This is a genomic window from Novosphingobium sp. JCM 18896 (assembly GCF_025938095.1).
In the GTDB taxonomy this organism is placed as follows: Bacteria; Pseudomonadota; Alphaproteobacteria; order Sphingomonadales; family Sphingomonadaceae; genus Novosphingobium.
This window is the reverse complement of the sequence record NZ_JAPCZF010000009.1, coordinates 1-56,991: the sequence shown is the minus strand read 5'-3', so window position 1 is coordinate 56,991 and position 56,991 is coordinate 1. Positions and strand designations below refer to the sequence as shown.

56 protein-coding genes and 1 pseudogene (1 of these 57 only partly in view) are annotated in these 56,991 nt (G+C 63.9%); 22 read left to right on the top strand and 35 right to left on the bottom strand.

Annotated elements, in window-relative coordinates:
• From OLX23_RS22730 to OLX23_RS22720, 3 genes are all read left to right on the top strand, one after another.
• A protein-coding gene (locus OLX23_RS22730; protein WP_264447539.1) for a thymidine phosphorylase family protein crosses the window boundary here: on the top strand, positions 1-618 show its end. Its footprint begins 921 nt before the window's first position; only the last 618 of its 1,539 coding nucleotides appear in the window; its start codon lies beyond the left edge, outside the window; its stop codon occupies positions 616-618.
• Positions 615-1,499 (top strand): ribose-phosphate pyrophosphokinase, encoded by an 885-nt coding sequence (locus OLX23_RS22725; RefSeq protein WP_264447538.1) that lies wholly within the window; start codon positions 615-617, stop codon positions 1,497-1,499. Before OLX23_RS22730 ends, OLX23_RS22725 begins: the two co-directional genes overlap by 4 nt.
• A gap of 176 nt (positions 1,500-1,675) precedes the next feature.
• Entirely contained in the window at positions 1,676-2,302 is a 627-nt protein-coding gene (locus tag OLX23_RS22720; RefSeq protein ID WP_264447537.1) for a response regulator transcription factor, read from the top strand.
• Between the two features lie 185 nt (positions 2,303-2,487).
• Here OLX23_RS22720 and cueR read toward each other — a convergent pair whose 3' ends face one another.
• The 5 genes and pseudogenes from cueR to copC form a co-directional block, all read right to left on the bottom strand.
• Positions 2,488-2,883, bottom strand: a complete 396-nt coding sequence (gene cueR, locus OLX23_RS22715; protein WP_264447536.1) for a Cu(I)-responsive transcriptional regulator — start codon at positions 2,881-2,883, stop codon at positions 2,488-2,490.
• Positions 2,880-5,235: pseudogene (locus OLX23_RS22710) on the bottom strand (heavy metal translocating P-type ATPase). The gene cueR and the pseudogene OLX23_RS22710 overlap by 4 nt, the downstream one beginning before the upstream one ends.
• Before the next feature lie 109 nt (positions 5,236-5,344).
• Complete coding sequence (locus OLX23_RS22705) at positions 5,345-6,028, bottom strand: class I SAM-dependent methyltransferase (RefSeq protein WP_264447535.1); 684 nt, start codon at positions 6,026-6,028, stop codon at positions 5,345-5,347.
• A 5-nt stretch (positions 6,029-6,033) separates the two neighbouring features.
• Positions 6,034-6,963: a copper homeostasis membrane protein CopD gene (gene copD / locus OLX23_RS22700; protein ID WP_264447534.1), complete on the bottom strand. Its 930-nt coding sequence runs from the start codon at positions 6,961-6,963 to the stop codon at positions 6,034-6,036.
• Between the two features lie 4 nt (positions 6,964-6,967).
• Entirely contained in the window at positions 6,968-7,351 is a 384-nt protein-coding gene (copC, locus tag OLX23_RS22695) for a copper homeostasis periplasmic binding protein CopC (protein ID WP_264447533.1), read from the bottom strand.
• Between the two features lie 130 nt (positions 7,352-7,481).
• On the opposite strand from copC, the gene OLX23_RS22690 reads away from it, so the two are divergent.
• The 9 genes from OLX23_RS22690 to OLX23_RS22650 all read left to right on the top strand — a co-directional run bounded on the left by OLX23_RS22690 (position 7,482) and on the right by OLX23_RS22650 (position 15,176).
• Positions 7,482-7,754, top strand: coding sequence for a hypothetical protein (locus tag OLX23_RS22690; RefSeq protein ID WP_264447532.1), 273 nt, complete (start codon positions 7,482-7,484; stop codon positions 7,752-7,754).
• Positions 7,754-8,194 (top strand): periplasmic heavy metal sensor, encoded by a 441-nt coding sequence (locus tag OLX23_RS22685; protein WP_264447531.1) that lies wholly within the window; start codon positions 7,754-7,756, stop codon positions 8,192-8,194. The genes OLX23_RS22690 and OLX23_RS22685 overlap by 1 nt, the downstream gene beginning before the upstream one ends.
• Positions 8,191-8,757, top strand: a complete 567-nt coding sequence (locus tag OLX23_RS22680; RefSeq protein WP_264447530.1) for an RNA polymerase sigma factor — start codon at positions 8,191-8,193, stop codon at positions 8,755-8,757. The genes OLX23_RS22685 and OLX23_RS22680 overlap by 4 nt, the downstream gene beginning before the upstream one ends.
• A 65-nt stretch (positions 8,758-8,822) precedes the next feature.
• A complete protein-coding gene (locus OLX23_RS22675) occupies positions 8,823-10,772 on the top strand; it encodes a copper resistance system multicopper oxidase (protein WP_264447529.1) in 1,950 nt (649 codons plus the stop codon).
• Entirely contained in the window at positions 10,772-11,974 is a 1,203-nt protein-coding gene (locus OLX23_RS22670) for a copper resistance protein B (protein WP_264447528.1), read from the top strand. Before OLX23_RS22675 ends, OLX23_RS22670 begins: the two co-directional genes overlap by 1 nt.
• A gap of 88 nt (positions 11,975-12,062) precedes the next feature.
• Complete coding sequence (locus OLX23_RS22665) at positions 12,063-12,536, top strand: DUF305 domain-containing protein (protein ID WP_264447526.1); 474 nt, start codon at positions 12,063-12,065, stop codon at positions 12,534-12,536.
• A 7-nt stretch (positions 12,537-12,543) separates the two neighbouring features.
• Positions 12,544-14,079: a PAS domain S-box protein gene (locus OLX23_RS22660; RefSeq protein WP_264447525.1), complete on the top strand. Its 1,536-nt coding sequence runs from the start codon at positions 12,544-12,546 to the stop codon at positions 14,077-14,079.
• Positions 14,069-14,692: a response regulator transcription factor gene (locus OLX23_RS22655; RefSeq protein ID WP_264447524.1), complete on the top strand. Its 624-nt coding sequence runs from the start codon at positions 14,069-14,071 to the stop codon at positions 14,690-14,692. Before OLX23_RS22660 ends, OLX23_RS22655 begins: the two co-directional genes overlap by 11 nt.
• Positions 14,693-14,777: 85 nt before the next feature.
• A complete protein-coding gene (locus OLX23_RS22650) occupies positions 14,778-15,176 on the top strand; it encodes a response regulator (RefSeq protein WP_264447522.1) in 399 nt (132 codons plus the stop codon).
• A 40-nt stretch (positions 15,177-15,216) separates the two neighbouring features.
• Here OLX23_RS22650 and OLX23_RS22645 read toward each other — a convergent pair whose 3' ends face one another.
• The 18 genes from OLX23_RS22645 to OLX23_RS22560 form a co-directional block, all read right to left on the bottom strand.
• Positions 15,217-15,654, bottom strand: coding sequence for a DUF411 domain-containing protein (locus OLX23_RS22645; RefSeq protein ID WP_264447520.1), 438 nt, complete (start codon positions 15,652-15,654; stop codon positions 15,217-15,219).
• Positions 15,655-15,782: 128 nt separating this feature from the next.
• Positions 15,783-16,769 (bottom strand): phosphogluconate dehydrogenase (NAD(+)-dependent, decarboxylating), encoded by a 987-nt coding sequence (gene gnd / locus OLX23_RS22640; RefSeq protein ID WP_264447519.1) that lies wholly within the window; start codon positions 16,767-16,769, stop codon positions 15,783-15,785.
• Positions 16,770-16,854: 85 nt separating this feature from the next.
• The gene (gene adhP / locus OLX23_RS22635; RefSeq protein ID WP_264447518.1) at positions 16,855-17,880 is read right to left on the bottom strand and encodes an alcohol dehydrogenase AdhP; all 1,026 of its coding nucleotides are present in this window, start codon (positions 17,878-17,880) and stop codon (positions 16,855-16,857) included.
• A gap of 27 nt (positions 17,881-17,907) precedes the next feature.
• Positions 17,908-19,428 (bottom strand): aldehyde dehydrogenase family protein, encoded by a 1,521-nt coding sequence (locus tag OLX23_RS22630; RefSeq protein ID WP_264447517.1) that lies wholly within the window; start codon positions 19,426-19,428, stop codon positions 17,908-17,910.
• A 162-nt stretch (positions 19,429-19,590) separates the two neighbouring features.
• Positions 19,591-19,959 (bottom strand): hypothetical protein, encoded by a 369-nt coding sequence (locus OLX23_RS22625; protein WP_264447516.1) that lies wholly within the window; start codon positions 19,957-19,959, stop codon positions 19,591-19,593.
• Positions 19,960-20,291: 332 nt separating this feature from the next.
• Positions 20,292-20,582, bottom strand: coding sequence for a hypothetical protein (locus tag OLX23_RS22620; RefSeq protein ID WP_264447514.1), 291 nt, complete (start codon positions 20,580-20,582; stop codon positions 20,292-20,294).
• 135 nt (positions 20,583-20,717) lie between these two features.
• A complete protein-coding gene (locus OLX23_RS22615; RefSeq protein WP_264447513.1) occupies positions 20,718-21,158 on the bottom strand; it encodes a four-helix bundle copper-binding protein in 441 nt (146 codons plus the stop codon).
• Positions 21,155-21,595, bottom strand: a complete 441-nt coding sequence (locus tag OLX23_RS22610; RefSeq protein WP_264447512.1) for a DUF1622 domain-containing protein — start codon at positions 21,593-21,595, stop codon at positions 21,155-21,157. Before OLX23_RS22610 ends, OLX23_RS22615 begins: the two co-directional genes overlap by 4 nt.
• The gene (locus OLX23_RS22605) at positions 21,582-22,301 is read right to left on the bottom strand and encodes a cytochrome c3 family protein (protein WP_264447510.1); all 720 of its coding nucleotides are present in this window, start codon (positions 22,299-22,301) and stop codon (positions 21,582-21,584) included. Before OLX23_RS22605 ends, OLX23_RS22610 begins: the two co-directional genes overlap by 14 nt.
• The gene (locus tag OLX23_RS22600; RefSeq protein ID WP_264447509.1) at positions 22,298-23,026 is read right to left on the bottom strand and encodes a hypothetical protein; all 729 of its coding nucleotides are present in this window, start codon (positions 23,024-23,026) and stop codon (positions 22,298-22,300) included. The genes OLX23_RS22605 and OLX23_RS22600 overlap by 4 nt, the downstream gene beginning before the upstream one ends.
• Positions 23,026-24,909: a 2Fe-2S iron-sulfur cluster-binding protein gene (locus OLX23_RS22595; protein ID WP_264447508.1), complete on the bottom strand. Its 1,884-nt coding sequence runs from the start codon at positions 24,907-24,909 to the stop codon at positions 23,026-23,028. Before OLX23_RS22595 ends, OLX23_RS22600 begins: the two co-directional genes overlap by 1 nt.
• A gap of 20 nt (positions 24,910-24,929) precedes the next feature.
• Entirely contained in the window at positions 24,930-25,262 is a 333-nt protein-coding gene (locus OLX23_RS22590; RefSeq protein WP_264447507.1) for a hypothetical protein, read from the bottom strand.
• Positions 25,263-25,319: 57 nt separating this feature from the next.
• Positions 25,320-25,538 carry a hypothetical protein gene (locus OLX23_RS22585; protein WP_264447506.1) on the bottom strand — a complete coding sequence of 73 codons (219 nt, stop codon included), beginning with the start codon at positions 25,536-25,538 and terminating at the stop codon, positions 25,320-25,322.
• A gap of 44 nt (positions 25,539-25,582) precedes the next feature.
• Complete coding sequence (locus tag OLX23_RS22580; RefSeq protein WP_264447505.1) at positions 25,583-26,014, bottom strand: heavy metal-responsive transcriptional regulator; 432 nt, start codon at positions 26,012-26,014, stop codon at positions 25,583-25,585.
• Between the two features lie 172 nt (positions 26,015-26,186).
• Entirely contained in the window at positions 26,187-26,543 is a 357-nt protein-coding gene (locus tag OLX23_RS22575; protein ID WP_264447504.1) for a hypothetical protein, read from the bottom strand.
• Positions 26,544-26,581: 38 nt separating this feature from the next.
• Positions 26,582-26,947, bottom strand: a complete 366-nt coding sequence (locus OLX23_RS22570; RefSeq protein ID WP_264447503.1) for a hypothetical protein — start codon at positions 26,945-26,947, stop codon at positions 26,582-26,584.
• Between the two features lie 453 nt (positions 26,948-27,400).
• Positions 27,401-27,541: a hypothetical protein gene (locus tag OLX23_RS22565; protein WP_264447502.1), complete on the bottom strand. Its 141-nt coding sequence runs from the start codon at positions 27,539-27,541 to the stop codon at positions 27,401-27,403.
• A gap of 63 nt (positions 27,542-27,604) precedes the next feature.
• A complete protein-coding gene (locus tag OLX23_RS22560) occupies positions 27,605-30,574 on the bottom strand; it encodes a Tn3 family transposase (RefSeq protein ID WP_008603805.1) in 2,970 nt (989 codons plus the stop codon).
• Positions 30,575-30,747: 173 nt separating this feature from the next.
• Here OLX23_RS22560 and OLX23_RS22555 point away from each other — a divergent pair, with 173 nt between their 5' ends.
• On the top strand, positions 30,748-31,308 hold the full coding sequence (locus OLX23_RS22555; protein ID WP_017184234.1) for a recombinase family protein: 561 nt from the start codon (positions 30,748-30,750) through the stop codon (positions 31,306-31,308).
• An 84-nt stretch (positions 31,309-31,392) separates the two neighbouring features.
• On the opposite strand, the gene OLX23_RS22550 is transcribed toward OLX23_RS22555, so the two are convergent.
• The 4 genes from OLX23_RS22550 to OLX23_RS22535 form a co-directional block, all read right to left on the bottom strand.
• Positions 31,393-32,472 (bottom strand): Cj0069 family protein, encoded by a 1,080-nt coding sequence (locus OLX23_RS22550; RefSeq protein WP_264447501.1) that lies wholly within the window; start codon positions 32,470-32,472, stop codon positions 31,393-31,395.
• An 88-nt stretch (positions 32,473-32,560) separates the two neighbouring features.
• On the bottom strand, positions 32,561-33,229 hold the full coding sequence (locus OLX23_RS22545; protein ID WP_017184236.1) for a superoxide dismutase: 669 nt from the start codon (positions 33,227-33,229) through the stop codon (positions 32,561-32,563).
• 74 nt (positions 33,230-33,303) lie between these two features.
• Positions 33,304-34,701, bottom strand: a complete 1,398-nt coding sequence (gene chrA, locus OLX23_RS22540; protein ID WP_008603799.1) for a chromate efflux transporter — start codon at positions 34,699-34,701, stop codon at positions 33,304-33,306.
• A gap of 2 nt (positions 34,702-34,703) precedes the next feature.
• Positions 34,704-35,627: a chromate resistance protein ChrB domain-containing protein gene (locus OLX23_RS22535; protein WP_008603798.1), complete on the bottom strand. Its 924-nt coding sequence runs from the start codon at positions 35,625-35,627 to the stop codon at positions 34,704-34,706.
• 195 nt (positions 35,628-35,822) lie between these two features.
• Between OLX23_RS22535 and OLX23_RS22530 the strand changes: the two genes are divergently transcribed.
• The 3 genes from OLX23_RS22530 (at position 35,823) to OLX23_RS25865 (ending at position 37,516) form a co-directional block, all read left to right on the top strand.
• Entirely contained in the window at positions 35,823-36,713 is an 891-nt protein-coding gene (locus OLX23_RS22530; RefSeq protein ID WP_008603797.1) for a DUF1259 domain-containing protein, read from the top strand.
• Between the two features lie 77 nt (positions 36,714-36,790).
• Entirely contained in the window at positions 36,791-37,114 is a 324-nt protein-coding gene (locus tag OLX23_RS22525) for a PepSY domain-containing protein (RefSeq protein WP_202408384.1), read from the top strand.
• A gap of 75 nt (positions 37,115-37,189) precedes the next feature.
• Complete coding sequence (locus OLX23_RS25865; protein WP_223178489.1) at positions 37,190-37,516, top strand: Rap1a/Tai family immunity protein; 327 nt, start codon at positions 37,190-37,192, stop codon at positions 37,514-37,516.
• A gap of 702 nt (positions 37,517-38,218) precedes the next feature.
• On the opposite strand, the gene prpB is transcribed toward OLX23_RS25865, so the two are convergent.
• The 7 genes from prpB to OLX23_RS22490 form a co-directional block, all read right to left on the bottom strand.
• A complete protein-coding gene (prpB, locus tag OLX23_RS22520) occupies positions 38,219-39,133 on the bottom strand; it encodes a methylisocitrate lyase (RefSeq protein WP_264447498.1) in 915 nt (304 codons plus the stop codon).
• A 24-nt stretch (positions 39,134-39,157) separates the two neighbouring features.
• Positions 39,158-40,291 carry a 2-methylcitrate synthase gene (prpC, locus tag OLX23_RS22515; RefSeq protein WP_264447497.1) on the bottom strand — a complete coding sequence of 378 codons (1,134 nt, stop codon included), beginning with the start codon at positions 40,289-40,291 and terminating at the stop codon, positions 39,158-39,160.
• A complete protein-coding gene (gene prpF / locus OLX23_RS22510) occupies positions 40,288-41,532 on the bottom strand; it encodes a 2-methylaconitate cis-trans isomerase PrpF (protein ID WP_264447495.1) in 1,245 nt (414 codons plus the stop codon). The genes prpC and prpF overlap by 4 nt, the downstream gene beginning before the upstream one ends.
• Positions 41,532-44,150, bottom strand: a complete 2,619-nt coding sequence (gene acnD / locus OLX23_RS22505; RefSeq protein WP_264447494.1) for a Fe/S-dependent 2-methylisocitrate dehydratase AcnD — start codon at positions 44,148-44,150, stop codon at positions 41,532-41,534. The genes prpF and acnD overlap by 1 nt, the downstream gene beginning before the upstream one ends.
• Before the next feature lie 276 nt (positions 44,151-44,426).
• Positions 44,427-45,779 carry a TolC family protein gene (locus OLX23_RS22500; RefSeq protein WP_264447493.1) on the bottom strand — a complete coding sequence of 451 codons (1,353 nt, stop codon included), beginning with the start codon at positions 45,777-45,779 and terminating at the stop codon, positions 44,427-44,429.
• Positions 45,780-45,817: 38 nt separating this feature from the next.
• On the bottom strand, positions 45,818-46,894 hold the full coding sequence (locus tag OLX23_RS22495) for an HlyD family secretion protein (RefSeq protein ID WP_264447491.1): 1,077 nt from the start codon (positions 46,892-46,894) through the stop codon (positions 45,818-45,820).
• Positions 46,878-48,575 (bottom strand): ABC transporter ATP-binding protein, encoded by a 1,698-nt coding sequence (locus tag OLX23_RS22490; RefSeq protein WP_264447490.1) that lies wholly within the window; start codon positions 48,573-48,575, stop codon positions 46,878-46,880. The genes OLX23_RS22495 and OLX23_RS22490 overlap by 17 nt, the downstream gene beginning before the upstream one ends.
• Positions 48,576-48,691: 116 nt before the next feature.
• On the opposite strand from OLX23_RS22490, the gene OLX23_RS22485 reads away from it, so the two are divergent.
• The 6 genes from OLX23_RS22485 to OLX23_RS22460 all read left to right on the top strand — a co-directional run bounded on the left by OLX23_RS22485 (position 48,692) and on the right by OLX23_RS22460 (position 55,036).
• Positions 48,692-49,609, top strand: coding sequence for a LysR family transcriptional regulator (locus OLX23_RS22485; RefSeq protein WP_264447488.1), 918 nt, complete (start codon positions 48,692-48,694; stop codon positions 49,607-49,609).
• Positions 49,610-49,752: 143 nt separating this feature from the next.
• Complete coding sequence (locus OLX23_RS22480) at positions 49,753-50,298, top strand: DUF1269 domain-containing protein (RefSeq protein WP_264447487.1); 546 nt, start codon at positions 49,753-49,755, stop codon at positions 50,296-50,298.
• 68 nt (positions 50,299-50,366) lie between these two features.
• Complete coding sequence (locus OLX23_RS22475; protein WP_264447486.1) at positions 50,367-51,209, top strand: universal stress protein; 843 nt, start codon at positions 50,367-50,369, stop codon at positions 51,207-51,209.
• A 26-nt stretch (positions 51,210-51,235) separates the two neighbouring features.
• Positions 51,236-53,734, top strand: a complete 2,499-nt coding sequence (locus OLX23_RS22470; protein ID WP_264447485.1) for an NAD-dependent epimerase/dehydratase family protein — start codon at positions 51,236-51,238, stop codon at positions 53,732-53,734.
• A 55-nt stretch (positions 53,735-53,789) separates the two neighbouring features.
• A complete protein-coding gene (locus OLX23_RS22465; protein WP_264447484.1) occupies positions 53,790-54,065 on the top strand; it encodes a hypothetical protein in 276 nt (91 codons plus the stop codon).
• A complete protein-coding gene (locus OLX23_RS22460; RefSeq protein WP_264447483.1) occupies positions 54,059-55,036 on the top strand; it encodes a calcium/sodium antiporter in 978 nt (325 codons plus the stop codon). Before OLX23_RS22465 ends, OLX23_RS22460 begins: the two co-directional genes overlap by 7 nt.
• Before the next feature lie 136 nt (positions 55,037-55,172).
• Here the strand turns inward: OLX23_RS22460 and tnpC are convergent, their stop codons facing one another.
• Positions 55,173-56,822 carry an IS66 family transposase gene (gene tnpC / locus OLX23_RS22455; protein ID WP_264447634.1) on the bottom strand — a complete coding sequence of 550 codons (1,650 nt, stop codon included), beginning with the start codon at positions 56,820-56,822 and terminating at the stop codon, positions 55,173-55,175.
• Positions 56,823-56,991 lie beyond the last annotated feature (169 nt).

Below are 56,991 nucleotides of genomic sequence, written 5' to 3'. Positions count from 1 at the left end.
GCCAAAGTGCGAACCGACGAGGCGGCGGCCACGCTCGGCGCGGCGCTCGAATCCGTTGCACAGGATTTCGGTCTAAGGACAAAGATCATGACCGGACCCGGCACCCAACCGATCGGACGGGGCATCGGGCCGGCGCTTGAGGCACGGGATGTCCTCTCTGCGCTGCAAGGCCTGTCTGGCGTTGAGGATCTGGTTCACCGTGCCTGCGAACTCGCTGGCGCTCTGCTCGAGCTTGCCGGAGGATCAGCGCCGGGCGCGGGTTATGCCCGCGCCTATGGGGTGATCGAGAGCGGGCGCGCCTGGACGAAATTCCAGCGGATTTGCGAGGCCCAAGGTGGGATGCGCACGCCTCCCATCGCGCGCTTCCAACATGATCTTGTGGCGCCGCATACTGGCAGACTTGGAAATATCGACAATCGCAAGATCGCGACGGTCGCCAAGCTAGCCGGAGCGCCGGCGGCCAAGGCGGCGGGCGTTGCGATGCATGCGCGGCTCGGAGAGCGCGTCGAAACCGGCGCAATGCTTTGCACCATCCACGCGGAGAGCCGAGGCGAGCTGGACTATGCGCTTGCGTTCGCCGAGAGCGACGGTGCGATCTTCGGGATCGTCGAGCAGTGACCGGCCCCGTCATCCTTGCCTTGCCGGGCAGCGAGGCGTTCGGCGAAGCGTTGCGCGCGCATGTCTTCGGCGAGCCAGGTGGGCTTGATCACCGGCAGTTTCCCGACGGAGAAACCTATTTGCGGATCATGAGCGAGGTCGCGGATCGGGACGTCGTGCTTGTTTCCAGCTTGGATCGCCCCGATCCCAAGCTGCTGCCGCTCCTCTTTGCCGCAGACACGCTGCGCGAGATGGGCGCCCGCAAGATCGGCCTTGTTGCACCCTATCTGGCCTATATGCGCCAGGATATTCGCTTCCATCCGGGCGAAGCGGTCACGTCGCGTAGCTTTGCCACGGTCCTCTCGCATCATCTCGACTGGCTGGTGACGGTCGATCCGCATCTCCATCGCTATCATGCGCTGGGCGACGTCTATCGGATCCCGAGCCGCGTCGTTCATGCCGCGCCGCTGATGGCGGACTGGATACGGGAGAACGTCTCGCGGCCGGTCATCATCGGACCCGACAAGGAAAGCGAGCAATGGGTCGCGCAGGTCGCGGCGGGTGCGGATGCCCCCTTCCTCGTTTGCGAGAAAGAACGGTCGGGGGACCGCGAAGTGCGAATCTCGATACCGCGCGCGGAGAACCTAGCCGATCGCCAGCCGGTGCTCGTGGACGATATTGCCTCGTCGGGCCGGACCCTAGCGGTCGCGGCGAAGCAACTTGTCGACATGGGCTTCGCACCGCCCGACTGTGTGGTGGTCCACCCGCTGTTCGCGGGCGACGCCGCGCAGGCGCTGAGCGGGCTTGCGCGCCGCATCGTCAGCACCAACACAATCGTCCATGCGACCAATGGTATCGACGTGGTTGGGCCCGTTGCTGAGGCAGTCCAGGCGCTCCTGTAAAGAAACTGGTCGAAAGCCTCGGCGATTGGCTTCCCGCGACCAAAGACAGAAAGTCCTCCGGCGACAATTCCCCTCTTGACCTTGGACTATGGTCCAAGCCGCAAAAGCGGTGAGCACGAAGCGGTGGCGCGTCCATCGCCGAAGCATGTTGCTCATTTTACGGTCTCAGGAGGATCATGGGGGATAGACGCGTCGTTCATCTCGTCGACGATGATGAAGCCATACGCAAATCGGTCGGGTTCACGCTGCACACATCGGGCTTTGTCGTCCAAATCTATTCATCGGGGACCGAATTTCTGAGAAGCGCGCACGAGGCCGAGCTCGGCTGCGTGCTGCTCGACGTGCATATGCCCGTTATGGATGGCCTGCAGGTCCAGGCGACGATGGCGCAAACCGGAATCGACATGCCGGTGGTGGTTCTCACTGCCAATGGCGACGTCGCGCTGGCTGTCCAGGCGATGAAAGGCGGCGCTGTCGACTTCCTCGCCAAGCCGATCGAGAAGGCGCTGTTGCTCGACGCGATCGAGCGCGCGTTCGCGCGGATTGAGCGCGCTGACACGCGCGCGGCCGAACAGGCAAAGGCACAGGCTCAGGTCGCGGGCCTGACGCCGCGCGAACAGGACGTTCTGGAGGGCATGGCGCAGGGCTATCCGAACAAGACTATCGCCTATGATCTCGGCATCTCATCGCGAACTGCCGAGGTTCATCGCGCCAGCCTGATGCTCAAGCTCGGGGTTCAGACGCAGGCAGACGCCCTGCGGATCGCTTTCGCGGCGGGCATGGGCAAAGCACCGGAAAGATGAGCCTAACGGCTTGTCCCAGCACGGCACCAGCAATCGGTTTGATTTGGCACGCTCACACTTTTGCTGCGGTGCAACAAGTCGTGCATGGCTGGCGTTGTCGATGCATTCCGTAGACCTACGGAGGGGCGGCGACCAGTTCGGTATCACGATTGCGACTTTGGGCCGGTTCGCCCCGGCCAAGAATATCAATTTCGTGCGCCCGCCAGTTCCGCGATGATCGGACAGTTCGGCCGCTCGTCGCCGTGACAGTGCTTAGCGAGATCGACCAAAGCATCGCGCAGCGCCGAGAGGGCCTCCGCCTTGCGCTGGAATTCTTTCGCCCGCGCGAGCGCGACCGCCTTCACCTCCGCGCTGCTGCGACCTCCGTCGGCCCACAGGCCGAGCAAGGTCCTGATATCCTCGATCGGAAACCCGAGGTCGCGAGCGTTGGCGATGAACCGCAGCCGATGGAGGTCCGGCTCGGCATAGGCGCGATAGCCGGCGCCCCGGCGGGGGGGCGGCGGGATGAGGCCGATCTTCTCATAATGCCGGATCATACGCTCCGAGACGCCGGTCCGTCTCGACGCCACCCCGATGTTCACAGCGCCTGCCGGTTGAGCCTGAGCGCATTGGTGACGACGCTCACCGACGACAGCGCCATGGCCGCGGCCGCGATGATCGGTGAGAGCAGGATGCCGAACACAGGATAGAGCACGCCCGCCGCGACCGGCACGCCGGCGACGTTGTAGATGAAGGCGAAGACCAGGTTCTGACGGATGTTCGTCATGGTCGCCTGGCTCAGCCGTCGTGCCCGCACGATGCCAGTGAGATCGCCCTTCAGCAAGGTCACGCCCGCGCTCTCGATGGCGACGTCGGTGCCCGAGCCCATGGCGATGCCGACATCGGCGGCGGCGAGCGCTGGAGCGTCGTTGACGCCGTCTCCTGCCATCGCGACCACGCGGCCTTCAGCCTTGAGGCGGGCGACCACGGCGCTCTTCTGGTCGGGCAGGACCTCGGCCTCGACATCGTCGATGCCGAGACGCTTTGCCACCGCCTCGGCCGTCGTGCGATTGTCGCCGGTCAGCATCACCACGCGGACACCCTCCGCCTTGAGCGCAGCCAGCGCCTCGGGAGTCGTCTCCTTCACCGGATCGGCGATTGCGAAGGCGCCTCCGACCTTGCCGCCGACGCCGATGAAGATCGCGGTAGCGCCATCCCGGCGCAGCGCGTCGGCCTGCTCGGCGAGCGTCTCGGTCGCGATCCCCTCTTCGCCAAGGAAGCGTGCATTACCGAGCACGATCCGATGGCCGTCAACGGTGCCGAGCGCGCCTCGGCCGGTCGGGGAGTCGAAGTCGCCGACATCGCTGGTGGCGATGTTCCGTGTTTTCGCTGCCTCGACGATCGCCAGCGCCAACGGATGCTCGGACGCGCGTTCGACCGACGCCGCGAGCCGCAGCAGTTCTGCTTCGTCGAACCCTGGGGCGGGGACGATCCCTGTGACGGCGGGCCGCCCTTCGGTGAGCGTTCCGGTCTTGTCGACGACCAGGGTGTCGACCTTTTCCATATGCTCGAGCGCTTCAGCATTCTTGATCAGCACGCCGAGGCCAGCGCCGCGGCCGACACCAACCATGATTGACATCGGCGTCGCCAGGCCGAGGGCGCAAGGGCAGGCAATGATCAGCACGGCAACAGCCGCCACGAGCCCGTAGGCAAAGCGCGGCTCGGGACCCCAGATGCTCCAGGCGATGAAGGCGGCCGCGGCGATGCCAATGACGACGGGTACGAACCAGCCTGCGACCTGATCCGCCATGCGCTGGATCGGCGCGCGGGAACGCTGGGCCTCGGCGACCATCTGGACAATGCGGGCGAGCATCGTATCGCGGCCGACTTTGTCCGCGACGATGACGAGCGCGCCAGTCTGGTTGAGCGTGCCGCCGATGACCTTGTCGGCCTTCGCCTTCGTAACAGGCATGGACTCGCCGGTCACCATGGACTCGTCGAGCGAAGAGCGGCCGTCCTCGACGAGGCCGTCGACAGGCACTTTCTCACCCGGACGCACGCGCAGGCGATCGCCGACCGCCACAAGATCGAGGCTAACTTCCTCCTCATTGCCGTCGGCGCCGATGCGCCGCGCGGTCTTGGGCGCGAGGTTGAGCAGGGCCTTGATCGCGCCCGATGTGCGCTCGCGCGCGCAATTCGAGCACCTGCCCCAGCAGCACGAGCACGGTGATGACGGCCGCCGCCTCGAAATAGACCGCCACCATGCCGTCGGCGCCGCGGAACGCCGGCGGGAAGATCTGCGGGGCGAGCGTCGCGACAACGCTATAAGCCCAGGCGACCCCGGTCCCCATCGCGATCAGCGTGAACATGTTGAGGTTGCGGGTCTTGACCGAAGCCCAGCCGCGCTCGAAGAACGGCCAGCCGGCCCACAGCACCACCGGCGTCGCCAGCGCGAACTGGATCCAGACCGAAACTGACACCGGCACGAGGCGGTGGATCGCCGGGAACAGGTGCGCGCCCATTTCGAGGATCAGCACCGGCACGGCGAGGACCAGGCCGATCCAGAAGCGCCGCGTCATGTCGACCAGCTCGTGGCTCGGGGCGCCATCGGCGGTGACGGTCGCCGGCTCCAGCGCCATGCCGCAGATCGGGCAGGCGCCGGGACGGTCCTGGCGGATCTCGGGATGCATCGGACAGGTCCAGATCGTGTCCGCAGGCGCGTCGACCGGCGGCGTTGGCGGGCCGAGATAGCGCTCGGGATCGGCGATGAACTTGGCGCGGCAGCCGGCGCTGCAGAAATGGTACGTCGCGCCGCCATGCTCGGCGTTGTGCGCGGTGGATGCCGGATCGACGGTCATGCCGCAGACCGGATCCTTGACCCCGGTCGCCGTCTTCTTGGGCGCATGACCGCCGCAGCAACCGCCGCCATGCGCCGCTGAATGTGTCTCTTTCATCGCCTTGCTCCTTTCGACGCCCGACGATGTAGGGTCTGACACCGTGTCAGGGTCAATACGTAGTCTCCGAAGCGATCCTGCGAAAGCCTCGACACCGATCGCCCGAAAATCAGTCGGGATCGTTCGCGACAGATCGCCAGGCATCCGAGATTGGACGACGTGCGGTGAACAGCTGGATCGTTCCCGTGATCGTCGAGATCGTGAAGGGCGCCACAACATCCTCAAATCCCGCTGCCGCGATCAGCTTTGGAATGACACCGTCCGCGTTAGGCTGGGTGTCGGTCACGCCGTCGAGGCGCTGCACGGTCAGGCGAAAGAGGAGGCGCATCAACCCGCACTGAAGGCCATAATCCGCGATGACGAGACGGCCGCCTGGTCGTAACATCCTGTTCATCGCGCGAAGCGTCGCGGCCTTTTCGCTCAGCGGCATCTGATGCAGCACGAGGCTCGATACGACGGCATCCGCCGTCTCGGCTGCGAGATCCCCTGCAAACCCCTGGCGCCATTCGATGTCGACCGCGGCGGCATGAGCCTTGCCGCGCGCGATATCGAGCGCTTCCGCATCCGGATCGATGCCGATGACAGTGAGCCGCGGTTCGGCAAGCTTCAGCAACAATGCGAAGCTGCCCGTTCCGCAACCGACATCGACGATCGTCTCGTTTGGCCGAGCGGCGAGATAGGCCCTCATCGCGGTCCGCCAGCGGGTTTCGCGCGTCCAAAGCCGTATCGCGCGATCATAGTCTGCCGTGGACCCAGTGCCGAGCGGCGGCGTGTAGGACTTCCTGGCGGTCATCCCTTCTAAGTCGACATAGGCGGGGAAAGAGTGCCCAGCCAGGCCACGAGCGCCAGGATGACGATGGCAAGGCCGCCTTCGGCGAGCAGGCTCCTGCGCAGGATCGCCATGGCGCACCGCGCATCGCCTTGCGCGACGGCAAGGCCGAGCGCGGGCGTCAGGCGGTAACGGTTGAGCGCGGCCAGGCCGAGCATCGCGGCGAACAGCGACAGCTTGGCGATCAGGAGCAGGCCATAGGTGGTCTTTCCGAGCGACAGTATGTTGCCCGGACCGACAAGGATGGCACCGTTCACCGCACCAGTGAGGATCAGTAGTCCGACGACCAAGGATCCGACCGTCGCAAAGCCGCGTAGGGCGGCTTCCGTCAGCGACACATGGTCCATGTCGTCGGCATCGACCCATCGCAAGGCAAGCAGCAGGAAAGCGGCGATGGCGCCGATCCAGGCCCCCGCGGCGAGAAGATGAACCAGATCGGTCACCAGCTGCAGCCAGCCGATGCCGCCTTCACCGGCGCCGCCGTGGCCGCCCCAGGCAAGCGTTGCCAGGGCGCATGCGCCGGCAAGGGTCGATGCCGCGGCGGCTACGCGCGGTGCGCGGCTGCAGAGTAGCGCGCATAGCAAGAGGATCAGGAGCGCGGCGATCCGCGCCTTGAGCGCGAGGCCCAGCGCCGTCTCGTTGAGCAAGTCGCCGAGGATCGAGACATCCGGCCGGGTGAGCGGTAGGCCGGTCATGGCCGAGACCTGGGCCATGAACCCGAGTGAGGAGAGCATGAGGCCGACGAGCGCGAGAGCAGCGAGGATCGCGGACATTGGCAGATAACGAGCGGCCGTCCGGCCGCCGCCGAGCGCGTACAGCGCGAACAGCGGCAGGCCGAAAAGCAGCCCGAGGTCGACGTAAAGCGCCCAGCGGATCGCGATGAGGCCGGCGTCGCCCATGATGTCACTTTACCGTGAACGCGAGATTGCCCTGTATCCGGTGGGTGTCGGTCGAGACGACGTGCCAGGCGACCTGATAGGTGCCGGACGAGAGCGGACGCGCCAGCGTCAGGACCAGCGTCTTGCCGTCGGCGCCTACCGCGGTCTGGAAGCCGGTTACGGCCATACGGTGATTGGGCATGCCCGGCATCCCGGTCATGACGATCTCGGCGCTCGACAGCCTGGGCATCAGGCCCTCGTTGAAGGTAAGCGTGATCCGCGACGGCGCCGCCACGCTTGCCTTGGCGGCGGGGGTCGAAGACAAGAGCTTGGGATGGGCAAGCGCCGGCGCGGAAACGAAGAGACTGGCGGCGGCGGTCAGGGCGGCAAACAGGGGAAGGGGACGCATCGGAATTCTCCAGGTTGGTGGCATAGGGAAATACGCATCCCGTCGGCGGACCCCTCGGATTATCTTTTTTGTGGCTAGCGAGGGGTGGGCGGTTGTGATGCGTATTGCAGAATGAGGATGGAGAACGACGATGGATGATCTCAACCAGATGCTGGCACGGTTGCGCGATGCTCCCCTTCCCGCTGCGCTCGCGACGATCGACAGCGCCGTCATGGCCGAGCTGGCCCGCATCCAGGCTACACCCGCGCTTCGGGCCGGAACCTTCGGCGCGGTCGCCGCGCTCGCCCTAGTGTTCGGCATTGCCGGATCGGTGGTTCAGACCGATCGGGCTGCCGCCACGACCCTGTCGCCCTTCGACGCGCGTCTGGCGCTAGCGCCATCGACGCTGCTGGGCGGCGAGTGATGCGGGACTGGCGGAGGATAGCCCTGCTGGTGCTGCTGACCTTCGCCGCAGCCGTGGCTGGCGTCGTGATCGGACGGGTCTATGTCGTCCCGCAGAAGCCGGTCGAGAACGAGCTGCACGAGCTTCTCCACAATCAGCTCAAGATCGATGCGGCGCAGCACCAGCGGCTTGATGGCATCGAGAAGCAGTTCGCCATCCGCCGCCGCGCGCTGGAGGCCGAACTGCGCGCCGACAATGCACGGCTGGCCGAGGCGATCGAGGCTGAACATGGTTACGGGCCGAAGGTCGCCGCCGCGGTCGACGGTTCGCATCAGGCGATGGGGGAGCTGCAGAAGGAGACTCTGGAGCACATCTTCGCGATGCGGGCCGTGCTGCGTCCCGACCAGGCGGTCAAGTTCGACGAGGCCGTGGTGAAAGCGCTGACGGCCAAGGAACAGTGACGCTCGAGCTCGCCGGCTGTTCGGATGCCGAGCTCGCCACGCTGGCGCTGGCTGGGCGGCAGCCGGCCTTCGGTGAGCTGGTCCGGCGCCACCGTGAGTGGGTTTTCCGGTTGGTGCGTAATCATGTCGGGGATACCGACGAAGCGCTGGACGTGACTCAGGCGAGTTTCGTCGCGGCTTTCGGTGCCTTGCGCCGCTACGATCCGGAACGTCCCTTTCCGGTCTGGATGTCGCGGATCGCGATCAACAAATGTCATGATTGGCGCCGACGCCGGACAGTCCGGAGCTTTCTGTCCTTTGCGTTCCCGATCAGCGACGCCGAGGACGTGGCGGACGAAGCGCCGCTGGCCGATCACAAACTTGTGGCCGAGCAGGAGTTCGAACGCACGATGCGCGCTATCTCGGCCTTGCCCGAAACGCTCAAGGAGCCGCTCATCCTGAGGACGATCGAGGGGCATAGCGAAGCGGAGACCGCGCACATTCTCGGTATAAGTCAAAAGGCCGTCGAGACGCGGCTCTATCGCGCGCGGATGCGCCTGGCGGAAATTTTGCAAAAAGTTTGAGGGGTGTCCGGACGGGCTGCGTATTTCCAGTAGGCCCATATGAACAAGAGCTGAGACGCCCGCCCATGACATCCGTTCTCGACCGTCGCCAATTCATGCGAGGCGCGGCCCTCACCGGCGGCGGCCTTGCCTTTTCCGCCTGGTTCCCGGCCTGGGCGCAGACGATCTCGGCGGGGATGCGTCCGACGCTGCCCACGGTGTCGGGTGAAGACATCACGCTCACCATTGCGCGCCAGTCGATGACCATCGACGGCCGCCGGTTCCGGGCGATCGGGATCAACGGCACCGTGCCCGCGCCGCTCATCCGGCTGCGCGAGGGTCAGCATGTGCGGCTCAACGTCGTCAACAAGCTCGAGGAAGACAGCTCGATCCACTGGCACGGGCTGATCCTGCCGGCCAATATGGACGGTGTGCCGGGCGTGTCGTTTCCGGGCATCAAGCCGGGATCGAACTACCTCTACCAGTTCCCCGTCAAGCAGAGCGGCACCTACTGGTATCATAGTCATTCGGGCCTGCAGGAGCAGGAAGGCCACTACGGCCCGATCATCATCGATCCGGCGGGCGTGGATCCGGTCGCTTACGACCGCGAGCATGTCGTCGTGCTCGCCGATCACAGTCCGCTGTCGCCGCAGGCGATCTTCCGCCGCCTCAAGGTCAATCCGGGACACTTCAACTTCCAGCGGCAGACGCTGTCGGGCCTGCTGTCGGGCCGCGACCAACCGCTTAAGGACCGGCTCGACTGGGGTCAGATGCGCATGGATCCGGCCGACATTTCGGATGTGACGGGTTCGACCTACACCTATCTCGTCAATGGCCACGGCCCGTCCGACAATTGGACCGCATTGTTCACGCCGGGCGAGCGAGTGCGGCTGCGGGTGATCAACGCCTCGGCCATGACCACTTTCAACGTGCGTATCCCGGGCCTGCCGCTGACCGTCGTCCAGGCCGACGGGCAGAACGTGATGCCTGTCACCGTTGACGAGTTCCAGATCGGCGTCGCCGAGACTTACGACGTCATCGTCACGCCCAGCGAGGACAAAGCTTTCACGCTCGTCGGCGAGGCAATCGATCGCTCGGGGATGGCCCGTGCGACGCTGGCGCCGCGTGCCGGCATGGCGGGCGAGGTGCCGCTGCTGCGCCCCCGGCCGCTCGCCGATATGAAGGACATGGGCATGGACATGTCCTCCATGGGCGGAATGGAAGGTATGGACATGTCGGGCGGCGCGACGCGCGGAGTCGATCCGAGCGCCGAGCAGAACGCGTCGGCGCGCCTCGCGACCGGAGCCGCGAGCGCGGCGGCCGTGTCCTCCACCATGGCCCGCGGCGCGACGCCGGGTATGGATCATTCAGGCATGGGCCACTCGGGGATGGCCGGGATGGACCATTCGGCCATGGCGGCCGGCGGCGGCGGCGCCGAAATGGCGGGCATGGACCATGGCGGCGGCGCCATGAACATGGGCTCGATGAAGATGCGCGATTTCGGCAATGCGCCGCAGATCAAGCGCGATCCCGGTGTCCAGACCATCTCACCGATGCCGGTCGATCGCACCGGCGAGCCGGGTCAAGGCCTCGCCGACGTCGGCCACAAGGTGCTCGTCTACAGGGACCTGATGGCGCTCGAGCGCAACCCCGACGTTCGGGCGCCGAGCCGCAGCATCGATATTCACCTGACCGGCAATATGGAGCGGTTCATGTGGTCGTTCGACGGCGAGAAGATGTCGGACCACCATGAGCCGATCCCCTTTATCGAGGGCGAGCGCGTGCGTATCAACCTCATCAACGACACGATGATGGGACATCCGATCCACATCCACGGCCACTTCTTCGAGTTGGTGACCGGGCATGGCGATCACGCGCCGCGTAAGCATACCGTGATCGTCCAGCCCGGCGGCAAAGTGACCTGGGACTTCACCGCCGACGCGGTCGGCGACTGGGCATTCCACTGCCATCTCCTCTACCACATGCATGCTGGGATGATGCGCGTCGTGAGTGTGCGCCCGAAGGGAGACGCGTAATGATCCGCTCGCTTCCGATGCTCGGTAGTACCATCGCGCTCTTACTCGCCGCGCCTGCGTTCGCGCAGGATCATTCGATGCACGACATGCCCGGCATGGGGCATGCTGCACAGACCAAGCCGGCCAAGGCACCCACCAAGCCCCGCGCCTCGCAGCCCGTGCGATCCCGCCCTAAGGCAAAGCCTGCAGACGCGCACACGCCGGCTGCCGACAACATGCAGGACATGGATCATTCCCAGCATGGCTCGCCAGCAAGCGATCAGAAGCGACCGTCCGCCGAACCCATGCCGGCCATGCCCGGCATGGATCATAGCCTGCACCAATCCGGCGCCACGCCTCCATCGGCGATGGACCCTTCGCAGCACCAGGGCGGGGCGATGCCCGAGATGCCGGGAATGGATCATTCGCAGCATGGTGAGGCGCCGATGCCGGCGATGGAGATGACCGGCACGGCGCTTCCCGCCGGCGATGCGCCGCCACCGCCGGTCCCGCATGATCACTACGCCGATCGCGATTTTCCGGGCGGCGAGATGGCCGGCTCGCGCGAGGCGATGATGAAGGAAAGCGGCGGCGGTCAATTCGGTCAGCTCATGCTCAACGTATTCGAGTATCAGGCGCACAGCGGGCGCGACGGCTATCGCTGGGACGGCGAGGGCTTCTACGGCGGCGACATCAACCGCCTGTGGCTCAAGAGCGAGGGCGAAGGCGAGTTCGGCCGGGGGATCGATTCCGGGGAAGTCCAGGCGCTCTACAGCCATGCCATAGATCCCTATTTCAACTTGCAAGCCGGTGTCCGCCAGGATTTTGGACGCGGGCCCGACCGCACCTATGCGACCATCGGCTTCGAGGGACTGGCGCCCGGAATGTTCGAGGTGGAGGGCGCGCTATTCCTCTCGAACAAGGGCGACCTGCTGGGCCGGGTGGAAGGCTATTACGACCAGCGCATCACCCAGCGCTTGGTCCTGCAACCACGCCTCGAACTCAATCTTTCGGCGCAGGATGTGCCAGAAAATGACATTGGCTCAGGACTCGTCAATATCGAGCTGGGGGCTCGGCTGCGCTACGAGATCAGCCGCCAGTTCGCCCCCTATGTCGGCGTGTCTTATCTGCGCAAGACCGGAGATACGGCGCGGCTTTCCCGCCTCGCGGGCGAAGACGTCCATGCCACGAGCTTCGTCGTTGGCGTCCGCTTCTGGTTCTAGGGTCGGGAGCGGTCGATGGTGGGGCGGGGTGTCTGGGCACGAAGCAATCTCGATGAAATCGGCGGGGGCCGAATCAAGGAGACGATCCATGGACCATGCACAAGGCCACCGCGGCGCACAAAAGGGAGCCTATCGGAGCCTTGTGCTCCAGACCCTCGTCAGCGGTGTCATCATGTACCTCGTGATGTTCGTCATGATCGACGGGCTGGACAGTTTCTACAACAATCTCAACATGCTTTACATGACGCTGATGATGGTCGCGCCGATGGTGGTTCTAATGATCCTCGCGATGCGGCACATGTTTCCCTCGAGAGCGGCCAACATCGCGCTGATCGCTGCCTCGCTCGTCGCTTTCTTCGGCAGCTATGCGCTGATCCGGACCCAGACCACGATCGGCGACACGGCCTTCCTGCGCTCGATGATTCCCCATCATTCCGGCGCGATTCTGATGTGCCGCGAGGCGAAGCTGCGCGATCCGGAAGTGATCGGGCTCTGCCGGTCAATCGAAAAGTCGCAGCGACAGGAGATCGATCAGATGAAAGCCATCCTCACCAGACGCTGAGAATGCCGTGATCGACAATGATCGCAATTCCCAGGATGGTGCGGTTCATACCGAACGGCTCGCATCGCTCTTCCTGCGCCAGGCCGGCGGTTACATCCTCTCGCTGCTCGACGTCTCGGGACGGGTGCTCAGCTATAACGAGGAAGGTGAGCGGATCGAGTGCTGGCCGATCGAACATGTCATGGGAAATCCCCACGACATGTTCTACCCGCCCGACGAGGTCACGGCGGGCCGGCCGCAAGCCGATCTGGCGGCAGCGCTGGACGAAGGAACCTTCGAGCGCGAAGCCTGGAGGGTTTGTGAGAACGGTTCGGAATATCTGGCGCGCCTGACGATCACCGCGTTGTTCGACGGCGAGGTTCATCTAGGGTTCGGCTGCATCACGCGCGACGTCACCGACGAGGCGGCGGTCCGTGCATCGATCGAGACGCGCGAGCAGCATCTGCAGTCCATCCTGGCGACCGTGCCGGATGCGATGATCATCATCGACGAGGTCGGGACGATCACCTCGTTCAGCGCTGCCGCCGAGCGCCTGTTCGGCTATGCGGAAGCTGAGCTCATCGGGCGCAATGTGTCCTGCTTGATGCCGCAGCCCGATCGCGGCCGTCATGACGAATATATCGCACACTATCTCAAGACCGGCGAGCGCCGGATCATCGGCGTGGGCCGAGTGGTGGTCGGCCAGCGCCGCGACGGCTCGACCTTCCCGATGGAGTTGTCGGTCGGCGAGGCCGGAGAAGACGGCCAGCGCGTGTTCACCGGCTTTATCCGCGACCTAACCGCGAAGGAACAGGACGAACTGAAGCTCAAGGAGCTGCAAGCCGAGCTGGTCCATGTCTCGCGGCTGAGCGCGATGGGGACGATGGCTTCGACCCTCGCGCACGAGCTCAACCAGCCGCTCGCTGCCGTCGCGCTGTATCTGGAAACGATCCGTGACATGCTGGACGAGCAGGACGGCGAGCCGTTCGCTTCCCTGCGCTCGGTGATGGACGATGCCGCGCAAGAGACACTTCGGGCCGGGCACATCGTGCGGCGGCTACGCGACTTCGTCGCGCGCGGCGAGGTTGACAAAAACCTTCATGATCTTCCCCAAGTCATCGCTGAGGCCTGCCAACTGGCGCTGGTCGGCGCGCGCGAGCGCGGCGTGCGCAGCTTCTTCGCCGTCGATCCCGCCGCGACACCGGTTCTCGTCGATCGGGTCCAGGTCCAGCAGGTACTCGTTAATCTGATGCGCAACGCCATCGAGGCCATGGCGGACTCACCGATCCGCGACCTCAAGGTGGCATCGACTCTGCGGCATGATGGCCTGATCGAGGTGACGATCGAAGATAGCGGCCCCGGCATCGCTGAGGAGATCCACGAGCAACTGTTTAAGGCCTTCACATCGACCAAGGCTGGCGGGATGGGCCTCGGGCTCTCGATCTGCCGGACCATCATCGAAGCGCACGGCGGCCGCATCTGGGTAGAGCATCCCGATGGCGGCGGCACGCGCTTTCATTTCACACTAATCCACGCGCGGGCGGAGGGAGACGATGGAGGATAGAAGAACCATACATCTGGTCGACGATGAAGAGGCCATCCGCAAGGCTGCCGGCTTCGCGCTGAAGACCTCTGGCTATGAGGTCGTCACCTACGCATCGGGCGTTGAGTTTCTGAAGTCGGCAAGGTCGGCCGAGACCGGCTGCGTCATCCTCGATGTCCGGATGCCGGACATGGATGGTCTCGAGGTGCAGGCGGCGATGGCCGAACGCGGCGTCAACATGCCGGTCATCGTCCTGACGGGACATGGTGATATCTCGGTTGCGGTGCAGGCGATGAAAGCCGGCGCGATCGATTTTCTGGAAAAGCCTTTCGAGAAGGCGGCTTTGCTCCAGGCCGTCACGCGAGCGTTCGCGCGAATCGACGATGCCGACGTCCGCTCCATCGAAGCCTCCGAAGCGCAGGTCCGCATCTCCGGCCTGACCCCCAGGGAACAGGAAGTCCTCGAGGGACTGGCGCACGGCCATCCCAACAAGACGATCGCCTACGATCTGGGATGCTCGTCGCGAACGGTCGAGGTCCATCGGGCCAGCCTCATGGCCAAGCTCGATGTTCGCAACCTGTCCGAGGCCCTGAGGATCGCATTCGCCGCCGGCATGGGCCGCAAATCGAAGTGACTGCGATGTTTACGTAGCGACGAACCCGACCAAAAATGGGCATTTGGGAAGCAAATTTCTCCCTTGCGGTATTGTGCCTCGCCTCATGTCGTCTCGTCGTTCCCCTTCAAACCGCAAGTACAGGGTCCTCCTGTCCGACGACGATCCGGCCGTGCGACGCGCGCTTCACCTGTTGCTGCGGTCGCACGGGTATCAGGTGTGCGGCTATACGACGGGACGAGCCCTCCTGGCGGACCCTGAGGCGCTCGATGCGCATTGTGTGATCCTGGACTATCGCATGCCCGACATAGACGGTTTTGCGATGCTGGAGCAGTTGCGCGCGCAAGGCTGGAACGGCACCGCGATTATGATTTCGGGCTTTCACGACAATTGCCTTGTACGGCGAGCGCACGAAGCCGGATTCGATCACGTCATTCCCAAGCCGCTGATCGGCCGGGCGGTGCTCGATGCGGTTGGCCGTCACGCGCGATCGGGTCTCCAATGAGAAGCGCAACGCCTACTTGCGGATCATTTGCCGCACCGCCTCAATGTCGGGTGAATATCTTCACACCGCCTGAGCCGAACGCAACGACGTCGTAACGCTGCTGCTGTGCTCCCGGCACTTCCATGCCGTCCGAGCCCAGTGGCATGCCTGCGACCGCCAGGCCTTTAACACCCGCGGGGCGCGTCCGCAGAACGCGCTGAATGTCGGCGATAGGCACATGGCCTTCGAAGATCATGCCGTCGATGACAGCCGTGTGGCAGGAGGACAGCCGGGGGGGTACGCCGTTACGGCGCTGGAAGGTGGTCCGGGAGGGATCTTCACGCATGACAACCTTCCGGCCGAGCCTATCCCGGATCATCTGCGCCCATTTCTCGCAGCAGCCGCAGCCCGGATCCCGGTGGACGAGCGCATCGCCGGCCGCGAGCGCCGCGCCGGGCACGGCAAGGAACAGGAGGGCTGCGGACAGGCTGATTTTCATGCGTGTGCTCCTTCATTCGCCGCGGAACCACCGGCGCCACATTCCTTAAAATCCTTTGGAAAATCAGTCTTGCTCAATACTAAACCCTTTCTGGTCATTTTTGATCGTGGAAGCACGGCGCCCCCCGATCATTGCGGAATTTCAACATGGCCGCCGAAACCGAAACGCATCGCTGACAGCAGTTTGTCGCCGAACGTGCCCTCGACGCGGCTGCGGAAGCGCGTAAACAGTGCCGCCGACAAGACGTGAACAGCTACGCATTCCTCCATCGCAGCCTCGATCGTCCAGTGGCCCTCGCCCGAATCGGCGACGCGGCCGCTGTACGTGTCAAGCGTATGATTCGCCGCCAAGGCCGCTGCTGACAGGTCGAGCAACCACGACGAGATGACGCTGCCGCGCCGCCAGACTTCGGCAATGTCGGTGAGGTTGAGGTTGAAGCGCTCGTCTTTCGCGAGCTTGTCGGAGGATCTGCCCTTGAGCACGTCGAAGCCTTCGGCATAAGCCTGCATCAGTCCATATTCGATGCCGTTGTGCACCATCTTGACGAAGTGGCCAGACCCGGGCGGACCAGCATGGACATAGCCCTTCTCGGCACGCGAATCCTCGCTTCCGTTGTCGATTCGGCCGGGCGTGCGCGGGATCGTGCCGAGCCCGGGCGCGAGTGTTTCCAAGATGGGATCGAGATGGTCGACCGATGCCTTTTCGCCGCCGATTGTCATGCAGAAGCCTCGCTCCAGGCCCCAGATGCCACCCGAAGTGCCGACATCGACGTACAGTATTCCCTTCGCGGAGCAAATCTTCGCGCGCCGGATGTCGTCCTTGTAGAAGCTGTTGCCGCCGTCGATCAGGATATCGCCTGGACTGGCGAGATCGAGCAGCGCGTCGATCGTGCTTTCGGTTGGTGCGCCTGCCGGGAGCATTATCCAGAAAATGCGCGGCCGAGAAAGCTTGGTGGCTGCGTCTTGCAGCGAGATCGCAGTGGTTGCGCCCTCCTGGGCGAGACTATCGATCGCCCTCTGGTTATGGTCGAATGCGATGATTTGATGACCACCGCGCATCAATCGGCGCGCAATATTGGCACCCATCCGTCCCAGACCGATTATGGCAAGTTGCATAGCCTATTCTCCGTTTCCGCAATTTCGCCGGTGCCGCGACGGGCCTGAAAGGGAGGCATGGGTTCGGTTTGTCTTTCTTCCGAGGTCAGGCGAGGTCGAGGACGATCCGTCCCTCGATGTCGCCGCGGTGCATGCGCGCAAAGACGTCGTTGATGTTCTCGAGCTTCTCGGTGTGGACGGTCGCGTGCACCTTGCCCTCACCGGCGAAAGCGAGCGCCTCGAGGAGGTCTAGGCGCGTGCCGACGATCGACCCGCGCACGGTGATCCCGTTGAGCACGGTGTCGAAAATCGAAAGCGGAAAATCCCCCGGCGGGAGGCCGTTGAGTGCGACCGTGCCGCCGCGCCGGACCATTCCCAGTGCCTGCTGAAAGGCTTTGGGGGAGACCGCCGTGACGAGGACGCCCTGCGCCCCGCCGATCGCCTTCCTGACGGCAGCTGACGGATCCTGATCGCGGGCATTGATCGTCAATGCCGCGCCAAGACGGGTCGCGAGATCGAGCTTGCGGTCGTCGATGTCGACCGCCGCCACGTTGAGACCCATGGCGCGAGCATATTGCACCGCCATGTGCCCGAGACCGCCGATCCCGGAGACCACCACCCACTCGCCGGGCCTCGCTTCGGTGGCTTTCAGCCCCTTATAGACCGTGACGCCCGCGCAGAGGACCGGCGCGATGTCGAGGAAATCCACATTGTCGGGGAGGTGGCCGACATAGTTCGGATCGGCGAGGACATATTCGGCGAAACTGCCGTTGACCGAATAGCCGGTGTTCTGCTGGCTCTCGCACAGCGTCTCCCAGCCGCCCAGGCAATGCACACATTGGCCGCAGGCGGTATAGAGCCAGGGAACGCCGACGCGGTCGCCTTCCTTGACGTGGGTGACGCCCGATCCGACCGCGGCGACATGGCCGACGCCTTCATGGCCGGGAATGAAGGGCGGGTTGGGCTTGACCGGCCAGTCGCCCTCGGCCGCGTGCAGATCGGTGTGGCACACGCCGGTCGCGGCGATCTTCACGAGGATCTGGCCCGGTCCGACCGTTGGGATCGGTGCCTCCTCAATGATCAGCGGCTTGCCGAATGCGCGGACGACGGCCGCCTTCATGGTTCCTGCCATGTCTGTTTCTCCCTTTGAGCGAGGACGTCAGAACAGGCCGAGCGCGTGCTCGTCGTATGAGACGAGCAGGTTCTTGGTCTGCTGGTAGTGGTCGAGCATCGCCTTGTGGTTTTCGCGGCCAAAGCCCGACGCCTTGTAGCCGCCGAAGGCGGCGTGGGCGGGATACTGGTGGTAGCAGTTGGTCCAGACCCGGCCGGCCTGGATGGCGCGGCCGAGGCGGTAGGCGGTGTTGCCGTTGCGCGTCCAGACGCCCGCACCAAGGCCATAGGCGGTGTCGTTGGCGATCCCGATCGCCTCTTCGACCGTCTTGAAGGTCGTCACCGAGAGGACCGGTCCAAAGATCTCCTCCTGGAAGATCCGCATGTGATTCTGGCCCACGAACACGGTCGGTTGGACGAAGAAACCCTTGTCTAGCTCGCCTCCCGGCAGCGCTCGCGCGCCGCCGGTCAGGCATTGCGCTCCCTCGCTCTTTCCGATCTCGATATAGTTCAGGATCTTGCGGAGCTGGTCTTCGGACGCCTGGGCGCCGACCTGGGTCGAGGGGTCAAGCGGGTCGCCCTGGCGGATCGTCGCGACGCGCGCCACGGCGCGCTCGATGAAGCGGTCGAAGATCGATTCATGGACCAGCGCGCGTGAGGGGCAGGTGCAGACCTCGCCCTTGTTGAAGGCGAAGAGCGTGAACCCCTCGAGCGCCTTGTCGAGGAATGCGTCTTCCGCGTCCATGACATCAGCCATGAAGATGTTTGGCGACTTGCCGCCCAGCTCCATCGTCTGCGGGATAAGGTGATCGGCGGCGGCGTGCATGATATGCTTGCCGGTGGTGGTTTCGCCGGTGAAGGAGACCTTGGCGATGCGCGGATTGGCGGCGATCGCCTGTCCGACGGTGCGCCCCGGTCCGGTCACGACATTGAGCACGCCGGGCGGCAGGATGTCGGCGGTCAGCTCGGCGAACATCAGAAGCGTCAGCGGCGTCTGCGAGGCGGGCTTGATGACGGTGCAGTTGCCGGCGGCCAGTGCCGGGGCGATCTTCCAGGCGGCCATCAGCAGTGGGAAGTTCCACGGAATGATCTGGCCGACGACGCCGAGCGGCTCGCGGAAATGATAAGCGATGGTGTCGGCGTCGATCGTCGAGATCGCGCCTTCCTCTGCGCGGATGCAGCCGGCGAAATAGCGGAAATGGTCGATGGCGAGCGGCACGTCGGCTGCGCGCGTCTCGCGGATCGGCTTGCCGTTGTCGATCGTCTCGGCCAGTGCCAGCAGTTCCAGATTGTCTTCCAGACGGTCGGCGATCCGGTTGAGCAGCTTTGCTCGCTCGGCCGGTGAAAGCCTCGCCCACTGGTCCCTGGCGGCGTGGGCCACATCGAGCGCGCGTTCGACATCTTCGTGGGTCGATTGGGCGAACTCGGCGATCGGAGCGCCGTTGATCGGACTGGTGTCGGCGAAGTATTCGCCGGTGGAAGGTGGGCTCCAGCGGCCGCCGATGAAGTTGTCGTAGCGATGCCGGAAGATCGGCGCGGCGTTGATGGTCCCGATAGCCTGTTCGAACATGATCCCGCTCCTTCTGTTGTCCCCGGCTCATGGGCGCCCGAGTTTGGCCGGCCGCGATCGATGCCGTGGGATGCCGATGCCCGGTTCGCCGAAGAACTGGCCCGCCGGCGGGGAGCGGCGGGCCCCCAGCCCCTGGGGTGGTCTGTTATGGGGCTGGAAATCTCACATATGGCCCATGGGCTTGTCGGCCGGCTTGTCCTTGGGCATCGGCATGCCGCCCATGCAGCAATCGTCCTTGGGCTTGTCGGACATGGCTGGCGCCTTGGGCGCGGCCGGCTTGGGCGTGCCCGATGCATGTCCCTGCTTCGGGGGCTTGTTCATCCCGGCCTGGTGGTCGCTCATCATCCGATCGTGCATCTGCTGACCGCCATGATCCATGCCGTCCTGGTGGGCAGGCGCCGTCGAGGGCACCGGCGCGGGGTGCGCAGTAGCCGGATGCGCGGGGGCCGACTGGGCCATGGCCGTGCCGGCGGCGAGGGTTCCGGTCGCGAGAAGGCCGAGGGCGGCCGCGAGAAGTGTCGTCTTGTCCATGGCTTGTCTCCTGACTGCCCGCCGTCGCATTCGTCGCGTCCGGCATCGTCGACACTTCAATGCTGTCCAAGCCTCGTCATCGATATACGTAAGTTACGAATCCACGGGCTGGCCGATGAGGCATTGCAGCGATTATGCAGGTTGGACCATAGTCCAGGGTCAAGACTATTTGCGATCCTGTCCGGCGATGTTGTCTACTCGCCGGTTTATGTGACGTTCGAAAGCCTTTTGTAGTATCCTTCCAAAGAAAGTGGCCCACCGTGGCGTGCGCGGTGGGCCAATATCTTTGCCGTTATTAGCGGAAGCATCGCTGAACCGGGCGTGGTCGCCTGTCAGCAGCCGCCCCGCGACATGCGCGACATCGAAGCGTTGTCCGATCCCGAGGCGCCGTGCATGGCCATCCTGTGCTCGGGCATCATCTGCGCGTGCATCTGCTCGCCGCCGTGCGGCATGCCCTGCTTATGATGGGCCGCTTCGGCCTTAGGCGACACCGCCTTGCCCTTCGGAGCCGCCACGATGTCGGGCATGCCCGGAGGCATCTCGTCCGCCAGCACCGGTCCGGCGGCAACGGCGAGAACGCCGAGAGCGGCGGCGGCTGTTATGATGATCGTCTTCTTTCGCACTATGCTATCCTTCAGTCTGTTCGTGAGTTCCGACCGGTTGCCCGGTCGACCTGTCGCTCGTGCTACCGAGCTTGCTGGAAAGATGGTGAGGCGCATAGCGCATCAGTATACGTAATTTGCGAAGCTGGCCGGGATCTAACCGGCCATCGCCGCCATGTCCCGGCAGCTCGCGGAACATTCCCTGCAGGTGGTGGCGCAGCGGGCCATCCGCGAGTCACCGGCATGACGCAGGCACTCCTGCGCGCATCGTTCGCACGCCTCGGCGCAGGCGCCGCACAGAATTTTGTGCAGCGGGGATTCGCGCAGCATCGAGTTTGCGGTCGCCTGGCACAGCTCCGCGCAATCAGTGAGCAGCGCGAGGAGCGAGGCGCTTGCCAGCGCGCCGCCGCGCTTGCTCGCATAGGCGGCCGTCTCCAGGCACATGCGGTGCGAGGCGATGCAATCATCGATGCATTCGGTCATCGACATCGGCATCGCTATGCCCTCCATCGCATGATGCTGCGCCACGGCCGGAGCCGCCGCGCCCACTGCCAGGCCTGCGCCCGCGATCAGCAATTCCCGTCTCTCGATCATCATGGCTCTCCTGTCTGCCTCGCCGTCACGACATCCTTCGGGCCCGGGCCATCCGGCGCCATGCGCGCCTTGTCCCTGGCCATGCGGGTCTCCTCCCAGGGCCAGTGGCCGTTGATCTCGACGCCGAGCGAAATGCTGAGGAAGGTGCGGACCAGCACCAGCCCTGCGAGCACGATCAGGTCCTCCAGCGTCGGGTTGATCACCAGCGACTTGACGATGTCGCCGGCCACCAGGAATTCGAGGCCCAGCAGGATGCTCCGGCCGAGCGCGGACCGAAAGGCGCTGTACGCCTCGGTGCCGTCGCCGCCTCGCGCGCCTTTGGCGAAGAGCCAGGTCGCAAGCGCGGCGCCGACGAGGATCGTCAGCGTGCCCGCAAGCTCGAGCCCGATTACGGCCAGCCGGAAGAAGGCACTGAGCCAGTCGGCGTCAGTGGTGATCATACCAGCCCCGCTTGCGGATGTTGTTGAAGCTGTCGGTGGTATGACAGGCGAAGCACTGATCGACACGAGCCTTCGAGCCGGCGGCGCGCTGCGACACCATGCTGAAATGCTCCATGAAATGGCTGGGCGGCGCCTTGTGGCACTCGGAGCATTGGGTCGAGTTGACCGAGGGATGGCGGTAGTCGGAGATCCGCCAGCTCGCGGTCGTGTGGCAGCTGGCGCAGTCCTTGCCGAACAGGCCCAGGTGCGGGTCGCGGATCGAATGGCAACTCGCGCAGTCGAGCGCCGCCTCGGGCGCCATGGGGAGCGGTCTGGGAAGCATCGACATCGCACCCGGGCGCCAGACCTTCGGATCGAGCAGCGCCTTGTGGTTCATGCGGACGATGCCGCGATCGCCCTCATGCTCGACATGGCAGGAGGTGCATTTCTTCGCCTGCGCATGGAACTGCGTTGATTGCTTGGTCCCGAAGTCCGTGCCGGCGTGGCACGAAACGCAGCTCTTGTCCTCGACGCCCTTGAGCGGCGAGTGGCAGCTCCTGCACTGCGCGCCGAAGGGCTGGTGCGCGGCCGACAGCGGCCCCGGCATGACCAGCCGCGCGATCGGCCCGGCGCCCGCCGGCGCGCTTGAGCGCGTTGCGACCGCGACTACCAGCAGCGTGATCGAAGCGGCGAGGAAGAGCCAGTAGAGCAGCTTGGCACGGGTCATAGCCAGCGCAGCCCGAAGTAGATCGCGGCGCCGATGTGGAGCAACAGCAGGCCATAGACGAGGCTTCCCACGAGGATGTGCAGCCACCGCCAGCGCTGGAAGAGCCGGTTCGTCGCCTCTTCGGCGCGGATGGCGAATTCGGTATCGGCCAGCGCGGCTGCGATGTCCTCGGCCTCCTCGGGCACGGAAGGCACGGGCGGCTCTGCGGAGACGAAGAAGAGACGCTTCCAGCGCGAGAGCGGCGCGGCGGGCAGGGGCTGCGCGGCGGCGGGGGCGGGCAGCTGGAGGAAGGCCGACTGGAGCGAGGCCAGTTCCGAGCGGCGCCCGCGCAGCGCCTTGGCCGCCTGCGCCAGCAGATAGCGGCCGACGAAGCCGGTAAGGACGGTCAGCAGCAGTAGCCCCGTCAGCAGCACGCCGACCGGGCTGGCGAATGTGTGCGCGGCGTGCACCAGCCCGAGAATGGGGGCGAGGACACCGGCATAGACATGCACGGCCAGCAGCGTGGGCTTGCTGACGAACCGGGTCAGCAGACGCTCGGCCCATTTCCAGTGCTTTGCCGCGACATAGGGAAGCGTCAGGAGCATGAGCAGCGCGGCCGCGATACCGATGACGCCGCCGGCGAGGCTGCCGGGGAAGCGCGGCGCGACGTGCAGCACATAGCCCAGCGGGAAGAGCAGGAGGAAGCCGACCAGCAGGCCGACGAGCAGGTCGCCGCGCTCGCGCATCAGGCTTCCACCACCAGCGGCTGTCCCGTGCTCTTCGCCTGGCAGGCAAGGACATAGCCCTTGGTCTTGTCCTCGGGCGCAAGCCCGGTCTCGACCTCCATCGTGACCTCGCCCGAGATCAGCCGGGTCACGCAGACCCCGCACTCGCCCGAGCGGCAGGCATAGGGGATTTCAACACCGGCCCCTTCGGCGGCCTCCAGAACGGTCTGGTCGGCAGGCAGCGCGGCGGAAACGCCGGCGACCGAGAAAGTGATCGTGGTCGCCGCGACCGCCGCCGCCGCGGGAGTGCCTTCAAACGGCGCTGTCGGGGCCTTGACTTCAAGCGTCTCGGGCTCGGCCGGCAGCGAGGCGGGGCCGAAGGCTTCGGTGTGGAGCTGGACTTCGGGTACGCCGAGTTCGGCCAGTTCCTTGCGCATCGCCGCCATCATGCCCGGCGGGCCGCACAGGTGGATGCGGCGGCGCGCGATGTCGGGAACCGCCTCGACCAGCATCTGGCGCGTGATCGGACCTTCGGGGCCGAGCCACACGGTCCCGGGCGCACGCTGCATCGCCGCCAGGACATGGAGGTTGGCGAAGCGGCGTTCGAGCCGTTCTAGCTCATCGCGGAAAACGAACTCCTCGGTCGAGCGCGCGCCGTAGAGGAAGAATATCTCGCCGGGCCAGGCGGTGTCGGTGAGGTAGCGCAGCACCGACATCATCGGCGTGATCCCGACGCCGCCGGCGATGAGGACGATGCTCTCGGCGTCGGTGCCGGTGAAGGTGAAGGCGCCGAACGGGCCGGTGATTTTCAGATGATCGCCGACGGACACATGGTCGTGTAGATGGCGCGAGACGACACCCTGCTCCTCGCGCTTGACGGTCAGCTCGACATGGGCGCGTTGGGTCGGCGACGAGGCGATCGTGTAGGATCGGCGCGCCGCCCTGCCGCCTTCCGGTTCGACCTCGACCTGCAGGAACTGGCCGGGGAGGAAATCGAAGGGCAGCCGGTCGGCGGCCGGATCAGCGAGGCGGAAGGTCTGCACGGTCGGCGTCTCGCGCACGATCTGGACGACGCGCAGCTGGCCGGACCAGCTTTTCGGCTTGCGCAGCGACGCGCCCGCCGCCGGCGCAGAATTGCTGGGAGTGAGGGCGTCGAGGCTGGTCGCGGAAGCCGGCGCAACCCTGGGCGAGACGGGGGCCGGAACGGCCGACGCGGCTCCGTGCGGCTGCGCTGGCGCGGCTGCGCCGACGATCTTCCGGATGCGGCGCAGCCGCGCGAGCTGAAGCGCGAGCAGCGTCGCGCTGACCAGCGCCAGCACGAACATCAGCATGAAGTGCGACGGTGAGACGCCCAGCCACCGCGCCGGCAATTCGTGCGGCAGTGGGCCGAGGCCCATCTGCTCGCGGAACCACGAGACGGCGGTGTGCTCGGGAGGCCGCTCGCCGTCTACCGCTTCAAGCGCGGCGGAGCCGCTGCGGAACAGGTCGGCGCCCTCGCGCATCCGCCAGGCCGCCTTGGCCCGCGTTCCGGGATCGGCCGAGCGGGCGGCGGCGGACGCCTCGCCGATCAAGGCAAGCCCCTGCTCGACGCGTTCGCGCGCCTGCCGGGCGATCCGGCTGCGATCGTCCGCGCCGAGCGCAGGGACGAGCAGCTGGGACATGAAGGGCCCCGTCCTCCGGCCATGCTCGCCTGCTTCCCCCATCATCTCCCCCATCATCGCGTCCATGCCGGACCCGCTAGCGGCAGCCGGCGGCGCCATGGAGTCTCCGCCGACCATGGGCACCGCCGCGCCGCCGTGATGCGCGGCATGGTCTTCGCCTTCCTGAGCGCTCGCGATGGTGGAAAGTCCCAGCGCGAGCGCCGCGCAAAGACCCAGGCGACGCAGGCCGACCGTATTCAGCATCCCGGATCCCCGTACGATTTTTACATGTCTTTCATCGGGGTCGCTTGGTTCATCGCGCCGGGGTCGGTCGCTGGAGCGTCCCGCATGCCGCCCTGGCGCATCGCGTCATGGTCCATTTCCTGGCGGTGGTGACGCTCCATCTGCTCGTTGTCCTTCATGGCGTCGTGCATGGCATTGTCGCTCGCGTCCGCCTCGGGCGTCGCCGCGCCCGAGGCGTCGGTCGCGAGGTTGGAGGGTGCCGCGGAATCGGTCGCGGCGGGCGCGGTCTCGTCCTTCTTGCCGCAGCCGGCAAGCATGAGCGCGGCGGCCAGCGCGGCGGTGAAGGGCAGGGCGGATTTCGATGTGCTGTTCATGATCCTCTATCCTCTTTCATGGAAAAGTCCGGGTGGCGCGGAGCCACCCGGGCGGCCTCATTTGCTGTCGCCGAGTATCCGGCGGCAGCGGTCGTGCGACAGGTTCATCGGGTTGAGCCCCTGCTGCTTCATTTCGCCGTGGTCGTGCGGACTCTGGAGGCCCATCTGTCCCTCCATCGTCCGGCAACTGTCGATTTCGGCCGTGGTCGGCGGCGTGGTCGCGCAGGCGGCAAGGAACAGGGCCGGTACCGCTGCAATGATGATGCGTGTCTTCATGATCACTCCCTCTTGCTTGGTGGTCGTCGCTCTCCCCACCGTTGTCATGTGTGTGCTTCGGTTCGGCGCAGCTCATGCCGCGTCGAAAGGAAGGTCAGAATGGGACAATCGGTGACCGGAACATCGACCGGGCAATCCTCGGTGAGCGCATGGAGGACATCGCGGATGTCGGTGAGCCGCTCGATGCGGGCTTCCGCTTCGCGGATTTTCTCGAGCGTGATGGCGAGCACAGCCGACGCCTTCGCGGTATCTGAGGCCTGCAGGGCAAGGAGTTCGGCGCTTTCGGCGAGCGTGAAGCCCAGCCATTGCGCGGAGCGGATGAAGTTGAGACGCAGCAGGTCCGCATCTCCATAGAGCCGGTAGCCGGCACTGGTGCGATCCGGCGTGGGCAGGAGACCGGTTCGCTCATAGTAGCGGATCGTATCCCGTCCCACGCCGGCCGCCGCGGCGAGCTCGCCGATCTTGAAGGCCGTCATGACAGTCCGGCGCTTTCGCGCGCCGATCCCTGTTGGATAACCGGGACGGAATCCGGCCCGGCTTCCGCCCGGTCGCAGTGCGAAGCGGTACCGCGCGATTGCCGCCCTGTCCGCCCTGCGGCCGGACGGATGGCCGCAGGGCGGAACGACATCTGAGAACGCAAAGCCACGTTCAGTTCCTGTGCAGCTCGACGATGTCGTGCTTCGTAGGCGTGCCATCGGTCACGCTGACGTGAGCGAAATGTTCGTCATAGATGTGATCGATCCTGACATGCCCGACCGCCTGCCTGCGAAACGTGGGGCCCGCCCCCTTGTACGAGCTGCCGGCGACCGGCACGTTGCGGTAGACTTCGAGAACCTGCCCGACCTCGGCGCCGTCCGCCTTGCCGATGCAGACGACAGGACCGGCGTCGTCGTTGCCCACGATCGACCCGCGCATGAGCCAGCTATGGCCGATGCCCTGGGCGGTGGCGGGTACGGTCGAGAATAGGGCCAACCCTGCCGCCGCTGCAAACATGAGTGCTTTCATATCGAGTTCCTACCCTTGAGTGAGCCAGGCGCTGGGCGTCAGTTGGGGCGACGCAGCTCGACGATGTCGTGCTTGGCCGGCTTACCTTCGGTGACGCTGACATGGGCGAAGTGATCGTCGTAGATGTGATCGATCGTCACCTGGCCGATGCGCTGGCGATGGAAGGGGGCGACATTGCCCTTGGACGAAGCCGGGCCGGGATGCTGCACGACACGGTAGACTTCGAGAACCTGCCCGACCTCGGCGCCGTCCGCCTTGCCGATGCAGACGACGGTGCCGCTGGCGCTCGTATCGACGATCGAGCCGCGCATGAAGAAGGTATGGCCTAGGCCTTGCGCAAACACGGGGGTGGCGCCGAGCATCGCAATACCTGCGAGCGCCGCCATGACGGATTTCCTGATCATTTCCCGACTCCTGGGTTCGTGTGACCGTCGCTCACTTCTTCGACGGGAAGACGTTGTTCTTCTTGGTCAGGACTATGGTCCCATGTCCGGGCTCGGAATACGTAGACTCCGAATCGTCATGGGCGCTCGCGTGATAGCGGCAGCGAGACTGAGAGCGCCTGGGCTCAATAGTCGGGACGACGCATGCCGGCACGATAGGCCTGCGAGGTCTACGTAGGGACCAGCGAAGTTTTTCTGGCCATCTGCGCATCGGCGCAACGGTAGGCGCCTGGGCTGCCAGACCTAGCAAGAGTTTGCTGCCCATCTGCGGCCCAACAATTTTGGATGCGGGGATCCCAGCTGGCAAAAAATCCGTGAGAGTATACGATACATCGATGGACTGGCGAACCGAGCTTGAAATTCAGGAGCCAAGCTTCGCCCTAAAGCTATGCCTTGTGCGGAGTTCGCGAGTGTTCAGGCGCCTCTCGTGCCGGCAGCCTGTTCAATAACCTTCGTAATATCGATCCCCCGGCCGGCCACCATTGCAGGAATTCCATTCGCTGCGCCAATGGTCGCTGCGATGCTCACGGCGTAAATCCCGGTGATCGCGGGCATGTTGGCGTCACCTCAAGGTTTGTGCGCCAGACAACGATTTGGCGGACATAATGAGAACACTGGCTATGCCACGAGTTTGAGGCGGGCCATGGGATCGTTGAGGGTGCGGAACTCGCCAGGGGAGAGCCGGTTTGCCCTTTGCCACAGATAGTCGCCGGTCAAACTGATATGCACCCAGCCCATCGGCGAGAGATGGGCAAGCAGCGCATCATCGAAGGTGCCGCCGGATGATTGGAGATGCTGGGCGGCCCTGTCCATATAGACGGTGTTCCAGTAAGAAATCGCCGCGATCAGCAGATTGAGGCCCGATGCCCGATATTCCTGATTCTCGATCGAGCGATCGGTGAACCGCCCCTGTCGGTTGGTGTAGATCGCGGCGGCAAGGGTATGACGTGCTTCGCCTTTATTGAGGCCGGCCTGGCAGGCGCGACGCAAGTCGGGCTGTTCAAGCCAGTCGAGCGCAAATAGCGTCCGCTCGATGCGGCCGAGTTCGGCCAGCGCAAAATCCAGCCTGTTCTGGCGCTTGTAGGCGGCCAGCTTGCGCAGGATCGCGGAGGGCGCAACGGCTCCTTCCTTAATGGAGGCGACGATCCTGACGATGTCATCCCAATCGGCTTCGATCGCCGCCGTCTTGATCGTGCGGCCCATGAGGCTTTCGATGCCTTTGTAGGTCGAAGGCGCGGCGATCGAGCCGAGTTTCCGGTCGGCGATGTCGCGCAGACGGGGCACGAACCGGAAGCCGAGAAGATGGCAAAGGGCAAAGACATGGTCCGTCGCGCCGCCGGTATCAGTGTAATGCTCATGCAGCGGTAGCGCGCCGGCGCCGAGCATCAGGCCATCCAGCACGTAGGGGGCCTCGCCGGCGGTGGCCGACATGATCCGCGATCCGAACGAGGCAAAATGATCGGACAGGTGGGAGTAGATCTTCAGGCCCGGCTCGCTGCCATATTTCGCATTGATGTCGGCCGCCGCCGATCGGTTGCGGCCCGAGCGGAAGAACTGCCCATCGGAGGATGAACTAGTGCCGGCTCCCCAATGGCGCGTGAAAGGAAGATCATGGTGCGCGGCAACGATCATCCCCAACGCGGCCTGATAGTTTTCGGGCGACAAATACCAGTTGTGGGTCCAGGCAAGCTGGGCGTAGCTCACCCCGTCGCTGGCGTTGGCCATGCGCTCTAGACCCAGATTCGATCCATCAGCGAGAATGGCGGCGAGGATCGCGTGCGGGTTGTCATGCTCCTTGCCGGACCGAAGATCGCGAAATGCGCTCAGGAACCCGGTGCGCTCGGCCACCTCGACCAGGAGTTCGGTGATCCGCACGCGCGGAAGCAAGGCGTCGAGCCTGCGATCGAGAGCCTCCGCCTCGGGTGGAGTGATCGCCGGCATGGGTTGCAGCTTGAGCCGGTCGCGTTCGAGCGCCACGCCCGCGAGCCTGTTCGCCTTGAGTTGCTTGGCGAAACGGCGCAGCCGCCAGTCGAGCGTCCTTGCCCGCTCCTCCAGATAGGCGGCCGCATCGGTCTGGAATGGCAGGCTGTCGGCCACCTTATCGGCATCGCGTCGACTCAGCAAATAGGTGTCGAAGCGGCGATAATTGCGGGTTCCTTCGACCCATATGTCGCCGGCGCGCAACCGATCGCGCAGCGTGGCCATGATGGCCGTCTCGTATCGCCGGCGATCGACCTGGCCACCTTCGGTGATGAGGCGCTTCCACTGCCGGTTGGCGAATGGGAGCGGAACGCCCTCGGGCAGGCTGCGGGCCTTGCGGGCATTGGTATCGCGGATGACCTCGATGGCCTTGACCAGTTGCGATCCGCTCCCCGATGCCTTGAACGTGAATGTATCGAGGAAAGCCGGGCTGAACCGCCGCAGCGTCGCATAGCGACCAGTCGCCGCGACAAGCGCATCTTCGCCCGCCAGCTCGGCCAGCGCATCGACCTGCGATTTGGCTGCGACCAGTCTGTGCCAGCCTACCGCTTCGTCGATCAGTTCGAGCGGATTACCGCCATGTTCGACCGCCTCTCCCAGCGCGGCGATCGTCGCGCCGAACAGCCGCATAAGTTCGCCGACCGAGCGGATGCTGTCCTGATAGCGCCTTTCCCGCCCGCGCCGCGCCCGTGTGAACAGGCTTCCGACAAGCCTGTCGAACATCTGGATCGCACCATCGGCGAGCCTGGCATCGAGGTCGATGACCGCCGCGATCAGCGTCGCGCGGCGCCTGTTAAGGCTATAATCGGAGAGCAGGAACGCCGGCGCAACGCCACCTTCGCGCATGAACTGCGCGAACCGGAAGTCGGGGATTTTCGCGCCGATCGCCGGGTCGATGCCGATTCCGCGCACATAGCGTAGCCGTTCCAGCAGCCCGTTGATGTTCGCCGTGGTGGGCGCTTCCTCGAAATTGCGCAGCCAGGCCAGCGGCGTCATGCCGAAGTCGCTGTTGTTGACGATCAGATCATCGATCCGCGCCAGTTCGGCATGACCCAGGCTTTCGACAATGAGCGCCGCCGCGGCTTTGCGGGCGCGTGCCCTGCCGGCGAGGCCCGCACGTTCGAGCGTGTCTGCCGATGGAAGAATGAAGCGTTCCTGCTTCAGCCCCTCCATCAATGCGCGGACAATAGGTTCGCCCCGATCGGTCCGCTCCGCAGCTCTTGCGGCGAGATCGAGCGCGAGCGGTATATCCCCTCGCCGAAAAGGGTGTAGTCCCAGATGCCGTGCCGCAATGTCGGCATGATCGTTACGTGTTTGCGCGCGCTGGCCATAGTCGGCGAACGCATCAACATCGACGAAGAGCTGGGCGGCGAGATAGTGAAGGACCGCATCGGGGACGTCGACGTCGGGCTGCAAACCGAAGCCGGGATGCCGCATAAGCGCGATCTGCGTTGCCAGACCGAGGCGGTTGGCAGGGCGATAGCGGCGACCGACCAGTTCGAGATCCTCGGCGGCAAGGGTATAGTGGCCGACGATCGCGGTTTCGTCATGGGGGATATCGAACAGGCGACGCCTTTCTTCTCCGGTCAATAATCGCCGCCGCGCCATCCTGCCTCCATCCCGAGTCGAGAGCGACAGGCTAGCGTCAATCTGGAGTATAGCCTAACCGGACGTCAGGATGCAGCGGCGGTTTCTGTCAGGATAGGGTTATGGCAAGCATTTATTGACGCATGTTCCGCCGTGTCATAGAATTCAACCTGACATTTTGACCGGAGGCGGCGATGAAAGGCCAGAGGATCGGTTACGTCCGGGTGAGCACATTCGATCAGAATGTCGATCGCCAGTTGGACGGGCAGTCGCTCGACCGGATTTTCACCGACAAGGCATCGGGCAAGGACATCAACCGCCCCGAACTCGATGCCATGCTCGCCTTCGCCCGCGAGGGTGACACCGTCGTGGTCCACAGCATGGATCGATTGGCGCGTAATCTCGACGATCTGCGCAAACTGGTTCAGTCCCTCACCAAAAGAGGCGTCCGGATCGAGTTCGTGAAGGAAAGCCTGGCCTTCTCGGGCGAGGATTCCCCGATGGCCAACCTGATGCTCTCGGTCATGGGTGCGTTCGCCGAATTCGAGCGCGCCCTGATCCGGGAGCGGCAGCGCGAAGGCATTGCGGTCGCCAGACAACGCGGTGCTTATCGCGGGCGGAAACGTTCCCTCTCCGACGAAATGGTCGCCGAGCTGCACCGCCGTGTTGATGACGGCGAGCGCAAGGCCGTCATCGCCCGTGACCTGGGGATCAGTCGCGAAACCCTCTACCAGTATCTCCGCGCTGCCACCTGAGCCGGTTTCACCCAGCCTCGCTCACCCTTAGGCTTGTCTGATTGATACGACCAATGTCACGTCTCTTGAATTGCTTGAATCATATCAATGAGGATTGGAGGTCTCCTTCGTCAAACGAATGGCAAGAGCGCGACCGATTGCCGCTGCGGCGACTGGCTGGACGGCGCTTGGCGGAAATGGTGCAACCGAACTAGCATTGATCTCGCAAAGCGCATAGGAGCCATCGCTGATGGCTTCACCAGGGCGAAATAGGAAGTCGGCGTCCCAAAGAAGCGGAAGATCGTGGTCGACGATCGACAGCAACCTTTGCATCTCTGGAATCCAGCGATCCTCCATCGCTTTCCGTAAGGCTGCGAAGCGCGTCACCTCCGGTCCGAACATGGCGCGGCCCATCGGCTGTGGGGTTGACGACGTTGTATCAATGGCCGTTGGCGTCATCAGCGCAGTGATCAGGTTGTGCCCAAAGCCAACCACTCGGTGCCCGCACACGTAGCAGCGGACCATGCCCTCGGACGACTGCGGCTGATAAGCCTGATCGATCAGCACGCCGCCGTCGTTTAGAAACGGCACCCACCTTTCCAAGCACTCGGCTAGGCTGATGCGCTCCGATTTGCTTCCTTGGCGGGCCTCTTGAACTTTCACCGGCGTTTTCAAAGCCGGAGCGTTTCCCGCTTCGTCTAGTTGGACACGCCATACATTCCTGCCGCCGTTGCCGTAGTTCGGCTTCAGCACGCGCGGGCCTGCGGCAAGATGTTCGGGGAAACGAGCGCGAAGGCCTTCAGCGTCCACGTATCGATCGACATCGCTGCCCCATTCCATGGATCGCGTTGTGTAGAGCACTTCCTTGACGCCGATTTTGGCGATCACGTCAGGATGCGCGCTGACGACAACGCCGCACCCCGCGACTTCGCGCAGCATTGGATCGAGCTGCGAGCGGTCGCCTGAAATGTCCAACGGATTCACCCAGACCAGCACTGCGTCGCACGACAGCAGCTCGTCCCGAATCTCGCGAACCGCCTCGTCCCTGTACAGTACAGGCCTTGCGGTCGCCCCGAGCGCCCGCAAGGCCTGCATTATCGGCCACTGCCGGGCTTCATGAAAGCGATGCGTCCACTCGGCTGCTTGCCCACGCCAAAGAAGAGCGATGTTCGGGCCGGATGTCATTGTTGCATCTCCCCATCGGACCTGTCCCCTTTGTGGTCGCGAACTCAGGTGTCGCGCAGCAGTGGGTGTTAAGCCACGGCGGTCGGGTTCAGCCGCCGCCGCGCAAAGCCGCGGCATAGCGCCGGTCGACCACTTCCCAGTCGATGTTGCGGAAGAAGGCGTCGACATATTTGGCGGCGGCGGTGCCGTAATCCATGTGGAAACTGTGCTCGTACATATCGAGCGCGAGCAGCGGCACGCCGGCAATCGCACCGTGCATATGATCCCACGCCCAATGGTTGTGCAGCGAGCGCGTGTGGAGATTGTAGACGAGCACGCACCAGCCCGATCCGCCGGCAAGGCTCATCCCGGTACGGCGGAAGTCGGCTTCCCAGCGGTCGAACGAGCCGAACGCCGCGCCCAGCGCGTCGCGGATGGAACCGGCTGCCTGGCCGTTGCCGCCGAGCCCGTCGAAATAGACCTCATGGAGCACGACCGAGCCGGTGCGGTGCAGCTCCTCGCGCTTCAATCCGCCATAGACCACCGGCGGCAGGTCCGTGTCAGCGAGCGCGGCGGCAAGTCGTGTCTCGATCATATTCAGGGCCTTGACCGAGCCCGCATAATTGTTCTCGTGGTGCGATGTGATCAGCCTTTCGGAGAGGCCGTGAAGCCTGGCGGGATTGAACCTGAGCGGCTTGACCTGATGATTTCCGGCAAAGGCGGGGACAGCCGCCGGCGCTGCGGCCGGCGTCTGCGCAGAGGCTTCGTTGATAGTCATGGCGGCGGCTCCGATGCCAAGAGTTGCGATTGCACTGCGTCGGGAAAGATGGTCGATCGTCACGCGTCACTCCTTCAGATGATCATTACATATGCGGCCCCGAGGACCGAGCAGACGCCGAGCACCGGCAGCATGCCGGCCTTGAACCGGAACATGGCGAGTATCGCACCCACCGCGAGCGCCAGCGCCGGCCAGTTGACGGACGTTAGGACTGGGAGATCGATGGTGCCGGCTGCGAACGGCACTTCGCGGACTTGCTCGAACAGAGTGTGGATACCAAACCAGACCGCCAGATTGAGGATCACGCCGACCACTGCGGCGGTGATCGCCGAAAGCGCGGCCGACAATGCGCGGTTGCCGCGCAGCCGCTCGATGAATGGCGCGCCGGCGAAGATCCACAGGAAGCATGGCAGGAAGGTAACCCAGGTGGTGAGGATTGCGCCGAAGGTCGCGGCGACGAGCGGCGGCAGCCCGGTCGCTTCGCGGAAGGCCGCGAGGAAGCCGACGAACTGCGTCACCATGATCAGCGGCCCGGGCGTGGTCTCGGCCATGCCGAGCCCGTCGAGCATCTCGCCGGGCTGGAGCCAGCCATAGGTCTCGACTGCCTCCTGCGCGACATAGGCGAGCACCGCATAGGCGCCGCCGAAGGTCACCACCGCCATCTGGCTGAAGAAGGTGGCGATGCGGCTGAACACGTCGTCGGGGCCGAACGCGAACAGCAGCGCTGCGACCGGCCCGAGCCAGAGCAGCAGCAGGACGCCGGAGATGCGCAGCGACCAAGAGAGGTTCGGCCGGGCATGGTCGGGAAGGCCCTCGCCAAGAGCGGTGTCGCGGTCGTGGATTATCTCAGCGCCGGCGGGACCATGTCCGCCGCCGCCCTTGAATGCGGCGTAACCAGCGCGGCCACCGAAGAAGCCGATCAGCGCGGCGGCAAGCACGATCAGCGGGAAGGGCACGTCGAGCACGAAGATCGCGACGAACGCCAGCGCGGCAAAACCGCGCATGACGTTGTTCTTCAAGGCACGCGAACCCACCCGGACCACCGCCTGTAGCACCACCGCCAGCACGGCGGCCTTCAATCCGAAGAACAATCCCTCGACCAGCGCCACTTCGCCGAGCAGCACATAGACATAGCTGAGCCCTAAAATCGCGAGGAAGCCGGGCAGCACGAATAGCGCGCCCGCGACCAGGCCGCCCTTGGTCTTATGGAGCAACCAGCCAATATAGACAGCTAGCTGTTGCGCTTCAGGGCCGGGCAGCAGCATGCAATAGTTGAGCGCGTGGAGGAACCGCTCCTCGCCGATCCAGCGCTTCTCCTCGACCAGGATGCGATGCATCACCGCTATCTGGCCCGCCGGTCCGCCGAAGCTGAGCAGCGCGACCCTGATCCAGACGCGCACCGCCTCGCCAAAGCTGATGCCGTGCTCGTGCAGCGTCTCGACTGCGATTTCAGCGCGTGCGCTGGCCTCCATCTTTAGTCCTCTTTTCGCCGGGTGAAGTGAGCATAGAATCCGTCGAGCGCGGTCGATCCGCGCGCGATCCGCTCCTCGTCGTCGTCGGTGCCGGCACAGATGCCGGCGATAAGCGCGCTCACTCCCGGAGTTTCCGGGCGCTCGAACCGAGCATCGGCAATATCAAGGTCGTGAACAATTTCGCCGAGCGCCCGCAGCGCGGGGTCGGTCTCGAGACCGGTGAGGAACACCAAGGTCTCGAAGGAGCAGCGGTCGCCTTCGTGGGTGAACTCAGCGTCCGCCATGTCGAACCTCAGTTCGTCAGGCTCCGGCACATATCCTTTGCCCTCGACGAACTTGAAGCTCGCCTCGGGGTCGATGAAGCGGCGAATGAGCCAGGCGGACGCGATGCGATCGACATGGACATGGCGGCGCGTCACCCAAACGCGGCGCTTTAGCTCCGCCGGGGTCAGCTCGGGCGCACCGGGGCCGCTCACATCGGGATGTTGGTGAGAGCGGCGGTCCGCCTCGGTGATGGCGGCCTGTGCCGCCTGCCGACCATGCGCACCGAAAAAGTCGATCGCGGCGACCTCGTTCAGGCGTTTGCGCAGGCGGCCCACATCCGCCGCCGCGACATACTCGCCCTCACACAGCGCGCGCGCCTCGCGTGCCAACTCCTCATAGTCGGCGTCACGCGCAGCGTCGAACACTCCGCGCAGCTCCGCATCGCCCATGCCGCCGACAAGGCGCGCTTCGAGGATCAGCGCCTCGCCGCCATTTTCGGTGATCTCGCGATGCAGTTCTTCGAACAGCGCGCGCGTGTCCTCGCGATTGGGGAGCGCATGGACGGCGTTCTTGAGCGGCGCGGCCCCGATCGCCTGCAAACGCCGCCAGACCTTCACCCGCAAATAGGCAGGCTTAGCCGGAAGCTGCGGGATCAGGAGCAACCAAGGGGAAGCTTGTGTGTTTGTCATAGTTGTATCGTCACTAGCCTACAAGTGTAAGGGTTGCATCACAAGCCTCATGAGCATAGGACTGCTTATCCCGAAGAAAGAAACCGGAGCGCAATGTCGCGGCTCGCCGGCGGCGCGCTCGCATGACGTGAGGCTTTCCGTGTCGAGTGCGCTGATGAAGGATCAATTATGCTGAAAAAGACCATCGCCTTGGGATTCGCCAGCCTCCTGCTGGCAAGCCCGGCATGGGCAGCGCCGGACTGGTCGGCTGTCGACCGGGCGATAGGACGAGCGGGGGCCGAACAGCCGGGGGGCGTTCACCGCTACAGCTTCCCGCGTTCGGACCTGAGCGTCACGCTGGATGGGGTGACGATCAAGCCCTCCCTCGCGCTCGGCTCTTGGGCGGCGTTTCAGCCGATGGGCGACGAGGCGATGGTGATGGGCGATCTCGTGCTGACTCACGACGAGGTGAACCCCGTTTTGAGCCGCCTGCTCGCAAGCGGTTTTACGATCACCGCGCTCCACAATCACCTGCTCCGCTCTTCGCCTGCGACCATGTACATGCACATTGCCGGCCACGGCGACCCGGTGAAGCTCGCGGCCGCGCTCCGGCAAGCGCTATCAGCCAGTCGGACCCCGCTCGCCGCGCCGCAATCGCCTTCGGCCAGCGCAGCCGCATCGCGGCTCGACCTCGATGTGGCCGCGCTCAACCGGTTGATGGGCGGTGAGGGCAAGACGGCCGGTGGCATCCTCCAATACAGCTTTCCGCGCGCCGAGCGGCTGATGGACGGCGATATGGAGACTCCGCCGACGATGGGCACGGCGACCGCGATCAACTTTCAGCCAACCGGGGACGGCCGAGCCGCCATCACCGGCGATTTCGTACTTGTCGCAAACGAGGTCGATCCGGTCCTGCGCGTGCTGCGGACGAACGGGATCGAGGTCACGGCGCTGCATAATCATATGCTAAACGACGAGCCGCGGCTGTTCTTCATGCACTTCTGGGCCAACGACGACGCAGCCAAGCTCGCCCGTGGGCTGCGCGCGGCGCTCGACAGGATGAACAATCAGAGGAGTTGAACTCGGACGACGGCTCATTGGGCCGTAACCGCCGCCCGCCCGACCCCACGGCCCTTATGCAGGAAGTGGAATGGAACATGGCTAGCAAACGAACTCTCACTGTTGTCGCAGGCGTGGGCGCGGCCGCGCTGGCGATCGCGGGCGTGGCGATCGCGCAAAACCACGAGGCGAACGAAAACCGGATAATCGGCAAGCACAGCGAACGAGACATCCCGCTTGCTCAGGTGCCCGAGGCCGCGATGAACGCGGCACGCGCGCAACTCGCGTCAATAAGCAAAGCGGAGCAAGTCACCCGAAAGGCGGACGGAAGCACGCTCTATGAAATCAAGGGCAAGAACAGCGACGGAAAGACGATCGAACTGTTCGTCACGCCCGAAGGCCAGGTGCTCGGCCGCGAATGATGGATCAGCACGGGGCGCCGGCCGTCGAGGGCCGTGCGCCCCTTCCGAAATGATACTGCGGAATAGGAGACGAAAATGCGGCCAAGGCGATGGATATTGTTATGCGCCGCTTTGGCCGCCCTGCCTGATAGTGCGATCGGCCAAACCGAACCCGCGTCGGCGACGGGCTCGGCGTTGTTCGTAAGCTGTCAAGCGAATGAGCCGCGATGCGGCGCTTACCTCCAAGGCGTGCTCGACATGATGATCGTCGCGCGAAAAGCGGAATGCCGCGCTCCACGCTATGACCGATCGGCGCTGCGCGCGGCATATTTACGCTGGGCGGAGCAGAATAGCTATTTTATGAGTGTTCATATGGTGGCCGGAGCTGAACGCTCGTTAGCGAAGGCTTGGCCATGTCAGTAGCATCGTACCCCGCGGCGTAGCCTGCCCGGCGGCTGCCTTTGAGGGCAGGCGGAGCGTCCGCCTGGCGGTGAATTCCGCCAGCTCAACGATCCCATGTCGCGCCTCAAGCTCGCTAATTAGCCGATGTTCGCATTATGTCTGCCAAATCGTTGTCTGGCGCACAAACCTTGAGGTGACGCCCTCAAGCCTCGTCTCGATTACCGAGGATCCTGTGCTTCCCGCGCTCTACGATACGGAGATCGCGCTGATAGAACGCCCCGGTCTTTCGGAGACCGCGCACCGGCTTGCGCAGCACATCGTCGCCGCACTGGAGAGAGGCGCCTAGAGCCGCGCCGGCCCCCGAATGTGCCACTCACCGGCTTGACGGCGTGCCGCTGCAGATGCTCGCGACATTGAAAAACAGGAGGCGGTTCACGACCCCCACGTCGATCGAAGCATGGCGGCGGCAAAGGGCAGGGCGGCGACACAGCCGATCCTGCCGGGACTAGCAAGTGTATTGGCCTGGTCGTTCGCCGCGCCCGCGGGGAGAATCGCCTGCGCAACGGCGAGTGTGTAACACCTTTAAGTCGTTTAATCATTAACCGACCGGTACAATGTCGTTAATTCTGCCACGGACTTGTCGTAGGCCCCATCGAGCCAAAATTTGAGATATAAAACTCGAGGGAGTACGTACTTTGAGAAGTCCAATTGCACATTGTGCACCTAGCAAATTGACTCAGGGACGATAGTCTTTACGATGGAGGTGTCGAGCGCCTCGTACTCATGCAGGCCGATCACGTCGTAGAGCTCTTGGCGGGTCTGCATCTCGTCGACCATATTGTGTGTGCCGCCGTCCTTGCGGATCACGGCATAGAGCTTGGCCTGGGCTTTGTTGGCGACGCGCAAGCTGGAGACCGGCCAGATCACCATCTTGTAGCCCCAGGCCTCGAACTCATCGGCGGTGTAGAACGGGGTCTTGCCGAACTCGGTCATGTTGGCGAGCAGCGGCACGCCGGGCAGATCCTCGGCGAACTGGGCGAACATCTCACGGGTGACGAGCGCCTCGGGGAAGATCGCGTCTGCACCGGCTTCGACATAGAGCTTGGCGCGTGCCACGGCGGCGTCATAGCCCTCGACGCCAGCGGCATCGGTGCGCGCGACGATGACGATGTCTCGGCTCGCCTTCTTTGCCGCGGCGACCTTGGCGGCCATGTCCTGCGCCGGAACCAGGTTCTTACCGTTCAGGTGCCCGCACTTCTTGGGCAGAATCTGGTCTTCGAGGTGCACCGCGCCCGCGCCTGCTTCCTCGAAAGTGCGGACCATGTGCATTACGTTGAGCGCCTCGCCATAGCCGGTGTCGCCGTCAACCAGCAGCGGCAGGCCCGACGAACGGACGATCTGGCGGATGAAGAAGGCCACCTCGTCCACCGTGATGATGCCGAGGTCAGGCAGGCCCATCGAGGCGGTCATCGCCGCGCCGGAGAGGTAGAGCCCGTCGAAGCCGGCCTGCTTCGCCTGGATCGCCGCCTGGCCGTTGTGCGCGCCGGGAAGCTGGTAGATGCCGGGGCGCGCCAGCTCTTCGCGGAAACGCTGGCCGGCGCTGGTCTTGGGAAGTTCGTCAGCAACAAGATAGGGCATGGATGGTCCTTGGGGCAGGATGGATCAGGCGCGCTCGGCAAGCGGCACGAAGGTCAGGTTCTCGGGGCCGGTATAGTTGGCTGAGGGGCGAATGATCTTGTTGTCGACGCGCTGTTCCATCGCGTGGGCCGCCCAGCCGGAAGTGCGGCTGATGACAAACAGCGGCGTGAACATCGCGGTCGGCACGCCCATCATGTGGTAGCTGACGGCTGAGAACCAGTCGAGGTTGGGGAACATCTTCTTGGCCTGGTCCATCACCGTCTCGATCCGTTCGGCGATGTCGTACATCTTGGTCGATCCGGCCTCGTCCGAGAGCGCCTTGGCGACGCGCTTGATGACGACGTTGCGCGGATCGCTGATCGTGTAGACCGGGTGGCCGAAGCCGATTATGACTTCCTTGGCGTCCATGCGGCGGCGAATGTCGGCCTCGGCCTCGTCGGCGTTCTGGTAGCGCTTCTGGATTTCGAAGGCGACCTCGTTGGCGCCGCCGTGCTTGGGACCGCGCAGCGCGCCGATCGCGCCGGTGATCGCCGAATACATGTCCGATCCCGTGCCCGCGACGACGCGCGCGGTGAAGGTCGAGGCGTTGAACTCGTGCTCGGCATAGAGGATCAGCGAGGTATGCATCGCGCGCACCCAGCTCTCGGGCGGGGTTTTACCGTGGAGCAGATGCAAAAAGTGGCCGCCGATCGTCTCGTCGTCGGTCTCGACCTCGATCTCCTTGCCGTTGTTCGACAGGTGATACCAGTAGAGCAGCATCGAGCCGAGCGAGGCCATCAGCTTGTCGGCGATGTCGCGCGCGCCGGGGGCGTTGTGATCGTCCTTCTCAGGCATGGCGCAGCCCAGCGCCGAGACGCCGGTGCGCATCACGTCCATCGGGTGCGAGGCGGCGGGCAGCGCGGCCAGCGCTTCCTTCACGCTCAGCGGCAGGCCGCGCATGGCCTTGAGCTTGATCTTGTAGGCCTTCAGTTCGGCCGCGTTGGGCAGCCAGCCGTGAACCAGCAGGTGGGCGATTTCCTCGAACTCGCTGGTCTCGGCGAAGTCCAGGATGTCATAGCCGCGATAGTGCAGGTCATTGCCGGCCTTGCCGACAGTGCAGAGCGCGGTGTTGCCGGCAGCCAAACCTGAAAGCGCAACGCGTTTCTTCGTTTCAATCATGACTGCTTTCCCATCATGTTTTCCTGACTTTCGATCGAGGGAATACGCACCCAGCCTTCCATCAGCACGCGAGCACTGCGGCTCATGACCGCCTTGGTGACAATCCACTGTCCGGCTTTCAGCTTCGCCTCGGCGCCGACACGCAGCGTGCCCGAAGGATGGCCGAAGCGCACAGCCTGGCGTTCTCCGCCACCCGCCGCCTCGTTGACGATCGTGCCTGGAACTGCCGCTGCCGCGGCGATCGCGACCGAGGCGGTGCCCATCATCGCGTGGTGGAGCTTGCCCATCGACAGCGCGCGGACCAACAGGTCGATATCGCCGGCTGCGACTGTCTTGCCGCTCGACGTTTGGTGGTCAACGGGCGGAGCGACGAAGGCGATCTTGGGGGTATGCTGACGCTTGGCGGCTTCTTCCGGGGTCTTGATCAGCCCCATCCTGAGAGCACCGATCGTGCGAAGCTTCTCGAACCGAGCAAGCGCGGCGGCATCGCCATTAATCGCCTCGCGCAGCTCGGTGCCGGTATAGTCGATGTCTATGGCCCGCACGAAAATCGTGGGAATGCCTACGTTGATCAGCGTGGCTTCCAGCCTGCCGCCGGCGACCAGATCGTCCGGCACCTCGAGCGTATCGACGAGATTGCCGGTTGGGAACATCGAATTGCCCCCACCATCGTTCTTGCCATCGTCTTCTGCCGGATCGACGAATTCGAGCACGATCTCGGCTGCGGGGAAGGTGACGCCGTCCAATTCGAAGTCGCCGGTTTCCAGCACCGCACCGCCTGCGACGGGCACGTGAGCGATGATCGTCTTGCCGACGTTGGCTTGCCAGATGCGGACGGTGCGGATCCCTTCCTCGCCCGCCGCGACATAGCCGGCGTGGATCGCGAAGGCGCCAGCTGCAGTCGAGAGGTTACCGCAATTGCCCGACCAGTCGACGAAATCGGTGTCGATCGAGACCTGGCCGTAGAGGTAGTCGACGTCGTGATCGCGCACGGTCGCTGGCGCAATGATCACGCATTTGCTCGTGCTCGAGGTCGCGCCGCCCATGCCGTCGATGTGCGCGGCGTAGGGATCGGGGCTGCCGATCACCCGCTGGAACAGCCGGTCGCGCTCCGGGCCCGGCAGGCGCGCCGCTTCGGGCAGGTCTTCGAGCCGGAAGAATACGCCCTTGCTGGTGCCGCCGCGCATATAGGTGGCGGGAACGCGGATCTGCGGCTGGATGGCCGGGTTGATCGGGGGCATCAGGCAGGCTCCGCTTCGGCGGCGAGGAAGTCCTGCGCGAAGCGCTGTAGCACGCCGCCGGCCTCGTAGATCGAGACTTCCTCGGCGGTATCCAGGCGGCAGGTCACGGGCACTTCCACGCTATCGCCGCTCGCGCGGTGGATGATCAGCGTCAGGTCGGCGCGCGGGCGGCGCGTGCCGGTCACGTCGTAGGTTTCGGTCCCGTCCAGCCCCAGCGTCAGGCGCGTCGTGCCCGGCTTGAACTCCAGCGGCAGCACGCCCATGCCGATCAGGTTGGTGCGATGAATGCGTTCGAAGCCTTCAGCGACGATGGCTTCCACGCCGGCCAGCCGCACGCCCTTGGCTGCCCAGTCGCGCGACGATCCCTGGCCGTAGTCGGCCCCGGCGATGATGATGAGCGGCTGCTTGCGGCCCAAATAGGTCTCGATCGCTTCCCACATGCGCATGACCTTGCCGTCGGGCTCGACGCGGGTGAGCGAGCCCTGCTTCACCGCGCCGTCGACCAAGGCCATCTCGTTGACGAGCTGCGGATTGGCGAAGGTCGCGCGCATCGCGGTCAGATGATCACCGCGGTGGGTGGCGTAGGAGTTATAGTCTTCCTCGGGCACGCCCATTTTCGTCAGGTATTCGCCTGCCGCAGAGCTGGCGAGGATCGCGTTCGAGGGCGACAGGTGATCGGTGGTGATATTGTCGGGCAGGATCGCCAGCGGACGCATCCCGGTGAGCGTGCGCGGATTGGCGGCCAGCGCGCCGACGCCTTGCGTGTCCCAATAGGGCGGGCGGCGGATATAGGTCGACTGCGGGCGCCAATCGTAGAGCGGATCGACCTTCTCGCCCGCGCCAGTGCGTGCGAACATCGGGTCGTATACGCTGCGGAACTGCTCGGGCTTCACCGAGGCGGCGACGATCGCGTCGATTTCCTCGTCGCTTGGCCAGAGGTCGGCGAGGCGGATTTCCCTGCCGTCGACAACACCGAACACGTCCTGCTCGATGTCGAAGCGTACCGTGCCCGCCAGCGCATAGGCAACCACCAACGGCGGCGAGGCAAGGAAGGCCTGCTTGGCATAAGGGTGGATACGGCCGTCGAAGTTGCGGTTCCCCGAGAGGACGGCGGTGGTATAGAGATCGCGGTCGATGATCTCCTGCTGGATCTTCGGATCGAGCGCGCCCGACATCCCGTTGCAGGTGGTGCAGGCATAGGCGACGATGCCGAAGCCCAGCTTTTCCAGTTCGGGCAATAGGCCGGCCTCTTCCAGATAGAGCCGCGCAACCTTCGATCCCGGCGCGAAGCTGGACTTGACCCACGGCTTGCGCGTCAGGCCCAGCGCATTCGCCTTCTTCGCAACGAGGCCGGCGGCGACCACGTTGCGCGGGTTCGAGGTGTTGGTGCAGCTCGTGATCGCGGCGATGATCACCGCGCCATCGGGCAACAGGCCTTCGCGTTCCTCAGCCATCGCCTTTTCAAGATCGACGGCGATGCCGCGTTTTTCCAGTGCGGAAGTCGGCAGGCGGCGATGCGGATTCGACGGGCCGGCCATGTTGCGCACGACGCTCGACAGGTCGAACTCCAGCACGCGCTCGTACTCGGCGGTCTTGAGCGCATCTGCCCAAAGGCCGGTGATCTTTGCATAGGTCTCGACTAGCGCGACCTGCGCGGGGTCGCGCCCGGTCAGCAGCAGATAGTCGATCGTTTGTTGGTCGATGTAGAACATCGCGGCGGTCGCGCCGTATTCGGGGCACATGTTGCTGATTGTCGCGCGGTCGCCGATCGACAGGCTGTCCGAGCCTTCTCCGAAGAATTCGATCCAGGCGCCCACCACCTTCTGCTGGCGCAGGAATTCGGTGATGGCCAGCACGATGTCGGTTGCGGTGATGCCGGGCATGCGCCGGCCGGTCAGCTTCACGCCGACGATATCGGGCAGCCGCATCATCGAGGCGCGGCCGAGCATCACCGTCTCGGCCTCCAGCCCGCCGACGCCGATGGCGATCACGCCCAGCGCATCGACGTGCGGCGTGTGGCTGTCGGTGCCTACGCAGGTGTCGGGAAAGGCCACGCCGTCGCGAAGCTGGATCACCGGCGACATCTGCTCCAGGTTGATCTGGTGCATGATGCCATTGCCGGCGGGGATCACGTCGACGTTCTCGAAGGCCTTCTTAGTCCATTCGATGAAGTGGAAACGGTCCTCGTTGCGGCGATCCTCGACCGCGCGGTTCTTGTCGAAGGCCTGCGGATCGAAGCCGCCGAATTCCACGGCAAGGCTGTGGTCGACGATGAGCTGGGTCGGCACCACCGGATTGACCTTGGCCGGATCGCCGCCCTGATCGGCGATTGCATCGCGCAGGCCGGCGAGATCGACGAGAGCGGTCTGACCGAGGATATCGTGGCACACCACGCGCGCCGGATACCAGGGGAAGTCGAGATCGCGCTTGCGGTCGGCGATCTGGATCAGCGCGTCGTTGACCAGCGCCGGATCGCAGCGGCGGACGAGTTGCTCGGCCAACACGCGAGAGACGTAGGGCAGGCCGTCATAGCTGCCCGAGCGGACCGCTTCGATGGCTGCGCGGGCGTCGAAATATTGGGCTTTCGCCCCGCTGCGATGGTAAGTGAAACTTTGCAAAAAGTCGCGCTTGGCGAATTTGGTCGCGCCGAAGCTACTTCTGTCTTTCTGTGCTATTTCAGGTTGCCGCTGTTCCATGAGGCATATCTAGCAAGATGCCTTCTGTCGGATAATTGAAAGACCCACGTTTGCGCTATAGTCTTAGCCTATCGGCTAGTGCTTCCGGTGATCTGGCAACGACCGGTGAGCCAGCATGCATGTTGCTGGCCGACCTTTGTGCGGCGCAGCAGCCTCTGCCAGGGGCACAACAGATCGGCATGAAACCAACCACATTTCCTAATCGGTTAGACCCAGCGATTGTCGATCGCCTGTTGCCCCTGCCAGATCGACCCCGGCGAGCGCTGCACGAGCTTGTGCGTCAAGCAACCGGACTCTGGCGTCTGTGGCGGCCTCTTCACGGAGATTGAGTACGAAGAAATCGCTGGCTCCCAAAGAAAACCTGCGCCGTTCAGCCTCGGCCATTTCATCGGCCAGCTCAGCTTCTTGTCCCGCAAGTTGCGCGGTGCGATCCGCACCCTCCACGGCGATAACGATGGCTCTGACTTCCACCGCGATTTGGTCGCTGATCAGCTTCTGCCGCGTGCGCAGCCCATCGATCTCAGCCTGGGCTTCTGCGATCTTTCCTCGTGCCTGACGGCGTTGCAGCGGCAATGTAAAGCGCAAGCCGACAATCGCCTCTTCACCATCGCGCGATCGGCCCCCGAGGCCTGTTTGCCCCATGTCGTAAGAGAGTTCGCCGCGAAGGTCGAGACGTGGCTTGAGCTCATTCTCGGCAAGCGCGAGGCGTAGTTCCGACTGAGCAATCCGTGCATCGAGCGAACGAACGTCGGGGCGGTCAACCGGTCCGACCGGACGGGCGCTCTGAAACTTTGGCAGGGAGCTGGGGAGTCGGTCAGGGGCGGGCGACAGACGGTTGCCCGCCTCATTGCGATAGAAAAACGACAAGGCGTTCGCCGCCGCCGCAAATTCCTGCTCAGAGCGCACCACGAGAGCACGGCGGCGCACGATGTTCTGATCCGTTTCCGTCAGGAGGATGTCTGCCCTAGCGCCGAGCTGAACCTGGCGCGCAATGCCGCCTCGCCGAGTTTCCGCGAGTTCGAGCAAAGACTGGTATGCCTTGAGACGCAAGCCTGCGGCGACCCAGTTCTGATAGGCTGATACGGCCCGTGCCTGCACACCGATCGCTACCATTTCCCGGTCGAGACGCGCCACATCTATGTCGCGTGCGGCAATGGCTGCGCGTCCGCGCCGCTCGTCGATGGCGCTGTCGCGCAGCAAGGCGAAAAGGCCCCCGATCTTTAGCTCGCCGAGCCGATCCGTGTACGCCTTGTCCTCATAGATCGGAAAGGTGCCTCGCGAGACCCGGTATCCTCCATAAACCTGTCCGCCATTACCCGTAAGTGGACGGTATGCGCGGCTCTCGATCGTGCTTCCATCGTAGTAGCCCGCGACACGACTTTGCGCGTCGATCTCGAACACTGTGTCGAAAGCGCCTTCAGCCGTCAGAGCACGTCCTTCGGCCTGGCGCACGCGGGTCATAGCCTCGACAATTTGAGGGGCATGAACAGCCGATGCTCTCAGAACTTCGTCGAGTGTCAGAGGCGATGTTCCCTGGGCTGCCAATTCCATTGGCCAGAGCATTAGCAGTACCCATACACGCCGGAGCATCACTTTGCCTTGCCCGCTTTAAGCACAGCCGCTTCGTCGTCCTTTCCATGCTCGGACTTGGCAACACCTTGTCCCTCGCCGAATGACAGGGGAAAATCATTCAGTTGGCGCCAGAGTTCGTAGCCGACAGACACCGTTTCCATCTGAATCCAGCCCCGTACCTTGGCCCCGAGCCGCGCGAAGCGGCGATCTGGCCAGGCAGGCTTGCCCGGCATGGGCTCAATCAGCACACGAAATAGGCCATTGGCGCCGGGCGTCGGGTCGAGCCCGCGGACTCGGCCATCAAAAAGGCCCTGCGCCACCGACGGCCAACCGCTGAACTGGATCGCCGGCCATCCTTCGAATTCGAGCCGCACGGCTTGGCCGGTGCGCACAAGCGCCACATCGCGCCCATCTATGTAAAGTTCGACAGCGCGTTCCACCCGCTCGGGCGCGACAACTGCCAGCACCGTTCCAGCGGACACAAGAGCACCACCGGCGGCTGCGTTGACGTTCTGAATGCGGCCATCGCGCGGCGCCCGTACGAGTTGCGCCGACTGACGGCTGACCTGCACGTCGATCCGATTCAACTTCGCTCGCGATTCCGCGAGCTTTGCCGCTGCGTCGGCAACCTTGATCTGAGCCTGTTCGAAATCGCGCCGTGCCGCCAGCCCCTCGGCCAGAAGCTGCCGCGTTCGGCCGACATCGATGTTCGCTACGGCTTGCCCCTGCCGAACGGCCGCGATCTCGGCTTCGACCTGCGCCCGTTCGGCCGCAAGGCGTGACAACATATTAGGATCTACGTCTACGACGCGGGCGATAGGTTGTCCACGTTCCACATGCTGGCCATCCTGCACGTACCATCGCTCAATGCGTCCAGGGATCAGGGCCGCCACGTCTTGCGCACGATCATCAGGGTCAAGCGCCGTCACCTTCCCATCGCCGATCGCCGTCTGAACCCACGGCACGTAGAACATGATCGCAGCCGCGAGCGCTACGCCAATTCCGATCATCCAGGCGATGACGACCGAAATGCGGGGGGTGTGCATCGCGGCGAGCGTGGGAAAGTGAGACAGGTGCTCAGCGCGGTACGGCATGGCCAACCTCCAGCATCGCGACGAAAGCTTGCAATGCATCTCGTCCGTCAAATCGGCGCTGTTCGCGACGTCCTAGCCAAAGCCAGCCATCCAGTTCGATAGGTCCCGGGCGGCCGGTGCAGAGGAGGACGGTGGTTCCCGCCTTCCGCAGATCGCTTAAGACCGCGGCCAGTCGCTCGGGCGGCATCACATCGAACAGCGGCGACAAGAGCAGAAGCTTTGGTTTGGCCAGAAGCGCGTTCGCGAGCTTCAATTCCATGACCTCGCCGACCATGAGCGGCCAACCCGAAGAGGCCAGCGGCGTATCGAGACCGTCGGGCAACATGGCTATGCGCGGCGACAGACCGACCGCACCGATGGCATCGAGCATGGCAGAGGCGCTGGCATGAGGGGCTGCAAGTGACAGATACTCTCGGATGGTGATCTCGACTATGGTTGGTCGATCGAGCACGATGATCTCGGAGCGGAGCAGATACATGTCCAGTCCGCCCAAATCTGCTCCACCGACAGTAACCAATCCTTGCTCGGGTGCTGCATGGCGCTTGAGAACCCTGGCAAGCAGGCGCTCGACGCCAGCTTCGGCGACGATGACAAGCTGTTCACCGGCGGCGAGCGCGAAGTCGAAACGCGCTGTTTCGATGGCCACATTGCGCAATGCCACGGCGCCGTCTCGGGGGCCTTCGGCACGATCGTCCGGCGCAGGCTCCTGTGGGATTGCGTAAAGCAGCGATAGTTCTTCGGACGAAGCGACGAGATCGTAAAAGGTGTCTAGATACCAGCCAAGCTGGGACACGCCGTAGAAAACACCCGACAAGATCAGTTCCGCCGCGACGAGCTGCCCGATCGACAGCTGGCCCGAGAGAATCAGATTGCCCCCTAGCGCCAGCAGGGCAGCGGACGCGGTCGCGTAGAGCAGGAGACACGCCAAGGTCTGGGCAAAACTATAGCGGAAATAGCGGCGATGCCGCTCGACATAAGTTGCGGTCATGGCTTCGGACCGATCCATCGCAAAGCCAAGATGTCGGCTCGATTTGTAAAAGCCGTTTGATCCGCCGACGGTCTCCAGCCACCGAGCTGTATCGTGCTTGGCGTGGGAGAGGGCGACGGCCGAGGTCAGCGAGCCGCGCGACCATAGCAGCCAGACCAGCAGCAGGGCGACAATTAAAATGACGTTAAAGGCCAAGAAGAAAGGATGGTAAAAGCCCGTTATCGCCAGACCTACGGCCGACTGTAGAACGATGGTGAAGCCACCAATCAGCAGACTAGGCACCGATTTCTGCACGACGCCGAGATCGAAGTAGCGGTTGAACAGATCCGAACGCCGGGCGTCGCCAAAGAATGGATCCCGGGCGTGGACGGCGCGAACCGTGATCTCCGCGACGACACGCGCGAAAATCCTGCGTTCGAACAATGCCATGAGATGCACCCGCAGTGCGCTCAGCACTGCCACGATGAGCAGCAGAACGAACAATACCGCTGACAGGGTCCAAAGCGGGGCCGGCAAAGCGGTATGAGCCACGCTGTTGATGAGCAGCTGCACCGAAATCGGCGTGGCCAGCGACAACAAGCTTATGGCAACGCCATATACGGCTGCGAGACGAAGATAGCTCGCGTCTGGTCCGATAATCTCGGAAAGCCAACGCGCCGCGTCGCGCAAGCCGAGTTGCTGATGTTCCGCCATCTATTCCCCTGATACGTTTCGAACCTGCCCGTACAACGAAGCCATAAGCCTTGCGTCGGTCAGAGGCCAATATGTTCTGTTGCGATTTGCCTATAGGCTGTGATTATATCGCATCCATGCCGACACTTCGCCAACTTGAATATCTCGTGACAATTGCGGACACACAGTCGTTCGTAGAGGCCTCTCGGCTCACCAACGTGTCGCAGCCGACGCTCAGCCAGCAGGTCAGGGCGCTCGAAGATCGCCTAGGTGTCAGGCTGCTAGATCGCGGAACCGCTGGCGCCGTGCTGACGCCAGTCGGCCGCAGCGTCGTGGTCACGGCGCGGCGAATGCTAAGCGATGCACGCGACATCGTCGCTCTGGCGTCCAGTTCGGCAAATAATCTGACGGGTACCCTAAAGCTTGGCACTACCCCGACCTTGGGTCCCTACCTGCTATCGCCGATCATCGCCGAGCTTCACCGGGTCGCGCCAGGCCTACGGCTGCACGTTCGTGAAGGCATACCTGACGACCAGGTACTCGAGCTTTCGCGTGGTAACATTGATGTCGTGCTTGGACCTATGCCGATCATGGGCGAAGGGCTGACGGTCGAACCTTTGTTTCGCGAGCCGCTACACCTCGTCGCGGCGCGAGACCACGCGCTTGCTAGTGAAAAAGAAGTCGCATCGGAAGCACTTGCGGGCTGCCCTCTGCTATCGCTCGACCCGCGCCACCATTTCGCGCGGCAGGCCGCCGAGATCGCCGAGGCCTATGCCATGAAAATTGCGCCGGACTATTATGGCACCAGTCTCGACAGCCTGCACCAGATGGTGGCAAGTGGGCTTGGTTTGAGTATATTGCCGAGCCTGTACCTTCGATCGGATGTCGGAGGATCGGTAGGGCTTGTGAAACTCAGCGTTCGCGCGTGGCGCCGGCACCGCTCCATTGCGATGGCTTGGCGGAAGCAATCGCCGATGGATGCAGCCTTCAGGCTGATCGCCGAGCACGTGCAGAAATGCGCGCGGCAGATGCTTGACCCTATAGCTTCCGCCTAACGCTTGGACGCGATCCTTTCTATTTTTGTTGCGTCCAGACCGCACCTAACTTTCCTCCCAAGCCGAACCGCTGCGTAACACTTCTGCGACACGGTAAGCAGGCCGCTGGCAGCGGCGAAGTCTAACTTTGGAGGAGAAAAATCATGTCTGAACTGCTGGTCGTCGGCTTCGACAAACCGACCGACGCCGATCGGGTGCTCACCGATCTCAACAAACTTCGGCGCGAGTATCTGATTGATCTTGCCGACGCGGTGGTCGCCATCCGCGATCCCGATGGCAAGGTCCACATCAAGCAGTCGATCAGCATGGTCGGGCGAGGCGCTAGCTGCGGTGCGCTGTCCGGAGCGGTATGGGGTACGCTGATCGGCCTGCTCTTTCTTAACCCACTGGCCGGTCTAGCGCTCGGGAGCGCGGTGGGTGCAGGCACCGGCGCGCTCTCGGGTAGCCTTGTTGACTACGGCATCGACGACGACTTCATCCGCGAGATCGGCGATACGCTGACACCCGACAGCTCGGCGCTGTTCCTGCTGATCCGCAAGGTGCAGCCGGAGAAGGTTCTCGTCGAACTCGAAGGGTATAGCGGCCGCATCCTACGCTCCTCGCTCTCACCTGACGACGAGGCCAAACTGCAAGCCGTGCTTATCAAGGAGCAGACTGCGGGATCGTTGCCGGATCCCGTCGCGGCGTGATCCATCGTGTTTGCTCTACCCCTGAGAGTGTGGGGGAATTCACGACTGTACAGCGAAAGGAAATAATCTTGCGCAGCATACTCCTGCCGCTCAGCGACGAGCGGCAAGATCGACACTCCTTGATGGTAGGAACTCAGATCGCTGAACTCGTCGACGGGCATCTCACCGCCTTTCTTCCTCTCATCGACTTCGCGTCCCTCCCCGTACCGCACCACCCGCTGCTGGCCGGTTGGGACAACATGGTCGCGGAGAGCCTCGCCTTCGCCGAACGGCGCGAAGCTGCGGTGAGCAAGCTGCTCCATGAATTGAAGCTGTTGCCTGGACCGGGCGAGGAGGGTCGCCCTAATTTCTCCTTTGAAGCCGTCTACGGAAATGACGAAGCTGTCATCATAGATGCAGCGCTCACCCACGATCTGGTGATATTCGCGCGTGCGGATTGGACGGATGACGACCAGAAGGTTCCGGTCACCCCACTACTGAAATGCACGATCGAGACCGCCGGCCGGCCGGTGCTGATCACGAGGGGCGAGTTAGAAACTGACTGGACGCGAACCGCGGCGATTGCTTGGAACGGCAGCCTCGAAGCGGCCCATGCCGTGACAGCGGCGCTGCCCCTGCTGAGCCGAGCGGAAGCGGTTCACATCGTGATTTTCCCGACTACCCGAACGGACTCGACGCGCGCTCAGCAGTTGATCGGCTATCTCGATCGCCATGGGATCCAAGCCGAGCTGCACATTCGGGATTCAGAAGCGCCGATCGGGGCAGCGTTGCTCGAAACGGTCGAGAATCTCTCAGCAACATTCCTGGTGATGGGCGGATACACGCACTCTCGGTTGCGCCAGACGCTGTTCGGCGGCGTCACCCACCACGTCCTGGAACAAGCGAGGCTGCCGGTGTTCATGGCGCGCTAGCGCCATAAGCTAGTTGAGGAGGAGTTATGTCCCCAAGCGCGCACAAGCATGGCCGGGGCGCTGGATTTGATGCTCCCATCGTCATTGTCACCGGCGCGTCCGGCACCCTTGGTCGGTCTATCTCTTCCGCTCTCTCGCATGATTATCGCGTGGTAGGTCTCAATCGGACCGCCAGCGAGGCTCCGATTCCGACGTTTGCAACCGACTTCTCCAACGCTGCGGCTGTCGAGCTGGCGATGGTAAAGTTCCGTGAACGGTACGGATCGCAAATCGCGAGCGTGGTGCATTTAGCCGCCTATTTCGATCAGTCGGGTCAGGATCACCCACTTTACGAGGCGGTCAATGTCGAGGGCACGCGCCACCTGCTGCGCGCCCTCCAGGAATTCGAGGTCGACCAGTTCGTATATGCGAGCACGTTGCTCGTCCACGCGCCATGCAAACCGGGTGAGCGGATCACCGAAGATCAGCCGTTTGAGCCGGCCTATGCCTATCCGCAGTCGAAGCTCGCAGCCGAACGCGTGGTTGAGCAGGAATGTGGTCGCATCCCTTTCGTGACGTTGCGTCTCGCCGGCGTCTACGATCGCGATCACTTGGTTCCCACGCTCGCGCAGCAGATCGCCCGCATACACCAGCGCGACTTGCAAGGCTACTTCTACGCGGGGTCGCCGCTGACGGGCCAGTCGATGCTGCACAAAGACGATCTTGCCGAGGCGGTGCATCTGGCGGTTGATCGACGCGCCACGCTGCCGCCGGACGCCGTCATGTTAATCGGGGAACCCGATCCCCTGAGCTACGACACGTTGCAGGACGAAATCGGATATTTGATCCATGGCGTCGAGGACTGGCCAACCCTTCGAGTGCCCAAGCCGCTCGCGGCGGCAGGTGTATGGGGGCTCGAGCGGCTCGAACCGCTCATCCCCGACGCGATCGACCGCGGCGAAAAGCCTTTCATCCGCCCCTACATGGCCATGATGGGCGACCACCACTACGCGCTCGACACGTGGCGTGCGAAAACACTGATTGGCTGGGAACCAAAGCACCGGCTGAAGGACGAGCTCCCCGAGATCATAGGCGCTCTCCGCCGCGATCCGGTGGGCTGGTATGGGCGGCACGGCATCACACCGCCCGATTGGCTGCTATCAGCGCAAGAGGCGGGACACGAGCCTGACACGCTGCTTAATGGCTATTTGCGCGCAAGGCGCGAAGAACATGGTCGTTACCGTTGGGCGCACTTCGTCAACGTCGCGCTCGGCACTTGGCTCATAACCTCACCGCCACTGATCGGTGTCTCCGATCCGCGCATGATCGCAAGCGACATAGCTGCCGGCGCACTCGTCATCGTTCTCGCGCTCGCATCCATGGCATGGCGAGCAACCTGGGCTCGCTGGGCCACGGGTGCGGTCGGTATATGGCTACTATTCGCGCCGTTGTTCTTTTGGACGACAAGCGGCGCTGCCTATCTCAACGACACGCTGGTCGGCACGCTGGTTATCGGGTTTGCGCTCGCGCTACCGCCTGAGCCAGGCCCGTCTCCTGTGGCAGCCATGACCGGACCCGACATTCCCCCGGGCTGGACCTACAATCCCTCCGCATGGACACAGCGCCTGCCGATCATCGCGCTAGCACTCGTTGGTCTCTACGTTTCGCGCTACCTCGCCGCCTATCAACTCGGCCAGCTTGATGGTGTGTGGGAGCCGTTCTTTGCGGGCAGCGCTTCCGACCCGCAGAACGGCACCGAGGAGATCATCACTTCGACCGTGGCCGAGGCTTGGCCAATCTCCGACGGTGGCCTGGGCGGGATCACCTACATTCTGGAGATCCTCACCGGGGTCTTGGGATTGAAGGCGCGCTGGCGGACTATGCCTTGGCTAGTCATCCTGTTCGGCCTCCTAATCGTGCCGCTTTCGGTAACCTCGATCAGTTTCGTCATCATTCAGCCGTTGGTGATCGGCACCTGGGGCACGCTGACGCTCGTCGGCGCTGCGGCTATGTTGCTTCAGATCCCGTTCGCCGTGGACGAGCTGATCGCGTCGCTCCAGTTCGTTCGGCGCCGAGCGCAAGCCGGTCGCAACTGGTTGCACGTCCTGTTGATGGGCGACACTGATACTGGTGAGGTTGAAGTTACGGATGACGCGTTTAACCGCTCCTTTGGTGCGGTCGTCCGCGATAGCGTGACCGGAGGCGTTAGCCTGCCCCCAACGCTGGCGCTCAGCGCCCTAATCGGCTTGTGGCTGCTTTTCACCCGGCTAACGCTCGGTAGCACCGACTCGATGGCCAACGCCGATCATGTGATCGGCTTCTTGGTCCTAACAACGGTCTCGATCGCCGCGGCAGAAGCGACCCGGGCGGTTCGCTTTCTCAATATGGCCTTTGGCGCGGCCCTGATCGCGCTGCCCTTCTGGTACGGTTCGCCGATCTCTGGGCTGATTAATGGCGTTGGGTGCGGTATTGCGCTCATCATGCTGAGTTGGCCGCGCGGACCGATTCTGCAGCGCTACGGTCGGTGGGATCGCTTGATTGCCTGAAATGGTGGCCCTGCGGAACAGTTTAGGGCCACGCTGTCGCCAGAGGAGCGTCCCGATGAACAGTCTCGTTGTGCTATTACTGGGTGAAAACAGCATGCTGACAAGTAGACGAGTCCGCGAGCGTGGCAGGCCCAGCCCCGATCTCGGGAGCATCACCGCGTTGTGGGCCAAGAGGCTGACGGTGAAGCTCGCGGTCACGCGTCATCTGCCGCGTCCGGACGTGGCGCTCAAGCGGGCCCGTCAGGTAATGACTAAACTCGCTGGGCGCACAGAGCAGCAGCCACGTCGCGACAGATTGCTCGATACCCACATCGTTGTAACCCCGTGTTAATCTTCAGCTTCTTCGGCGGGCTGTTCCTCCTTATCGTAGGAGGCGAACTTCTGACGCGCAGCGCGGTCAGGTTGGCCGAGGGCCTGAGGCTCTCGCCATTGTTGATTAGTCTGACCGTTGTGGCGTTCGGAACGTCAGCACCCGAACTTGCCACCAGCGTCGATGCCGTCCTCCTGGGATCGCCGGACATCGCGATTGCCAACGTCGTCGGATCCACCCTTATCAACAGCTTGGTAATCTTGGGGATTGCGGCGCTCATCAGGCGTCTGCCTGTCGAACCTTCTATGTTGACACGCGATGCAAGCTGGATGGTGGCCGGAACCCTCCTCCTCCTTCTTCTTGTGTGGGACGGGTGGCTTGAGCGGACTAGCGGCGCCCTGCTGTTTCTGCTGCTTGTCGGCTATATCGCTATGGCCTACCGTGCTGGTTCAAACCGGCGACGTATTGTCGATCATGCAGTTGGGCCGGGACGCGTGCCTGCTACCGGAGGGTTCGGTCATGACCTTGATCTCCTGGTCGCAAAGCTTGGCTGGATTCTGGCGTCCTGCGTGTTTGCTGTCGGACTTGGCCTGCTGGTTCTGGGCGGAATCATCTTTGTAGAAGCGGCGATCGACATTGCCGGGATGTTCGGCGCCTCCGAGACTGTGATCGGTCTGACCATTGTCGCCGGCGGAACCTCAGCACCTGAACTAGTAACCTCGGCTATTGCGGCTTACAGGGGGCGCACAGATGTGGCGATCGGCAATGTTCTGGGCTCCAACATCTACAACATGCTGGGCGTCACCGGTATTGTCGGCCTTGTAGCACCCGCTTCGATCGATCCAGATATCGCAACCCTGGACCTACCAGCCACGGTCGTAGCGACGGTGCTGGTCGTATTGGTGATGGCGAGCGGGCGACAGGTGAGCCGGATCGAGGGCGCCATTCTACTGAGTGCCTACGCGCTGTTTCTGTGGCTGCACTTGACTTGAACTCACGAAATGGAATTTTAATCACTCGTCCGGTGCTTGATGTCAGACACCACGTCAGCGCGAATCCGGCGCTGAGGCGGCCTTTCGTCTGATTACCAAGCAGCTTCGTAAGCATACGCCGAGGGCCGCGGCAAAGTTAGGTCAGGCGGCGAGATCGACCTTTATCGGTCTGCCAGTTCCACGGGAGCAATTCGTTGATCCGGCTAATGGGATGGTCGGCGATGCGGGCGAGCACGTCGGCGAGCCATGCCTGGGGATCGACGTCGTTGAGGCGACAGGTCTGGATCAGCGAGAACGCAACCGCGGCCCGTTGACCACCGCGGTCGGAGCCGCAGAATAGCCACGACTTACGTCCCAGGGGCACACAGCGCAGCGATCGTTCGGCGGCGTTGTTCGATAAGCAGACTCTGCCGTCGTCGAGAAAGCGAGTGAACGCACCCCAGCGGCGCAGCATGTAGTTGATCGCCTTGGCGAGATCGTGATTGCGCGAGATTCGGGCGAGCTGTGCGTTCAGCCATTCGTGGAGCTCGGCTATCAGCGGCGCGCTGAGTTCCTGGCGGGCCGCGAGACGTTCGACCGGGCTCTGGCCGTTGATGACGCGCTCGATCGCAAACAGGGCATCGAGCTTCTGCACGGCTTCGAGCGCGATCGGATAGACGAGCCCGGCCTTCTCGCCGCGGCTCTTCTTGCGCGCCGCGCCATCGACGTCGGCCAGCTCGAAGAATTTTCTCCTGGCATGCGCGAAGCATCCAGCCTCGAGGATCTGCCCCGGTTGCCGGTTCGGAGCGTATAGCTCGTTGTAGCCGCCATAGGCGTCCGCCTGCAGAATCCCGGACCAGGCAGCAAGATGGTGCCTCGGGTGATCGCCGCGCCGGTCGCGCGAATAATAGAAGATGACCGAAGGGGGATCATTGCCACCGAAGGGCCGATCATCGCGAACGTAGTCCCACAATCGCCCGGTGACGGTCTTGCCCTTGGCCAGGATCGGCACGGTGGTGTCGTCGCCGTGCAGGCGCTCGGCGGCCAGGGTGTGGGCCTCGATCAACTGGTAGATGGGCGTCAGCCCGAGACAGGCCGCGCCGATCTGGTCGGCGAGCGTCGAGACGCTGAGCGGCACACCTTCGCTGGCAAAGCGCTCGGCCTGGCGGTGAAGCGGCTGATGCTGGCCGTACTTATCGAACAGCAGCATGGCGAGGAAGCTTGGCCCGGCCCAACCGCGCGGAGTGACGTGAAAGGGTGCCGGCGGCTGCGTGATCTTCTCGCAGTCCCGGCAGGCGAACTTCTCGCGCACCGTCTGGATCACCTTCCACGAGCGCGGGATCACTTCGAGCGTCTCGGTCACATCCTCGCCAAGCTTCGACAGGCGGTCGCCGCCGCAGGCCGGGCACGAGCACGGCGCAGGGACCACGAGGCGTTCGCGCGGGAGGTGATCAGGGAACGGCTTCCTGACCGGCTTCTTGCGCTCGAACGCAGTGATGGTCGACGTCTTCGCCGCAGCAGCTTCGGCGGCGAGCTCGTCCTCGGACGCGTCAGCTTCGAGATCTTCGAGCTCGAGCTCCATCTGCGCCAGCAGTCGCTCGGTGCGTTCCGCGCTAGGGCCAAACTGCTCGCGCCGCAGCTTGGCGTTCTGCAGCTTGAGATGCGCAATCATCGCTTCGGCGGCACTCTCCCGAGCACGGGCATTGGCCAGTTCGGCCTCCGCTTCATCCGCTCTCTGGGTCGCAATCGCGAGCAACGCCTGAAGCGCCTCGACGTTGTTCGGAAGGGGCGAAACGGCGGCTTCCACGGCATTGAGTGAATCATCGCCGCCGCTCACGCGCAAGCCGAAAATGGGCTAGTTCAAAGCTATCCAGCGCTTTGCGGACGCCAGGAATATTGCGGGTTCCTCCAGTCGATCCCGTCGAGCAAGCAGGCAAGCTGTGAACTCGTCAGCGACACCACACCGTCCTTCGCCG

Coding starts and splice junctions, on each gene's coding strand:
- OLX23_RS22720 (WP_264447537.1), top strand. CDS start 1,676: ATGGGGGATAGACGCGTCGTTCATCTCGTCGACGATGATGAAGCCATA.
- OLX23_RS22705 (WP_264447535.1), bottom strand. CDS start 6,028: ATGACCGCCAGGAAGTCCTACACGCCGCCGCTCGGCACTGGGTCCACG.
- copD (WP_264447534.1), bottom strand. CDS start 6,963: ATGGGCGACGCCGGCCTCATCGCGATCCGCTGGGCGCTTTACGTCGAC.
- copC (WP_264447533.1), bottom strand. CDS start 7,351: ATGCGTCCCCTTCCCCTGTTTGCCGCCCTGACCGCCGCCGCCAGTCTC.
- OLX23_RS22690 (WP_264447532.1), top strand. CDS start 7,482: ATGGATGATCTCAACCAGATGCTGGCACGGTTGCGCGATGCTCCCCTT.
- OLX23_RS22685 (WP_264447531.1), top strand. CDS start 7,754: ATGCGGGACTGGCGGAGGATAGCCCTGCTGGTGCTGCTGACCTTCGCC.
- OLX23_RS22675 (WP_264447529.1), top strand. CDS start 8,823: ATGACATCCGTTCTCGACCGTCGCCAATTCATGCGAGGCGCGGCCCTC.
- OLX23_RS22670 (WP_264447528.1), top strand. CDS start 10,772: ATGATCCGCTCGCTTCCGATGCTCGGTAGTACCATCGCGCTCTTACTC.
- OLX23_RS22665 (WP_264447526.1), top strand. CDS start 12,063: ATGGACCATGCACAAGGCCACCGCGGCGCACAAAAGGGAGCCTATCGG.
- OLX23_RS22655 (WP_264447524.1), top strand. CDS start 14,069: ATGGAGGATAGAAGAACCATACATCTGGTCGACGATGAAGAGGCCATC.
- OLX23_RS22650 (WP_264447522.1), top strand. CDS start 14,778: ATGTCGTCTCGTCGTTCCCCTTCAAACCGCAAGTACAGGGTCCTCCTG.
- OLX23_RS22645 (WP_264447520.1), bottom strand. CDS start 15,654: ATGAAAATCAGCCTGTCCGCAGCCCTCCTGTTCCTTGCCGTGCCCGGC.
- gnd (WP_264447519.1), bottom strand. CDS start 16,769: ATGCAACTTGCCATAATCGGTCTGGGACGGATGGGTGCCAATATTGCG.
- adhP (WP_264447518.1), bottom strand. CDS start 17,880: ATGGCAGGAACCATGAAGGCGGCCGTCGTCCGCGCATTCGGCAAGCCG.
- OLX23_RS22630 (WP_264447517.1), bottom strand. CDS start 19,428: ATGTTCGAACAGGCTATCGGGACCATCAACGCCGCGCCGATCTTCCGG.
- OLX23_RS22625 (WP_264447516.1), bottom strand. CDS start 19,959: ATGGACAAGACGACACTTCTCGCGGCCGCCCTCGGCCTTCTCGCGACC.
- OLX23_RS22615 (WP_264447513.1), bottom strand. CDS start 21,158: ATGATGATCGAGAGACGGGAATTGCTGATCGCGGGCGCAGGCCTGGCA.
- OLX23_RS22610 (WP_264447512.1), bottom strand. CDS start 21,595: ATGATCACCACTGACGCCGACTGGCTCAGTGCCTTCTTCCGGCTGGCC.
- OLX23_RS22605 (WP_264447510.1), bottom strand. CDS start 22,301: ATGACCCGTGCCAAGCTGCTCTACTGGCTCTTCCTCGCCGCTTCGATC.
- OLX23_RS22600 (WP_264447509.1), bottom strand. CDS start 23,026: ATGCGCGAGCGCGGCGACCTGCTCGTCGGCCTGCTGGTCGGCTTCCTC.
- OLX23_RS22595 (WP_264447508.1), bottom strand. CDS start 24,909: ATGCTGAATACGGTCGGCCTGCGTCGCCTGGGTCTTTGCGCGGCGCTC.
- OLX23_RS22590 (WP_264447507.1), bottom strand. CDS start 25,262: ATGAACAGCACATCGAAATCCGCCCTGCCCTTCACCGCCGCGCTGGCC.
- OLX23_RS22585 (WP_264447506.1), bottom strand. CDS start 25,538: ATGAAGACACGCATCATCATTGCAGCGGTACCGGCCCTGTTCCTTGCC.
- OLX23_RS22580 (WP_264447505.1), bottom strand. CDS start 26,014: ATGACGGCCTTCAAGATCGGCGAGCTCGCCGCGGCGGCCGGCGTGGGA.
- OLX23_RS22575 (WP_264447504.1), bottom strand. CDS start 26,543: ATGAAAGCACTCATGTTTGCAGCGGCGGCAGGGTTGGCCCTATTCTCG.
- OLX23_RS22570 (WP_264447503.1), bottom strand. CDS start 26,947: ATGATCAGGAAATCCGTCATGGCGGCGCTCGCAGGTATTGCGATGCTC.
- OLX23_RS22565 (WP_264447502.1), bottom strand. CDS start 27,541: ATGCCCGCGATCACCGGGATTTACGCCGTGAGCATCGCAGCGACCATT.
- OLX23_RS22560 (WP_008603805.1), bottom strand. CDS start 30,574: ATGGCGCGGCGGCGATTATTGACCGGAGAAGAAAGGCGTCGCCTGTTC.
- OLX23_RS22555 (WP_017184234.1), top strand. CDS start 30,748: ATGAAAGGCCAGAGGATCGGTTACGTCCGGGTGAGCACATTCGATCAG.
- OLX23_RS22550 (WP_264447501.1), bottom strand. CDS start 32,472: ATGACATCCGGCCCGAACATCGCTCTTCTTTGGCGTGGGCAAGCAGCC.
- OLX23_RS22545 (WP_017184236.1), bottom strand. CDS start 33,229: ATGACTATCAACGAAGCCTCTGCGCAGACGCCGGCCGCAGCGCCGGCG.
- chrA (WP_008603799.1), bottom strand. CDS start 34,701: ATGGAGGCCAGCGCACGCGCTGAAATCGCAGTCGAGACGCTGCACGAG.
- OLX23_RS22530 (WP_008603797.1), top strand. CDS start 35,823: ATGCTGAAAAAGACCATCGCCTTGGGATTCGCCAGCCTCCTGCTGGCA.
- OLX23_RS22525 (WP_202408384.1), top strand. CDS start 36,791: ATGGCTAGCAAACGAACTCTCACTGTTGTCGCAGGCGTGGGCGCGGCC.
- OLX23_RS25865 (WP_223178489.1), top strand. CDS start 37,190: ATGCGGCCAAGGCGATGGATATTGTTATGCGCCGCTTTGGCCGCCCTG.
- prpB (WP_264447498.1), bottom strand. CDS start 39,133: ATGCCCTATCTTGTTGCTGACGAACTTCCCAAGACCAGCGCCGGCCAG.
- prpC (WP_264447497.1), bottom strand. CDS start 40,291: ATGATTGAAACGAAGAAACGCGTTGCGCTTTCAGGTTTGGCTGCCGGC.
- prpF (WP_264447495.1), bottom strand. CDS start 41,532: ATGCCCCCGATCAACCCGGCCATCCAGCCGCAGATCCGCGTTCCCGCC.
- OLX23_RS22500 (WP_264447493.1), bottom strand. CDS start 45,779: ATGGAATTGGCAGCCCAGGGAACATCGCCTCTGACACTCGACGAAGTT.
- OLX23_RS22495 (WP_264447491.1), bottom strand. CDS start 46,894: ATGCCGTACCGCGCTGAGCACCTGTCTCACTTTCCCACGCTCGCCGCG.
- OLX23_RS22490 (WP_264447490.1), bottom strand. CDS start 48,575: ATGGCGGAACATCAGCAACTCGGCTTGCGCGACGCGGCGCGTTGGCTT.
- OLX23_RS22485 (WP_264447488.1), top strand. CDS start 48,692: ATGCCGACACTTCGCCAACTTGAATATCTCGTGACAATTGCGGACACA.
- OLX23_RS22480 (WP_264447487.1), top strand. CDS start 49,753: ATGTCTGAACTGCTGGTCGTCGGCTTCGACAAACCGACCGACGCCGAT.
- OLX23_RS22470 (WP_264447485.1), top strand. CDS start 51,236: ATGTCCCCAAGCGCGCACAAGCATGGCCGGGGCGCTGGATTTGATGCT.
- OLX23_RS22465 (WP_264447484.1), top strand. CDS start 53,790: ATGAACAGTCTCGTTGTGCTATTACTGGGTGAAAACAGCATGCTGACA.